The 57671-nt window shown below is 56.5% G+C and carries 52 protein-coding genes and 1 tRNA gene (2 of these 53 cut by a window edge); 36 read left to right on the forward strand and 17 right to left on the reverse strand.

What is annotated here, in order from left to right:
• From MHK00_RS01445 to MHK00_RS01455, 3 genes are all read left to right on the forward strand, one after another.
• On the forward strand, positions 1-1616 hold the 3' portion of the coding sequence (locus MHK00_RS01445; RefSeq protein WP_250410136.1) for an AMP-dependent synthetase/ligase. Its footprint begins 217 nt before the window's first position; 1616 of the gene's 1833 nt are visible here — the last part of the coding sequence; the start codon falls outside the window, past its left edge; its stop codon occupies positions 1614-1616.
• A gap of 252 nt (positions 1617-1868) precedes the next feature.
• On the forward strand, positions 1869-2549 hold the full coding sequence (locus MHK00_RS01450; RefSeq protein ID WP_005326429.1) for a hypothetical protein: 681 nt from the start codon (positions 1869-1871) through the stop codon (positions 2547-2549).
• Positions 2550-2893: 344 nt separating this feature from the next.
• Positions 2894-4702, forward strand: coding sequence for a hypothetical protein (locus tag MHK00_RS01455; RefSeq protein WP_250410137.1), 1809 nt, complete (start codon positions 2894-2896; stop codon positions 4700-4702).
• A 222-nt stretch (positions 4703-4924) separates the two neighbouring features.
• On the opposite strand, the gene MHK00_RS01460 is transcribed toward MHK00_RS01455, so the two are convergent.
• From MHK00_RS01460 to MHK00_RS01470, 3 genes are all read right to left on the reverse strand, one after another.
• Positions 4925-5797: a hypothetical protein gene (locus MHK00_RS01460; protein WP_250410138.1), complete on the reverse strand. Its 873-nt coding sequence runs from the start codon at positions 5795-5797 to the stop codon at positions 4925-4927.
• Positions 5798-6025: 228 nt separating this feature from the next.
• On the reverse strand, positions 6026-7084 hold the full coding sequence (locus MHK00_RS01465; protein ID WP_005324190.1) for a CNNM domain-containing protein: 1059 nt from the start codon (positions 7082-7084) through the stop codon (positions 6026-6028).
• Positions 7084-8478 (reverse strand): hemolysin family protein, encoded by a 1395-nt coding sequence (locus MHK00_RS01470; RefSeq protein ID WP_250410139.1) that lies wholly within the window; start codon positions 8476-8478, stop codon positions 7084-7086. Before MHK00_RS01470 ends, MHK00_RS01465 begins: the two co-directional genes overlap by 1 nt.
• A gap of 147 nt (positions 8479-8625) precedes the next feature.
• Here MHK00_RS01470 and hemW point away from each other — a divergent pair, with 147 nt between their 5' ends.
• From hemW to MHK00_RS01515, 9 genes are all read left to right on the forward strand, one after another.
• Positions 8626-9765: a radical SAM family heme chaperone HemW gene (gene hemW / locus MHK00_RS01475; RefSeq protein WP_250409389.1), complete on the forward strand. Its 1140-nt coding sequence runs from the start codon at positions 8626-8628 to the stop codon at positions 9763-9765.
• Between the two features lie 109 nt (positions 9766-9874).
• Positions 9875-11047: an ATP-binding protein gene (locus MHK00_RS01480; protein ID WP_005324196.1), complete on the forward strand. Its 1173-nt coding sequence runs from the start codon at positions 9875-9877 to the stop codon at positions 11045-11047.
• A 10-nt stretch (positions 11048-11057) separates the two neighbouring features.
• A complete protein-coding gene (hrcA, locus tag MHK00_RS01485; RefSeq protein ID WP_250410140.1) occupies positions 11058-12107 on the forward strand; it encodes a heat-inducible transcriptional repressor HrcA in 1050 nt (349 codons plus the stop codon).
• 69 nt (positions 12108-12176) lie between these two features.
• On the forward strand, positions 12177-13328 hold the full coding sequence (dnaJ, locus tag MHK00_RS01490) for a molecular chaperone DnaJ (RefSeq protein ID WP_023021000.1): 1152 nt from the start codon (positions 12177-12179) through the stop codon (positions 13326-13328).
• The gene (locus tag MHK00_RS01495) at positions 13328-14086 is read left to right on the forward strand and encodes a 16S rRNA (uracil(1498)-N(3))-methyltransferase (protein ID WP_250410141.1); all 759 of its coding nucleotides are present in this window, start codon (positions 13328-13330) and stop codon (positions 14084-14086) included. The genes dnaJ and MHK00_RS01495 overlap by 1 nt, the downstream gene beginning before the upstream one ends.
• A 23-nt stretch (positions 14087-14109) precedes the next feature.
• Positions 14110-15090, forward strand: a complete 981-nt coding sequence (locus MHK00_RS01500; protein ID WP_005326444.1) for a PhoH family protein — start codon at positions 14110-14112, stop codon at positions 15088-15090.
• Positions 15087-15704 (forward strand): rRNA maturation RNase YbeY, encoded by a 618-nt coding sequence (gene ybeY, locus MHK00_RS01505; protein ID WP_005326445.1) that lies wholly within the window; start codon positions 15087-15089, stop codon positions 15702-15704. Before MHK00_RS01500 ends, ybeY begins: the two co-directional genes overlap by 4 nt.
• 52 nt (positions 15705-15756) lie before the next feature.
• Positions 15757-16605 (forward strand): pyridoxal kinase PdxY, encoded by an 849-nt coding sequence (gene pdxY, locus MHK00_RS01510; RefSeq protein ID WP_005326446.1) that lies wholly within the window; start codon positions 15757-15759, stop codon positions 16603-16605.
• Between the two features lie 371 nt (positions 16606-16976).
• Positions 16977-17993, forward strand: a complete 1017-nt coding sequence (locus MHK00_RS01515; RefSeq protein WP_005326447.1) for a formamidase — start codon at positions 16977-16979, stop codon at positions 17991-17993.
• Positions 17994-18075: 82 nt separating this feature from the next.
• Here the strand turns inward: MHK00_RS01515 and MHK00_RS01520 are convergent, their stop codons facing one another.
• Entirely contained in the window at positions 18076-18651 is a 576-nt protein-coding gene (locus MHK00_RS01520) for a hypothetical protein (RefSeq protein ID WP_023021002.1), read from the reverse strand.
• Positions 18652-18791: 140 nt separating this feature from the next.
• On the opposite strand from MHK00_RS01520, the gene era reads away from it, so the two are divergent.
• Genes era through MHK00_RS01535 form a run of 3 tightly spaced genes read left to right on the forward strand, consistent with a single transcriptional unit; the run spans position 18792 to position 21318 of the window.
• Positions 18792-19829, forward strand: a complete 1038-nt coding sequence (era, locus tag MHK00_RS01525) for a GTPase Era (protein ID WP_005326450.1) — start codon at positions 18792-18794, stop codon at positions 19827-19829.
• Between the two features lie 6 nt (positions 19830-19835).
• Positions 19836-20552 carry a DNA repair protein RecO gene (gene recO, locus MHK00_RS01530; protein ID WP_005326451.1) on the forward strand — a complete coding sequence of 239 codons (717 nt, stop codon included), beginning with the start codon at positions 19836-19838 and terminating at the stop codon, positions 20550-20552.
• 10 nt (positions 20553-20562) lie between these two features.
• Positions 20563-21318 carry an isoprenyl transferase gene (locus MHK00_RS01535; protein ID WP_005326452.1) on the forward strand — a complete coding sequence of 252 codons (756 nt, stop codon included), beginning with the start codon at positions 20563-20565 and terminating at the stop codon, positions 21316-21318.
• 80 nt (positions 21319-21398) lie between these two features.
• Here MHK00_RS01535 and MHK00_RS01540 read toward each other — a convergent pair whose 3' ends face one another.
• Both MHK00_RS01540 and MHK00_RS01545 read right to left on the reverse strand, forming a co-directional pair.
• Positions 21399-21818: a Fur family transcriptional regulator gene (locus tag MHK00_RS01540; protein WP_005326453.1), complete on the reverse strand. Its 420-nt coding sequence runs from the start codon at positions 21816-21818 to the stop codon at positions 21399-21401.
• A 70-nt stretch (positions 21819-21888) separates the two neighbouring features.
• The gene (locus MHK00_RS01545) at positions 21889-22179 is read right to left on the reverse strand and encodes an ArsR/SmtB family transcription factor (RefSeq protein ID WP_250410142.1); all 291 of its coding nucleotides are present in this window, start codon (positions 22177-22179) and stop codon (positions 21889-21891) included.
• 184 nt (positions 22180-22363) lie between these two features.
• On the opposite strand from MHK00_RS01545, the gene MHK00_RS01550 reads away from it, so the two are divergent.
• Genes MHK00_RS01550 through MHK00_RS01560 form a run of 3 tightly spaced genes read left to right on the forward strand, consistent with a single transcriptional unit; the run spans position 22364 to position 24695 of the window.
• A complete protein-coding gene (locus MHK00_RS01550; RefSeq protein ID WP_005326454.1) occupies positions 22364-23743 on the forward strand; it encodes a glycine--tRNA ligase in 1380 nt (459 codons plus the stop codon).
• A gap of 2 nt (positions 23744-23745) precedes the next feature.
• Positions 23746-24255 (forward strand): hypothetical protein, encoded by a 510-nt coding sequence (locus tag MHK00_RS01555; RefSeq protein WP_239278673.1) that lies wholly within the window; start codon positions 23746-23748, stop codon positions 24253-24255.
• On the forward strand, positions 24255-24695 hold the full coding sequence (locus MHK00_RS01560) for a hypothetical protein (protein ID WP_250410143.1): 441 nt from the start codon (positions 24255-24257) through the stop codon (positions 24693-24695). The genes MHK00_RS01555 and MHK00_RS01560 overlap by 1 nt, the downstream gene beginning before the upstream one ends.
• 55 nt (positions 24696-24750) lie before the next feature.
• Here the strand turns inward: MHK00_RS01560 and MHK00_RS01565 are convergent, their stop codons facing one another.
• Positions 24751-26778: a TPM domain-containing protein gene (locus MHK00_RS01565; RefSeq protein ID WP_250410144.1), complete on the reverse strand. Its 2028-nt coding sequence runs from the start codon at positions 26776-26778 to the stop codon at positions 24751-24753.
• Between the two features lie 54 nt (positions 26779-26832).
• On the opposite strand from MHK00_RS01565, the gene MHK00_RS01570 reads away from it, so the two are divergent.
• Complete coding sequence (locus MHK00_RS01570; protein WP_200435350.1) at positions 26833-27408, forward strand: YdcF family protein; 576 nt, start codon at positions 26833-26835, stop codon at positions 27406-27408.
• A 48-nt stretch (positions 27409-27456) separates the two neighbouring features.
• Entirely contained in the window at positions 27457-28749 is a 1293-nt protein-coding gene (locus tag MHK00_RS01575) for a deoxyguanosinetriphosphate triphosphohydrolase (RefSeq protein ID WP_250410145.1), read from the forward strand.
• Positions 28750-28898: 149 nt separating this feature from the next.
• Here the strand turns inward: MHK00_RS01575 and MHK00_RS01580 are convergent, their stop codons facing one another.
• Entirely contained in the window at positions 28899-29132 is a 234-nt protein-coding gene (locus tag MHK00_RS01580; RefSeq protein WP_005324236.1) for a barstar family protein, read from the reverse strand.
• Positions 29133-29134: 2 nt separating this feature from the next.
• Positions 29135-29593: a guanyl-specific ribonuclease gene (locus MHK00_RS01585; protein ID WP_250410146.1), complete on the reverse strand. Its 459-nt coding sequence runs from the start codon at positions 29591-29593 to the stop codon at positions 29135-29137.
• 211 nt (positions 29594-29804) lie between these two features.
• On the opposite strand from MHK00_RS01585, the gene dnaG reads away from it, so the two are divergent.
• Positions 29805-31727, forward strand: coding sequence for a DNA primase (gene dnaG, locus MHK00_RS01590; protein WP_250410147.1), 1923 nt, complete (start codon positions 29805-29807; stop codon positions 31725-31727).
• A 79-nt stretch (positions 31728-31806) separates the two neighbouring features.
• On the opposite strand, the gene MHK00_RS01595 is transcribed toward dnaG, so the two are convergent.
• Positions 31807-32088, reverse strand: a complete 282-nt coding sequence (locus MHK00_RS01595) for a hypothetical protein (RefSeq protein WP_005324241.1) — start codon at positions 32086-32088, stop codon at positions 31807-31809.
• A 156-nt stretch (positions 32089-32244) separates the two neighbouring features.
• On the opposite strand from MHK00_RS01595, the gene MHK00_RS01600 reads away from it, so the two are divergent.
• From MHK00_RS01600 to MHK00_RS01615, 4 genes are all read left to right on the forward strand, one after another.
• Positions 32245-32394 (forward strand): hypothetical protein, encoded by a 150-nt coding sequence (locus tag MHK00_RS01600; RefSeq protein ID WP_250410148.1) that lies wholly within the window; start codon positions 32245-32247, stop codon positions 32392-32394.
• Positions 32395-32629: 235 nt separating this feature from the next.
• A complete protein-coding gene (locus MHK00_RS01605; RefSeq protein WP_250410149.1) occupies positions 32630-33799 on the forward strand; it encodes an acid phosphatase in 1170 nt (389 codons plus the stop codon).
• 86 nt (positions 33800-33885) lie between these two features.
• Positions 33886-35067 carry a non-hydrolyzing UDP-N-acetylglucosamine 2-epimerase gene (gene wecB / locus MHK00_RS01610; RefSeq protein WP_250410150.1) on the forward strand — a complete coding sequence of 394 codons (1182 nt, stop codon included), beginning with the start codon at positions 33886-33888 and terminating at the stop codon, positions 35065-35067.
• Between the two features lie 38 nt (positions 35068-35105).
• Positions 35106-35771 carry a DUF1707 SHOCT-like domain-containing protein gene (locus MHK00_RS01615; protein ID WP_005324250.1) on the forward strand — a complete coding sequence of 222 codons (666 nt, stop codon included), beginning with the start codon at positions 35106-35108 and terminating at the stop codon, positions 35769-35771.
• A gap of 624 nt (positions 35772-36395) precedes the next feature.
• On the opposite strand, the gene MHK00_RS01620 is transcribed toward MHK00_RS01615, so the two are convergent.
• A tRNA-Asn gene (locus tag MHK00_RS01620) sits at positions 36396-36468 on the reverse strand.
• A 215-nt stretch (positions 36469-36683) separates the two neighbouring features.
• Here MHK00_RS01620 and wecC point away from each other — a divergent pair.
• The 4 genes from wecC (at position 36684) to MHK00_RS01640 (ending at position 42762) form a co-directional block, all read left to right on the forward strand.
• Positions 36684-37949 (forward strand): UDP-N-acetyl-D-mannosamine dehydrogenase, encoded by a 1266-nt coding sequence (gene wecC / locus MHK00_RS01625; RefSeq protein WP_050780324.1) that lies wholly within the window; start codon positions 36684-36686, stop codon positions 37947-37949.
• 192 nt (positions 37950-38141) lie between these two features.
• Positions 38142-39437, forward strand: a complete 1296-nt coding sequence (locus MHK00_RS01630) for a glycosyltransferase family 4 protein (protein ID WP_040425181.1) — start codon at positions 38142-38144, stop codon at positions 39435-39437.
• Between the two features lies 1 nt (position 39438).
• On the forward strand, positions 39439-40866 hold the full coding sequence (locus MHK00_RS01635) for a glycosyltransferase family 4 protein (RefSeq protein ID WP_250410151.1): 1428 nt from the start codon (positions 39439-39441) through the stop codon (positions 40864-40866).
• Positions 40867-42762 (forward strand): glycosyltransferase family protein, encoded by a 1896-nt coding sequence (locus MHK00_RS01640; protein ID WP_250410152.1) that lies wholly within the window; start codon positions 40867-40869, stop codon positions 42760-42762.
• Here MHK00_RS01640 and MHK00_RS01645 read toward each other — a convergent pair.
• Complete coding sequence (locus MHK00_RS01645; RefSeq protein WP_250410153.1) at positions 42747-43595, reverse strand: ABC transporter ATP-binding protein; 849 nt, start codon at positions 43593-43595, stop codon at positions 42747-42749. The genes MHK00_RS01640 and MHK00_RS01645 overlap by 16 nt on opposite strands.
• The gene (locus MHK00_RS01650; protein ID WP_250410154.1) at positions 43585-44532 is read right to left on the reverse strand and encodes an ABC transporter permease; all 948 of its coding nucleotides are present in this window, start codon (positions 44530-44532) and stop codon (positions 43585-43587) included. The genes MHK00_RS01645 and MHK00_RS01650 overlap by 11 nt, the downstream gene beginning before the upstream one ends.
• A gap of 123 nt (positions 44533-44655) precedes the next feature.
• Here MHK00_RS01650 and MHK00_RS01655 point away from each other — a divergent pair, with 123 nt between their 5' ends.
• Positions 44656-45432: a DUF6270 domain-containing protein gene (locus MHK00_RS01655; protein WP_250410155.1), complete on the forward strand. Its 777-nt coding sequence runs from the start codon at positions 44656-44658 to the stop codon at positions 45430-45432.
• 33 nt (positions 45433-45465) lie between these two features.
• Here the strand turns inward: MHK00_RS01655 and MHK00_RS01660 are convergent, their stop codons facing one another.
• Genes MHK00_RS01660 through MHK00_RS01670 form a run of 3 tightly spaced genes read right to left on the reverse strand, consistent with a single transcriptional unit; the run spans position 45466 to position 49693 of the window.
• Entirely contained in the window at positions 45466-46737 is a 1272-nt protein-coding gene (locus MHK00_RS01660) for a hypothetical protein (RefSeq protein ID WP_250410156.1), read from the reverse strand.
• A 36-nt stretch (positions 46738-46773) separates the two neighbouring features.
• Entirely contained in the window at positions 46774-49425 is a 2652-nt protein-coding gene (locus MHK00_RS01665) for a glycosyltransferase family 2 protein (RefSeq protein WP_250410157.1), read from the reverse strand.
• Positions 49418-49693, reverse strand: coding sequence for a hypothetical protein (locus MHK00_RS01670; RefSeq protein ID WP_005324271.1), 276 nt, complete (start codon positions 49691-49693; stop codon positions 49418-49420). Before MHK00_RS01670 ends, MHK00_RS01665 begins: the two co-directional genes overlap by 8 nt.
• A gap of 196 nt (positions 49694-49889) precedes the next feature.
• Here MHK00_RS01670 and MHK00_RS01675 point away from each other — a divergent pair, with 196 nt between their 5' ends.
• From MHK00_RS01675 to MHK00_RS01700, 6 genes are all read left to right on the forward strand, one after another.
• Complete coding sequence (locus MHK00_RS01675) at positions 49890-51077, forward strand: glycosyltransferase (protein WP_250410158.1); 1188 nt, start codon at positions 49890-49892, stop codon at positions 51075-51077.
• A gap of 155 nt (positions 51078-51232) precedes the next feature.
• The gene (locus MHK00_RS01680; RefSeq protein WP_040425185.1) at positions 51233-52174 is read left to right on the forward strand and encodes an NAD-dependent epimerase/dehydratase family protein; all 942 of its coding nucleotides are present in this window, start codon (positions 51233-51235) and stop codon (positions 52172-52174) included.
• Between the two features lie 83 nt (positions 52175-52257).
• A complete protein-coding gene (locus MHK00_RS01685; RefSeq protein WP_250410159.1) occupies positions 52258-52650 on the forward strand; it encodes a hypothetical protein in 393 nt (130 codons plus the stop codon).
• Positions 52650-54833, forward strand: a complete 2184-nt coding sequence (locus MHK00_RS01690) for a glycosyltransferase family 2 protein (protein WP_250410160.1) — start codon at positions 52650-52652, stop codon at positions 54831-54833. The genes MHK00_RS01685 and MHK00_RS01690 overlap by 1 nt, the downstream gene beginning before the upstream one ends.
• A gap of 2 nt (positions 54834-54835) precedes the next feature.
• Entirely contained in the window at positions 54836-55513 is a 678-nt protein-coding gene (locus MHK00_RS01695) for a hypothetical protein (RefSeq protein WP_250410161.1), read from the forward strand.
• Entirely contained in the window at positions 55500-56585 is a 1086-nt protein-coding gene (locus tag MHK00_RS01700) for a glycosyltransferase (protein ID WP_250410162.1), read from the forward strand. The genes MHK00_RS01695 and MHK00_RS01700 overlap by 14 nt, the downstream gene beginning before the upstream one ends.
• 118 nt (positions 56586-56703) lie before the next feature.
• On the opposite strand, the gene MHK00_RS01705 is transcribed toward MHK00_RS01700, so the two are convergent.
• Positions 56704-57671: the 3' portion of a hypothetical protein gene (locus MHK00_RS01705; protein WP_250410163.1), read on the reverse strand. 154 nt of this gene lie beyond the right edge of the window; the window shows 968 of its 1122 coding nt (coding positions 155-1122); its start codon lies beyond the right edge, outside the window; its stop codon occupies positions 56704-56706.

Here is a 57671-nt window from a genome sequence, read left to right on the forward strand (position 1 = left end):
ACCGCGTCGCTCTCATCTCTGCTACCCGCTATGAGTGGTCCCTGCTGGACTTTGCCATCTGGGCCGCCGGTGCCGCCTCCGTGCCGGTCTATCCCTCTTCTTCTGCCTCCCAGGTGCGTTGGATCATTGAGGACTCCGGTGCCGTGCTCGCCATTACCGAAACCCGCGAGCACTCCGAATTGGTAGAAAACCTGGTCTTGCAAGAAGACGGCGAGCCCAACCTCAAGGGCTCTCCCTCCCAGCTGCGCCGCGTCCTAGAAATCAACTCCTCTGCCATCGATACCTTGAAGTTCGAAGGCCGGGGCGTGGCCGCCGAGGAGGTCTACGCCCGCATCAAGGCCACCTCCACCGATGACCTGGCCTCCCTGGTCTATACCTCGGGCACCACCGGTCGCCCCAAGGGCTGCATCCTGACCCACCGCAATTGGCTGGCCCAGACCCGTGGCCTGTGCACCAACCCGATTGGCATCTTCGCCGTGCCGGGCAGCCACACCCTGACCTTCCTGCCGCTGGCCCACGTCTTTGCCCGCGCGGTATCCATTGCGGTGGCCCTGCGCGGCGCCTCCCAGAATCACTGGTCGGATTTTTCCACCATCAACATCGAATTCGCCCGCTCTCGCCCAAACGTCATCTTGGGCGTGCCGCGCGTCTTTGAAAAGGTGCGCAACTCTGCCGCCGCTAAGGCGGCCGATTCCGGTATCAAGACCCTGCTCTTTGAGCAGTCCGAGAAGGTAGCCATCGAGTACTCCAAGGCATTGGATAAGCCGGAGGGCCCGGACCGCCTGCTGAAGGCCAAGCACAAGGTCTTTGACAAGCTGGTGTACTCCACCATCCGCAATGGCGTGGGTGGCAACGTGAATTACTGCATTACCGGCGGCTCGGCCATGGGCCATGACCTGCTGCACTGGTACCGCGGTATCGGCATCCCGGTCTATGAGGGCTATGGCCTGACCGAGGTCGCCGCCGCGGCCGCAGTGGACTTTGTGGATCAGTCCATCGGCACCGTTGGACCGCCGATGGGTGGCGTGACCTTCCGCATCAACGAGGAAGGCGAAATCTGCATCAAGGGCGATATCGTCTTCCACGGTTACTGGAATAATCCGGAAGCCACGGCCGAGGCCCTCGAGGATGGCTGGTACAACACCGGCGACTTGGGTGAGATTGATGAGGACGGCAAGCTCGTTATCACCGGCCGCAAGAAGGACCTCATTGTCACGGCCGGCGGCAAGAATGTCTCGCCCGGCCCGATGGAGGATATCTTGCGCGGGCACCCGCTTATCTCCCAGGCCATGGTGGTAGGCGATGGCAAGCCCTTCGTCGGCGTGCTGCTGACCCTGGATCCGGATATTTTGAAGCGCTGGAAGCTAGACCACAACATTCCGGAGAATCGCTCCATGCGCGAGCTGGCCACCGATCCGACCCTGCGCGCGGAGCTGCAGGATGCCATCAACCAGGTTAACGCCACCGTCTCCCATGCGGAGGGCATCAAGAAGTTCTACATCCTCGAGTCTGACCTTACCGAGGAAGAAAACGAGCTGACCCCCACCATGAAGGTCAAGCGCAACGTGGTTTCGCAGCGCTACGCCGCGGCCATCGAGCACCTGTACAAGCGCTAGGCTGCGCGACGGGTACACCCGAGGGAATTCCCTCGGGTGTTTCTTTTTGCCCTGCTTGCCGACGCCCCCTTCTGCAGCTCACCCCACCATCCTCACCCCAGTGCGGGCGAACCTGCCATAAACCTGTGAATGGCTTCGGAGTGTCGCGCGCTCGCGGCGGCGGATCTCGCATAAAGTCGTGAGGCGTTACAGCAAACCTCAACCTCTACTAGAGGTTAGAAATGGGACCGTGGAAGGAGTGGCTCGAAGCCAATGCACAAAATCGCCGCCGAGCTGCGCCACCGCGAGCTTACGCAAGAGATTTACAATATCGGCGACGAAGTCGCAGAGTACCTCGAGCACCTCATTGAAGCCATCGAGGATTGGGACGAAGAGCTGTGCATGGATTGCCTAGCTGAGCTAGGCGATATCGTTGAAGACGCCCGCGTTGACTCCGGCCGTTGTGTAGGCGAGCTGATGGGCCTGCGCCAAGCCCTGGTCTCCGGCGTGCGCTCCGGCACCATTTCCGCCGCTTCTTCCGGCGTAAACGACGTGGAAGAGCCGGAACAACTGACCCCGCGCCTATTGGATGAGCGATTCCCCATCTCCAAGCCCATCGTGGTGCACGAGCTGGCCGAGTCCCTGCGCTCTCGCACCCAGACCGTGGCGGATTACCTCCGCGAGGTAGTCGAGTACGTGCTCGCGCAAACCGACGCCGTGGCCCGCAACCTCGACATGGTCTCGCTGCCGCACTTGTATAAGCGCACCGGCGAGTCCGCCCTCATTGCGGTCCAAGCGTGGAAGCACACGGTGCTGGATACCCACCCGGCCTATGTCCGCACGATGCGCGGGCATAACCCACCGCAGTTCCTAGAAGAGCGCGCCCGGGTTGCCGCGGTGGTGGAAAAAGTCCGCGCTAAGCGCGAGGCGGCCCGCCGGGCTACAACTGCATAAACCACATAGACTTCCTTGTTTCACGCAAGGGGATGTTCACGGCCACCGAGATTCCCTCTCTCGGTGGCCGTTGAAGTTTTCTGCGCTAGGGTGCCCTAATTCGGGGAAGCATTTAGGGAAATTTTAGGTTAACGGCCGTTCCATATAATTTTTGTTATTCCTGTTCAGCGGCTTGGGTGCTGTATTCAGCGGTATTGTTGATGGGTCAACCTTAAGATCTAAGTAGAAAATGCTCTCAACGCGCTGTAGGGTATTTCCCGTCCAGGCGAACGCCGTGACCTAGCATCATCCACACGCGGCGCGCGCAATCACATTCTTTAACCACATCTACAGGGAGTTAAACCATGGGCGCACGCCGAACTTCTCGCCTCATTGCCAGCGCAGTGGCCGTAGCCACCTTCTCTTCCATCACTGTTGTGCCTAACGCCGTCGCCGCCGACGACACCACCTTTGTCGAGGAAAAGACCACCGACGGTACCGTAAGCCTCAACGGCATCGAATTCGATGAGAACGGCAAGCTGCTGGAGGAAAACAACGCCGGCGATAAGGCGATGGAAGAACTCGACGCAGAAGAAGACGCCGCCGAGTCCATCACCCCGTACGCCGTAGACGGCGCGGAGGAGACCGCCGAGGCTCCGGCTTCTGAGGAGTCTGCAAAGCCAACCAGCCTCGAGGAACTCGCACAGACTGAGGCCTCCAACGGCGACGTCAACGTCAAGGTGGTCAAGGATGAGCAGAAGGACAAGCTCGTCTGCGAGGTCACTGATGCCCCTGACAAGGAAGGCAACATGCTCGACCTCAAGCTTGCGCTGGCTAAGGCCTTCTACGATGGCGGCGAAAAGATCCTCAAGACCGTCTGGGAGATCATCCCGGTTGTCGGCGACCTCGTTCCGGCTGATTTCATCGATAAGATTTCCGGTAAGACCTGGGACGGCATTGCCAAGCTGGTCAAGGAAGGCGAGAAGGACAAGACCGTGACCTGGGATCTCTCCCGCGCCCAGGGCATGGCCATCGGCCGTATCGATAACGCCGATGCCGACGTTGATATGAATAACCCGGATGGCGCTAAGAAGACCGTCTCCGGCCTGCTTAAGTTCGCCGACGGCGCCTTTGGCAAGGGCACCAAGGTTATCTTGAAGCTCTTTAATGCAGCCGTTACCATCGCCGGCCTGGTTCCAGGTGCGAGCGTCGCCGGCGACCTGAAGCTGAGCAAGGACCAGCAGAAGAGCATCGAAGACTCCCTGAATAACATCTCCACCGCAGCTTCCGATCTCGCGGCCGTCAACGCCCCAGCCGGCCAGCTGTGCTCCGATATGCTCAACGGCAAGAAGACCAAGGACCAGCCTGCCGAGGAGAGCCCTTCCGAGGAGCCTTCTTCTGAGGAGACCACTTCCGAGGCTCCGGCTTCTGAGGATGCTACCTCTGAGGAGACCACCCCGTCCGAGTCCGCAGAAGAGACCTCCGCCGAGGAGACCTCCGCTGAAGAAACGGCCACCGAAGAGCCGACCTCCGCAGAAGAAACTTCCGCTGAAGAGCCGACCTCCGCTGAAGAAACGGCCACCGAAGAGCCGACCTCCGCAGAAGAAACTTCCGCTGAAGAGCCGACCTCTGAGGAATCCACCGAACCTTCCACTACCGAAGCTGCGGTTGTTCCGGGCAAAGACGGCCAGGACGGTAAGGACGGCCAGGATGGCGTAGACGGTAAGGATGGCCAGGATGGCCGCGACGGTCGCGATGGCCGTGACGGTCGTGACGGTAAGGATGGCGAGAACGGCCGCGATGGACGCGATGGTCGCGACGGCGAAGATGGCCAAGACGGTAAGGACGGCCGCGACGGCGAAGATGGCCGAGACGGACGTGATGGCCGAGACGGTCGCGACGGCGAAGATGGCCAAGACGGTAAGGACGGCCGCGACGGCGAAGATGGCCGAGACGGACGTGATGGCCGAGACGGTCGCGACGGACGTGACGGCCGCGATGGCATCAACGGTAAGGACGGCAAGGACGCAGACATGTCTTCCGTCGCAGGGTTCTCCTTCCTGGCTGCGCTCGTAGGCGGCGGCACGGTGCTGGGCATCCTGTCCACCATTGACTACCTCTACACCCACGGCATGCTGCCGAAGAACAGCGTCCCATGGCGCATCAACCAGTAAGACCTTCCTGTTGAGGCATTAGCTGGAAGTAGTAGAGCCTCCGCGAGCATGCGCTCGCGGAGGCTTTTTCTTATTGCGGGCGAAGTCTCGGTGGGTTCTCTTGCAAGGCATTCGCCATTACCCGCCCTTCGCGCTCACCGGCGCAGCCGACTCCGCGGCGAAAGCGCCGCTGGTGAGCGCGAAGGGCGGGGTAGCGGAAGGCGGGAGGCAGGAAGCGTGGACTTAGGCAGAACGGGCGGCCTTTTGTCTGTCGGAGATGGTGGAAATGAGGTCGGTCAGGAAAAGAGTGGGGTGGTCGATGAGTTGCCGAGGGGTATAGCAGAGGACGGTGAAGCCGGCCTCGCGCAGACGTCGGTGGCGCTCACGCTGATGGGGAAGTGCCTTCGCAGGGATGATGTCGATGAGGTAGGCGCTGTTGATGCATAGGGCGGTTGTGATGCCAGGCAGCGCGGTGAACGGCGCCTCGAAGAACATGGGCCAGGGGAAATCGGCCTCAATGAGGAGGGCGCGGGCGAAAGACTCGTAAGGAGAGCGGGAAAGGGAAGAGGCGTGGTGGATTACGGCGCGGACGATGCGGCTATTGCGCACCCGGCCCATGCGGGCGAACTCTTCCTTGAGGTCTTCTCGGCTCAGGCCGGAGCGCAAAGCCGAGTCGGCGGCGATGAGGCCGTCGGTGAAGCCGTGGTAGCGGGCGACGTCGATAACCGCGCGGGCCTTGGAAACGCAGCGGGTGCCGTCCACGAGGATGGGCTCGGGAAGTAAAGCCTTGCGGTAGATGCGCTCGGGATGGCGGCGGTCCTTGTGGGGAAGCGTATTGGTGGGAAGGGCCATTTCAATCTTTTCCTCGGCCGTGGCGATGACCCACAGCCCGTGGACGCGGGCGGCGGACTTGGAGATGAGCACCGCGGTATAGGCGCTGCGGGCGGCGGCGATGGCGCACAGGCGCAGCTGGGAGGGGAAGTCGAGGCAGTGGTAGTGATCGCGCCGGACGGCGATGCGTGGTGCGAGTTTGAGGTAGGTGCCGTTTTTCAGGTCGGTCCAAAAGGTGGGGTGGTTGGTGCGGATGGAGTCGATATTGGTCAGTGGTGGTGTCATGCCTCCTAGGCAAGGACACGCCGCCGGCCGGCGCGAGGAGGTGGCGGCCGGGCCTGTGGATAACAACGACGCGGGGAAAGGCGAGTGAGCGAAGTGGCGGCTGGGAAAGTTACGGCCACAGTTATCCACAGTCGGGGGCAACATCCCTTGCGCGTGGGAGCAAAAACGACAAAGCCCGCGCCGGCCACAATGAAGCGGGCACGGGCGCGGGCGAGGTCGCGGCAGGAACTAGACGGCTGGGGGAGGGGTGACCTTATCTAGCTGCTCGGTAATCTGCGGCCATAGTTGGCCCATAATGTCGTCCCAGGTGAGGATCCACACGGCGTTGTCTTTATCAGCCTTGCCCACCATGACAAGCTGCTCGTTGCGAGCGCGCATATGGTCCAGAGTCTTTTGCACGGTGGTGGAAGAAGACACGGACAGGGCAGGGCGGGAGAACTCGAGAACCGGGGTTTCTGGTTCTGCCAGCAAGGTATCGCGCACGTGGACCACGCGGGGGACTCGGGAGTCCTTGGGGAAGACCAGCACGCGCATGATGTTCTTGCGTACGACGAGGTCTTGGAGGTCCTCCACGGTGGCGTCGGAAGGCAGGGGCACTACCTCCGAGCCGTGCTCGCGGGCCATGGCGCCCACGGTGGAGTTTTCCAACTCGATGACATCAGAAATCTGGTTGGCAGACTCATCATCCAGAGCACCGGTCTCGCGGGAGTGCTCGACCAAGGTGCGCAGAGTCTCAGCGTCGTAGCCGGCCGCACCGGCGCGGTCGACGGGTTCTTCGCCAGCCAGGGACACCATTTTGTTGGCCATGACGTTGATCCACTTCAGCAGCGGGCGGAAGATCCACACGAAGCCACGTGCGGGGACCGCGATGAACTGCAGGGCGGTCTCCGGGTGGGTAATGGCCCAAGACTTCGGCGCCATCTCACCGAGTACGAGGTGGAGGAAGGTAACGATGAAGAGGGCGAGGAGGAAGCTGACGACGTCGGCAATGCCCAGCGGCAGTCCCGCGGCTTCTAGTGGTGCCATGAGCAGGTGGTGCACCCAGGGCTTGGTTACAGCACCGAGCACAAAGGTGGCGGCGGTAATGCCCAGCTGCGCGCCGGCGAGCATGATGGTCAGCTCATTGAGCGAGCGCAGGCCGGCGCGGGCGGTGCGGGAGTTTTCCGCATCCTCTTCCAAACGGTTGCGGCGAGCGCCCATCAAGGAGAACTCGATAATCACAAAGAAGCCGGAAGCGGCGATGATAAGGAGGGTAACGAGGAGGTTAAACCACCACGATTCGGTCATTATGCATCCTCCTTCTTATCGGCATCATCGGAGTGGTCGGAGTAATCCTCCACCAACTCGATGGCGAGCACGGACGGTACGTGGCGATCCACCTCTTGCACGCGCAGGCGGAGGGAGCGGACGGGTGCTTCATCGTGGTCCACCCAGTCATCGGGCTCGGCCTCGAGCTGGATGGTGTGTTCCTCGCCTACCTCAGGCAGCGCACCGGAGTGGGCAATGACGAGGCCGGCAACAGTCTCAAAGTCGCCCTCGGGCAGGTCGTGGCCGATGGCGCGCTCAATCTCATCAATCGGCGTATCGCCGTCGACCAACCAGTGGGATTCGTCCTGCTCGGTGATTTCCTCGGTTTCTTCGATATCGTGCTCATCGGTGACATCGCCCAAGATTTCCTCGGCCAAGTCCTCCATGGTCACGATGCCCACGAAGCCGCCGTACTCATCGATCACGCACGCCATCTTCTGGTCGCTATCGCGCAGCTCTTCCACCACATCCGGCAGCGGCATCAACTCAGGGACCACGACGGCCTCTTGCATGATGCCGGTGGCCTTGGTGGCGGCGGGCAGGTCGCTTCCCAGGACGTCGATAAGATGCACCACGCCGATTGGATTGTGCTCATCGTCGATGACGGGGTAGCGCGTGTGGTCGGTAGACATCATCTCGCGGACCTCACCGAGGGTGGTGTCTGGGTCAATGACGTCCACGCGGGAGCGCGGAATCATGGCGTGCTCCACGTCGTGCTCGGGGAAGTCCAGCAGGCGGTCTAGCACCATGTAGGTATTTTCATCCAGATCGCCAGCCTCGTGGGAGGAATCCACGATGGATTCCAGGTCATCGGCGGTGGCGGAGGAGTCCACGTCTTCTACCGGTTCGATGCCAAAGACCTTAAGGATGGCATTGGAAGAGTACTCGAAGAAGTGGATGAGCCAGCCAAATAGCCGCAGGTAAAGCTGCGTGGAGGCGGCCAGCCAGCGCGCCGTCTTCATCGGTGCGGCGATGGTGTAGTTCTTGGGGAAGAGCTCTGCAAACAGCATCGTCGCAATCGTGGAAATGAAAAGTGCCGCGATGGTACCAACGGTGACTGATACCGCGGACGGAACGCCGACGCCGCCGAGCAACGTACCCAGTCCTTGGCCCACGAGCGGCTCGGCCACATAGCCGATGAGCAGGCCGGTAATCGTAATACCGAGCTGCGCGCCCGAGAGCATGAAGGAGGTCTGCTGGGTAATAGCCAGCGCGCGTTGGGCTGTCTTATCCCCCTCAGCAGCCTGGGTCCGCAGTTGCGTGCGGTCCACGGACATAAAGGAAAATTCTTGGGCCACGAAGTATGCGTTCGCGACGATGATGAGGCCAATGACTACAAAGCCGGCCAGGATCATCAAAATAGCCGATAACATGATTTACTCCCCACCGCCTAGAAGGAGGTAGGGACATCGACTCGGAGGTTCCACTGAGGGTGCCTTTCTACTTGGGAAGATGGAAACATACTACATGCTCAACCCCGCTTTCGGCCATTTTGTTCCCGGCCTATTAGGGTTTTATCCATGACTGAACCCTTCGGGCTGTATATCCACGTTCCTTTCTGTGCCACTCGTTGCGGGTATTGCGATTTCAATACCTATACCCCGGGCGAGCTTGGCAGCCCGCGTGATCTCACTGGGCCCTACCTGGATGCCTTGGACCGCGAGCTGGAGTTGGCGGCCGCGCGCGTGGGCCGCCCGGCCGAGACCGTCTTCATTGGCGGCGGCACGCCCTCGCTGCTGGGAGGGCAGGGCCTGAGCCGCATCCTGAACACCGTCCGTTCCACCTTCGGCCTAAAACCTGGGGCGGAGGTCACCACCGAATCCAACCCGGAGTCCACCTCACCGGAGTATTTTGCCCAGCTTGCCGACGCCGGCTATACCCGCATCAGCCTCGGCATGCAGTCAGCGTCCCCGGGCGTTCTCCAGGTCCTCGAGCGCGCCCATACCCCCGGCCGCGCCTTTGCCGCCGCCCGCGAGGCCCGCGCCGCCGGCTTCGAGCACGTCAACCTCGACATGATCTACGGCACGCCCACCGAAACCGATGACAATGTGCGCGAGACCTTGGACCGAGTGCTAGAAACCGGCGTAGACCACGTCAGTGCTTATTCGCTCATCGTAGAAGACGGCACCCGCATGGCGCGCAAGGTCAATAAAGGTATCCTGCCCGCCCCCGATGAGGACGTGCTGGCGCGGCGCTATGAGATGATTTCCTCCACCCTCGAAGCGGAAGGCTTCGAGTGGTACGAGGTCTCCAACTGGTCCAAGCCCGGCGGCGAGTGCGAGCACAACCGCATCTACTGGGTAGACGGCAATTGGTGGGGTGCCGGCCCAGGAGCCCACTCGCATTTGGGCAATGAGCGCTTTTTTAACGTCAAGCACCCCTCGCGTTATATCGATGCCCTCGGCCGCGACGAGCTGCCCATCAAAGAAACCGAGACGCTTACCGACGCCGACCGCCACATGGAGAAAATCATGCTCGGCCTGCGCCTGCGCGAGGGCATCCCGGAGGCCTGGCTCGATGCCCACGCCGCCCCCGCCCTCGAGCGCTTTATCGGCCGCGGCCTGCTCGAGCGCGCCGACGATCGCGTACGCATCACCAAGCCCGGCCGCCTGCTAGCCGATGGCATCATCACCGATCTCCTCGTCGCCGAAGAAACCTAATCCTCGTTCCCAGACCTTTAGACTTAGTCCAGTAGAAACCAAACCAGTTAGTTTTGACTCAGTCGATGAGAAACCTGTTATTCCGCTATTTTCTTGTTAGTCTTTTGATATGGACGATGCACTAAATCCGTATACGCCCGGTTCGGGACTTGCCCCTACAGTCCTCACCGGGCGCGACAGGGATCTACAAGCTTTTGACAACTTGATTAAGCGTGCAGAAAACAATTTGCTTGGCCGCCCGATGTTGCTCATTGGCCTTCGTGGAGTCGGCAAGACGGTCCTTTTGAACCAATTGAAATCACGGGCCGATAAGTGTGACTGGCTCACGGTAAAAGTTGAAGCTTCGCAAGGAGTGCGCGGGGCAGAGAGCGTACGGCGGGCAATTGCCAACGGGCTAGGAAAAGCTTCGCTGCGCTACCGTGCGAAGGCGTTGGTGAAAGAGAGTGCTTTGGCACTGTCTCGTGCAGTTGCCTCATTTCATCTTTCCCTGGGAGACGGAGCATTGAACCTAGGGGTGGAGGCTAAGGATTTAGCTCCTGCTACCGGAAACCTCGAGCTCGACCTACAGGACGTAACCTCTGCTGTGGCTGAAACGCTGGTAAAGGACGGCAAGGCCCTCGCATTCTTCATCGATGAAATGCAAGATCTTGATGAGGAAATGCTGGAGGCATTAATTTCGGCACAGCATGAGGCTGGGCAAAACCGGTTACCCTTTTATATTATCGGCGCTGGTCTTCCGAGTCTGCCTGGCAAAGTTGCACGGTCCCGCTCCTATGCGGAGCGAATGTTCGAGGTACACACCATTGACCGCCTTGGCTTGCATTCGGCGCGCAAAGCTCTATCTGCACCCGCTGAGCGCCAAGACGTGGAATTCGAAGATGACGCTCTGGATTTTCTTGCGGAGGCAAGTGGACAGTATCCGTACTTTTTACAGGAGTTTGGATCCCAAATTTGGAAGGTAGGCGAAATCTCACCGTTTACCATTGCGGATGCAAGGCAGGCCGCTCGCTTGGGAACAAAGCAACTAGACGCAGGCTTCTTCCAAGCTCGCTGGGATCGAGCTACGCCAGCTGAAAGAGACTATCTCAGTGCCATGGCAGCCTTAGGCGATGGTTCAGCGGAAACGAAAGAAATCGGTGAACGTCTGGGGAAGGATAATAAAGCTCTTGGTCCGGTGCGGGCTAAGCTCATAAACAAAGGTCTCATTTATTCCCCTGAGCACGGTAAAGTCAGGTACACCGTCCCGAACTTTAAAGAATTTATCATTCGCCGAAGCGAATAGGAGCGCCATAGTGTCTACCTCAACCGATGCCCGCCGCAAGGAAGTCCTGCGCGCCATCGTGGCGGACTATATTGCCTCCCAGGAGCCGGTCGGCTCTAAGTCGCTGCTAGAGCGCTACCAGCTGGGAGTTTCCTCGGCCACCATCCGCAATGACATGGCCGTGCTCGAATCCCAGGGCCTTATCTCCCAGCAGCACGCCAGCTCAGGCCGCGTGCCCACCCAGCAGGGCTACCGCCACTTTGTGGACTCCCTCCACGAGGTCAAGCCGCTTTCGGCCCCGGAGCGCCGCGCGATGCTCAACTTCTTGGAAGGCGGCGTCGACCTGGAGGATGTGCTGCGCCGCTCGGTACAGCTACTGGCGCAGGTGACGAAGCAGGCGGCCGTCGTCCAGCTGCCCAATCTCAAGGTATCCCGCGTCAAGCACTGCGAGGTTGTGGCGCTCTCCCCAGTGCGCCTGCTGCTGGTGCTTATCACCGATAACGGCCGCGTGGACCAGCGCAATGTGGAGCTCGATGAAATCATCGACCAGGACCAAACCTTCCGCCTGCGCGACATCGTCAATAGCGCGCTAGTGGGCAAGACGCTTAGCGACGCCTCCGTGGAGCTCGCCCACCTTGTCGATGACGCCCCCTTGGGTATCCGCCACCACGTGCTCAAGGTGGCCACCACCCTCATCGAGACCCTAGTGGAGCAGCCCTCCGACCGGCTGATTATGGCCGGTGCTTCTAACCTGACGCGCGTGGCGCGCGAGTTTCCGGAAGGTTTGCCCAAGATTATTGAGGCATTAGAAGAGCAGGTCGTCGTCCTCAAGCTGCTTGCCCGCGTGCCCGATCTGGGCAACGTCTCCGTGGTCATCGGTGAGGAAAACGAGGAAGACCAGCTGCGCCAAGCCTCCGTCGTCGCCACGGGCTACGGCCTGGGCACGGGCGATGAGGTGGCCACACTCGGCGGCCTCGGCGTAGTGGGGCCGACCTTTATGGATTACTCGGGAACAATTTCTAAGGTCTCTGCCGTTGCACGGTATGTGAGCGAAATTTTGGCCGGCGAGCAGTGCGAGTAAACTGGCTGGCCGCGAATAATTTTTTCAAGTTAACCCCAACAAGACGAATTAGAAGGAATATCTCTTACAGTGGCTCGTGACTATTACGGCATCCTCGGTGTTGATAAAAACGCAACTGACCAGGAGATTAAAAAGGCCTACCGCAAAATGGCCCGCAAGTATCACCCGGATCTGAACCCGGATGATGACGCTGCCGCGGAAAAGTTCCGCGATGCCGCGCTGGCCCAGGAGGTCCTGCTGGATCCGCAAAAGCGCCAGATCGTGGACATGGGCGGCGACCCCATGGAGCAGGGTGGCGGCGGTGCCGGCGCCGGTGGCTTTGGCGGCTTCGGTGGCGGCGGCCTCGGCGATATCTTCGCCGAGTTCTTCGGCGGCGGTGCCGGCGGTTCCCGCGGCCCGAAGTCCCGCGTCCAGCCGGGCAACGATGCCCTGCTGCGCACCCGCATCACTTTGGAGGAGGCCTACACCGGCCTGAAGAAGAAGGTCACCGTGGATACCGCGGTGCTGTGCGATAGCTGCGGCGGCACCGGCTCCGAGTCCAAGGCCAAGCCGGTTACCTGTGATAACTGCAATGGCATGGGTGAAATCCAGGAGATGCAGCGCAGCTTCTTGGGCAACGTCATGACCACCCGCCCGTGCCCGAAGTGCCAGGGCTTCGGCGAGGTCATTACTGATCCGTGCAACCACTGCGCCGGCGATGGCCGCGTGAAGAAGCGCCGCGATCTCACCGTGAATATCCCGGCCGGCATCAATGATGGCATGCGCATTCGTATGGCCTCCCAGGGCGAGGTCGGCCACGGCGGCGGCCCAGCCGGCGACCTCTACGTTGAGGTCCACACGGAGGAGCACCCCGTCTTCCAGCGCAACGCCGATGACCTGAACCTCACCGTGCGCGTGCCGATGATTGACGCCGCCTTGGGTACCAACTTCACCATCGACCAGCTCAATGGCGAAGAGCTCACCATCGACATCGAGCCGGGCACCCAGCCGGGCGAGTCCATCAAGGTCGACGGCGCCGGCATGCCGCGCCTGCGCACCGATGGCTACGGCAACCTCTTTGCCCACGTGGACGTCGTTGTGCCGAAGGACCTGGACCGCAAGACCCGCGAGGCCCTGGAGAAGATCCGCAATTCCCGCGACGAAGGCGCGCGCGTGCGCACCACCGGCGACGGCCAAGAGGAATCCTTCTTCAGCCGCCTCCGCGATAAGTTCCGCCGCTAATGTCGCTGCCCGTCTTCATCCACCCGGATCTTTCCGCCGCGCGCACCGGCGAGGCTTTCAGCTTCTCCGGCCCGGAGGCCCGCCATGCCGTGACGGTCAAGCGCATGGGGGAGGGCGAGCGCCTCGAGCTTATCGACGGCACCGGTACCCGCCTTGCCCTCACCATCACCGCTACCTCGGGCAAGGACTCCCTGGAGGGCACGGTCGACTCCATTGACACCGCGCCCGAGCCCACCCCGCGGGTGAGCGTGGTGCAGGCTATCCCGAAGTCCGAGCGCGCCGAGCTCGCGGTGGATCTTGCCACCCAAGCCGGCGCCGATGAGATCATCGCCTGGCAGGCGGATCGCTGCGTGGCTAAATGGGACGGTAAGAAGGCGCCGAAGGCGGTGGCCAAATGGCAGGCGGCCGCCGATTCCGCGGCCAAGCAATCCCGCCGCGCCCGCATCCCGCAGGTGCGCGGCCCGCTGACCACCCCGCAGCTCGTTCAAGAGCTCACCGGTCGCCGCGACGGCGCTTCCTCCAACGCACCCACAGTGCTCGTATTGCACGAAGAGGCTACCGCCTCCATCAAAGACGTGCCGCTCACAGAGGACGTCGTCCTGCTCGTTGGCCCCGAGGGCGGCATTGGCGACGCCGAGCTCGATCGCCTCAAAGAAGCCGGCGCCACACCCATCAAGCTCGGCCCGGAAGTGCTGCGCACGGCGAGTGCGGCAATGGTGGCGCTGGCGGCAATCGGCATGCGCACCGAGCGTTGGTAGGCGGCGCTGGTAGCCTAAAGCACGTGCCTATCATCACGAAGAAATGTGAGCTAGATTCCGCCTACGTCAGCAGCGTGCTGGGTAGTGCGGACGATAACCTGCGCGTGCTCAATAACCGCCTGGATGCGGACCTTTTTGCCCGCGGCAATGTCGTTACCGTCACCGGTCCCGATTATGAGGTGGCCCGTGCCGCCAAGATCCTCGATGAGCTCGAGGCCATCGCCCGCCGCGGCCACGCCGTGTCCACCGATACGGTCAAGCACACCATGGACATGGTGGCCGTGGAGGCGCCGCAGTCGGTATCGGCGGCGCTGGCGGCGGACATCGTTAAGCGCCGCGGCAAGGCCGTCCGCCCGAAGACGGTGGGCCAGTCTGAATACGTGCAGGCCATCGACGATAATACGGTGGTCTTTGGTATCGGCCCGGCAGGTTCCGGCAAGACCTACTTGGCGGTAGCCAAGGCCGTGCAGGCGCTGCAGACCAAGCAGGTCTCGCGCATCATTCTCACTCGTCCGGCCGTGGAAGCAGGGGAGAAGCTCGGCTTTTTGCCGGGCACGCTCAATGACAAGATTGATCCGTACCTGCGCCCGCTTTATGACGCCCTGCGGGACATGCTCGACCCAGAAATGATTCCGAAGCTCATGGAGGCCGGCATCATCGAGGTCGCCCCGCTGGCCTATATGCGCGGCCGCACGTTGAACGATGCCTTTGTCATCCTTGATGAGGCCCAAAACACCACGCCGGCGCAGATGAAGATGTTCCTCACCCGTCTGGGCTTTGGTTCCAAGATTGTGGTCACCGGCGATATCTCGCAGGTAGACCTTCCACACGGCCAGGTCTCGGGCCTGCGCATCGTGCGCCGCATCCTACGCAACGTGGATGATATCCACTTCGCGGACCTGGGCTCCAAGGACGTGGTGCGCCACCAGCTGGTCGGGCGCATCGTCAATGCGTACGAGACCTTTGATAATAAGAAAGCCGCTGAATACGAGGGAATGGAATGAGTATCGAGTTTCTCAATGAATCCGGCTTCGAAGGCGTCAACGAGGAGATGCTGATTGACGTCGCCTCTTATGCCTTCGGCGCGATGGACATCAACCCCGATGCCGAGTGCACAATCACCTGCGTGGATTTGAAGACCATTGAGGATCTCCACGTGCGCTGGATGGATCTGGAAGGCCCCACCGATGTCATGAGCTTCCCCATGGATGAGCTCACCCCTGGCGCCATCGCCGGTGGCGGCCGCCCCGATGCCGCCGACCCGGGCCCGGCCATGCTGGGCGATATCGTCCTGTGCCCCGAGTTTGCCCTGCGCCAGGCGGAGGCCGCCGGCCACTCCCTAGGCCACGAGCTGGCCCTGCTTACCGTCCATGGTTGCCTGCACCTGCTGGGCTATGACCACTCCACCCCGGCCGAGGAGAAGGAAATGTTTGGCCGCCAAAACGAGCTGCTCGCGGATTGGTACGACGACGCAGCCGAGCGCGGCGTTTCCTATCAGCCCAAGCCTTCTGGCCCGAAGGCTTTTCCTGACGCTGCCGAGCGCGCCAACCTAGACAAGCAGGTTCCCGGCGGCGGAATCCCTGCGGTGGGCGAGCCACAAGATCGCCCCGAGGAATAATTTTTGTCTTTTCCTTGGTGAGCGCGCGGGCAGCGTAGCACAATGGGTAGCTATGACTATCCTTTCCATCCAGTCCCACGTCACCTACGGCCACGTTGGCAACTCCGCGGCCGTCTTTCCCCTGCAGCGCGCCGGCCATGAGGTATGGCCGGTCCACACGGTGAATTTCTCTAACCACACCGGCTACGGCGACTGGGGCGGACCGATGATTCCAGCCAGCGACGTTACCTCCATCATCGATGGCATTGAAAAGCGCGGCGCCTTCCCGCAGATCGACGCCATCCTTTCGGGCTACCAGGGCGGCGCCGACATTGCCGACGCCATCGTGGAAACCGTCCGCCGCATCAAGGCTGCCAACCCCAAAGCCCTCTACGCCTGCGACCCTGTAATGGGCAATGCCAAGTCCGGCTGCTTCGTCTCCGATGAGATCCCGCCGCTTTTGCGCGACCGCGTCGTGCCCGTCGCCGATATCATCACCCCCAACCAGTTTGAGCTGGGCTACCTCACCGATTCCGAGGTCGGCACACTTGATCAGACCCTCGCCGCAGTAAAGAAGGCGCAGGAAATCGGACCGAAGACCGTGCTGGTTACCTCCGTTAAGCGCCCTGAGACCCCTGAAGACCAGGTGGAGATGCTTGCCGTCGACGGCGACCGCGCCTTCCTCGTGTCCACGCCTCTATTGCCGTTTAAGCGCAATGGTTCCGGCGACGTCACCGCCGCCTTGTTTACCGGCCACTACACCGAGACCAGCGACGTCAAGGAGTCCCTGCGCCGCACCGCCTCCTCCGTCTATGACCTGCTGGAAAACACCTATGAGGCCGAGTCTGCCGAGCTCCGCCTCATTCAGGCGCAGGACGTCTTCGCTCACCCGCGCATGCAGTTCGACGCCGAGGAGCTTTAAACCCTGCGGGGCCCGCTCTCGCGCGTTGGGCTCCGTGAAGTTTGGCCTACTAAAGCTAGGTCCATTCTGATCGAGCTGATCTGAGGGAAAGTACCCCTCAGATCGGCCTTTTCGCCCTCAATTCGGCCCGATCACCTTGGACTTTTCTCCTCTGCTCCCTTAAGAACCCGCACCTACGCCCCCTAGGTCTATCGAGTTTCGGCCGAGCTGAGTAAACCTTCCCCTCAGTTCGGCTCTCTTATTTCATCAAAGGCGGCTCACGATGAGTCTCATATACGAGACTACTTCTCAGGGCGAATAGTGTGACGTACTACCAAAACGCCAGTAATATGGCTCCCGTCACATCATCTACTTTGCGATAGGAGTCCACCATGTCCAGCACCGGCAGCATCAGCGCATCCCCCGACGGCCTGTTGATGGCCCTCATTCAGTATCCCGTTCCGGTGGTCAATACCCCGGAAGACGTCCAGGCTAGCGTGGACGAAATCTGCCGCATGGTGGGTTCCACCAAGGCCGGTTACCCAGACCTCGACCTTATTGTTTTCCCGGAATATTCTTCCTCCGGTCTCAACACCAAGATTTGGTCCTATGATGAATTCCTCATTGGACTCGATGATCCCAAGGTAGATCAGTTCAAGCAGGCTTGTAAGGAAAATGACGTGTGGGGCGTCTTCTCCATCATGGAACCAAACCATGAGGAAGGAAAGCCGCCATTTAATACCGCCATCATCATCAACTCCGATGGTGAAATTGCGCTGCACTACCGCAAGCTCCAGCCGTGGACTCCTATCGAACCGTGGTACCCGGGCGATCTGGGCATGCCGGTTTGCGACGGCCCGAAGGGCTCCAAGCTTGCCGTGAACATTTGCCACGATGGCATGTTCCCTGAGCTTGCTCGCGAGGCTGCATACAAGGGCGCCAACGTTTATATCCGCATCTCTGGCTACTCCACACAGACCCAGGATCAGTGGATCATGACCAATAAGACGAATGCCTTCCAGAACCTGATGTACACCGCATCCGTAAACTTGGCTGGCTACGACAACACCTTCTACTACTTCGGTGAAGGTAACGTCTGCAATTACGACGGCCACATGATTTCTGAGGGCCACCGCAATCCCGGCGAGATCGTCACCGCCGAAATCTTCCCAGAGTTGGCTGACAAGGCCCGTATCAATTGGGGCCTAGAAAACAACATCTTCAACCTGGGCAACCGCGGATACGTGGGCTACCCCGGCGGCAAGACCGACAACTATCTCACCTGGGTCGAGGACTTGGCTAAGGGCAAGTATAAGCTGCCGTGGGCTGACGACGTCCGCATCAAGGATGGCTGGAAGTACTACCCGGACGGCCCGCAGCTTGGACCGCTGCCGGATGAGTTTAAGTAAGCTTCACTAATTTAGCGGCAAGCCCTGCACCCGTTTCGACGGGCGCAGGGCTTTGGCGTTGTCCAGCGTGCGGTCTTTCCCGCTAATACTCGTAGCCTTCTACCGCACCAGTATCGGCATCGGCTGGCGTATCTAACACTGCGTCGGACTCTGGCGTGTATCCAGCATCTACGTCGCCATAGTCATTCAACGAATCTGAATCTGAAGGCGGAAGGCCTCCATTGCACAGCTCGGCCCATTCTTCGGGGTACTTATATCGTCCGTCTAGACTGCCGCACACTCCTTCTGCGCGTGCAGATCGGCGATGAGCGGGAGTATCGCATAGCTCTGTGGGCCTTTGCGTGCCGTCGGAAAATGTACCGATGATGGTCAAATTTCCCGGATCGCAATACAGCAGCTCCGGCTCGGCAGCCGCGGTTTGAGGCTGGGTCTCCGGCTCAGGAGCGGCGCTTTTTGCAGGTTCTTCCGCCATGCTCTCTTCGCTGCTGATGGTAGCGGCAGAAGAGGCCGTACTTGAAGAACTGGTGGCGGATGAAGAAGAGGTAGCCGAAGAACTAGTACTCGTCTCGGCGGGTGACTCGGAATTAGGCGAGGAGCATGCGGAAAGGATGAGAGTAAGGGCAGCGCCCAAAAGTAGGGCAGGGGATTTGCGGGGCATGAGGAGCCTTTCGGAGAGTGAGCGCGGTATGCGCTGGAGAGAAGAGGTTTCTCCATAGATTAGTCCTATGCCGCTTCACCGGTGCGAATTGGCCGCGAACTAATCGGAGATCTTGACTCTGTGGGCTATTATTGCGGGTAATGAGTTCTGATTTTGATGCACAGTTTGATGCGGCATTCGAGGGTCTGCCAGAAGACCCCGATGATGCCGTGCCGGAAGGCGCCGAGAATACGGCAGTCCCGCTTGATTATTCGCAATACACCGATACCCCGGAGGGATTCCGCTCAGGCTTCGTATCCTTTGTTGGGCGTCCGAATACCGGCAAGTCCACCCTGACCAATGCCCTGGTGGGGCAGAAGATTGCGATCACCGCGGACCAGCCGGAGACCACCCGCCACACCATTCGCGGTTTGGTACACCGCGATGATGCCCAGGTCATCGTCGTGGATACGCCGGGCCTGCACCGCCCGCGGACCCTTCTGGGCGAGCGCCTCAACGAGGTAGTCAAAGACACCTATGCCGATGTGGATGTAATCGGCCTGACCATCCCGGCTGATGAAAAGATTGGCCCGGGTGACCGTTGGATCCTGGAAAACGTGCGCAGCATCGCGCCAAAGACCCCGATCATCGGTATCGTCACCAAGCTGGATAAGGCCAGCAAAGATCAGGTTGGCGCGCAGCTGCTGGCCCTGCACGAGCTGCTCTCCCAGGATGACCCGAATGCGGTAGTCATCCCGGTTTCCTCCAAGGAGGGTGTGCAACTGGATGAGCTAGTGCAGGTCATCGTGGATCACCTGCCGGAAGGCCCGAAGTTCTACCCGGATGACCACATCACCGATGAGGGCCAGGAAAAGCGCATCGAGGAACTCATTCGTGAAGCCGCCCTGTCTGGCTTGAAGGCGGAGCTGCCGCACTCGGTGGCGGTGCAGGTGGATGAGATGCTGCCGTCGCGCACCCGTGAGGGCGTGCTGGATATCCATGCCATTTTGTACCTGGAGCGCCCCGGCCAAAAGCGCATTATTGAGGGCAAGGATGGCCTGCGCTTCCGTCGCATTGTGGGCAATGCCCGCAAGGAGATCATCGAGCTGCTCGGCCACAACGTGTATCTGGATCTGCGCATCAAGGTGCTGAAGAATTGGCAGTCTGACCCGAAGTCGCTGGGTAGACTCGGGTTCTAAACCACTATGCGCGAGAACTATCGTGACCGCGCAGTGGTCATCCGCACCTACGACTTTGGTGAGGCCGATCGCGTCATCGTCCTGCTTACCCGCGATCACGGCCTCGTGCGCGCGGTGGCCAAAGGCGTGCGCCGGGCAAAATCACGCTTTGGTTCGCGCCTGCAGCTCTTCGTCAACCTTGATGTCCAGCTGTATGTGGGCAAGAATCTAGCCACCATTTCTCAGGCGGATACGGTCGACTACTTTGGCGCGCGCCTCATCGAGGACTATGAGCGCTACACGGCCGCGTGCGCGGTGCTGGAATCGGCCGAGCGCCTTGCGTTTGCCGACGCCGCCCATGACCCCTACCTCTACGAATCCGTCACCGCGACCTTGGAGCAGCTGCAAACCGCGGATCCGACCATGGCGCTGGATGCCTTCTTGCTCCAGGCGATGGCGCATGCCGGTTGGGCGCCGAGCCTCTTCAACTGCGCCCAGTGCAACCGGCCCGGCCCGCACCACGCTTTCCACCCGGCTGCCGGCGGCGCGGCGTGCCACGAATGTCGGCCGCCAGGTGCTGCGGAGGTAGACCCGGAAACCCTGCACCACCTGTGGCTTTTGGCGCATAATCACCCGACGAATCCGACGAATGCGCAGAAGCAGGAGGGGCACCGCCTAGCGCGGGCGCACCTGCAGTGGCACATGGAGCGCAATGTTTCCGCATTGCAGGTTATGGAGCAGTAGAATATAGCCCGTGATTACGCCAGACCCGAACCGCACTTTGACCCCGCCGAATATTCCGGATGAGTTCATGCCGCGCCATATTGCGCTGGTCATGGACGGCAACGGCCGCTGGGCCCAGGAGAAAGGTATGAAGCGCACCGAGGGGCATAGGCGCGGAGAAGCCGTGCTTCTTGACGTCGTCGATGCCTGCCTTGCCGCCGGCGTTCCCTACCTTTCGGCCTATGCTTTCTCCACCGAGAATTGGCGCCGCAGCCCTGAAGAGGTCCGCTTCCTCATGGGCTTTAACCGCGACGTGCTGCGCCGCCAGCGCGAGTGGCTCAATGAGCGCGGCGTGCGCGTGGTGTGGGCCGGCCGCCGCCCGCGCTTGTGGCGCTCGGTTATTAAGGAGCTCGAGGCCGCCCAGGAGCTGACCAAGGACAATACCAAGATGACCTTGGCCATGTGCGTGAACTATGGCGGTAGGGCAGAACTGGTGGATGGCTTTAGGGACATCGCCAAGCAGGTGGCCGCAGGCGAGCTCAACCCGCGCGATATCAAGGAAGAAACCATCGCGCAGCATCTTTATGACCCGAGCATGCCGGACGTGGATCTCTTCCTGCGCCCGTCCGGTGAGAAGCGCACCTCAAACTTCCTGCTCTGGCAGTCCGCCTACGCGGAGATGATTTACCAAGACAAACTCTTCCCGGACTTCACTCCGGAGGACCTCTTCGCCGCCATCGAGGAGTATGCGCGGCGCGACCGCCGCTTCGGTGGCGTGAAGAAGTAGCGCAAAAAGAAAAACCTCAGCCGCCGGAAACTGGAGGCTGAGGTGAGGGGGAGTGGCTGCGCGCGAGGGCGTGCGGCCGTTTAGGCGGAGGCGGCGCAGTCGCTGCAGATGCCAAAGACCTCGGCATCGTGGCCGGTGAGCTCGAAGCCGTACTCCTTGGCCACGGAGGTGGCCCACTTTTCAATGGGGCCGCCGTCGATTTCCTCGGTGCGGCCGCACTTGGTGCACACCAAGTGGTGGTGGTGGGCGTCGGTATCGCAATGGCGGTACAGGGTTTCGCCATTGGGCATGTGGAGGGCATCCACTGCATCGATATCGGTCAGGGACTGCAGGGTGCGGTACACGGTGGTCAGGCCCACCTTTTCCTCGCGCTCCTGGAGCTCGTGGTAGATCTCCTTGGCGGAGGCGAATTTCTCCATTTCCCGCAGTACCTCAACCACTGCGGTGCGCTGTTTGGTATTGCGCGCGCCTAGCTTGGGAATACTGTCGTGTAAAGCCATGCCCTCAATATTATCAGTGCTTTTTCAATAACTGCACAGTCAGGCGGCTTTTTATGCAGGAGGGGAGGGGCTAGGAGGCGATCTTGGCGGCGTCGGCAAGCAGGTCCAAAACCCGCGGCGCAATGAGCGAGTAGGTTACCTCGCGGCCGCTGCGCTCGGAGTCCACGATGCCTGCCTGCTTGAGCACGCGCAGGTGCTGGCTGATAAGGGGCTGGGACTTGCCGGTGGCCTTGACCAGCTCATGGACAAAGTGATCGCGCTCGGCCAAGCGGGAGATGATTGCGATGCGTAGGGGCGAATCAAGGGCAGCGATAACGCTGGCAGCCGCAGAAGTATTTGGGGCCTTGTAAGTGGTCGTCATAGGGAATGTCACCTTCAATTAAATACCTATTACCTGTCGGTTACCCTTATATTACCCGATACTTGCAATACGTTGTATTTATTTCAGATTAAATTCATGCCCCAATCCCACCGCCGGGAAGCGCTTCGGGTTAGACTGAACGAGATTGTCAAGACTGTCCCCTACCAGAGGAGTCCGAAAACTTATGGCATCCGTCATCGATACCGTTGTAAACCTGTGTAAGCGCCGCGGCTTGGTCTACCAGGCAGGTGAAATTTACGGCGGTTCCCGCTCCGCGTGGGACTACGGCCCTCTTGGTGTAGAGCTCAAGGAAAACATCAAGCGCCAGTGGTGGCGCCACATGGTGCAGTCCCGCGCAGACGTCGTGGGCGTAGATACCTCCGTCATCCAGCCGCGTCAGGTCTGGGTATCCTCCGGTCACGTCGAGGTCTTTTCTGACCCGCTGGTGGAATCCCGCCACACCGGCAAGCGCTACCGTGCCGACGACCTTATTGAGGCCTACGAGGAAAAGCACGGCCACGAGCCAGAAAACGGCCTGGCAGATATCAATGACCCAGAAACCGGCCAGCCGGGTGACTGGACCGAACCGAAGGCCTTCTCCGGTCTGCTCAAGACCTTCCTGGGCCCGGTGGACGATGAGCAAGGCCTGCACTACCTGCGTCCGGAAACCGCACAGGGCATCTTCGTTAACTTCAAGAACGTGATGACCTCCTCGCGCATGAAGCCGCCGTTTGGCATCGCGAACATCGGCAAGTCCTTCCGCAACGAGATCACCCCAGGCAACTTCATCTTCCGTACCCGCGAGTTCGAGCAGATGGAAATGGAGTTCTTCGTCAAGCCGGGCGAGGACGAAGAGTGGCACCAGTACTGGATTGATGACCGCTACAACTGGTACGTGGACCTGGGCATCAAGGAAGAAAACCTGCGCCTGTACGAGCACCCGAAGGAAAAGCTCTCCCACTACTCCAAGCGCACCGTGGACGTGGAGTACGCCTTTGGCTTCAAGGGCTCCAAGTGGGGCGAGCTGGAAGGCGTGGCCAACCGCACGGACTATGACCTGTCCGTCCACGCCAAGGGCTCGGGCGAGGACCTGTCCTACTACGACCAGGCCAATGACGAGCGCTGGATTCCGTACGTCATCGAGCCGGCCGCCGGCCTGGGCCGTTCTATGATGGCCTTCCTGGTGGATGCCTACGACGAGGAAGAGGCTCCGAACGCCAAGGGCGGCACCGATAAGCGCGTCGTCCTGCGCCTGGACCGCCGCCTGGCACCGATCAAGGTGGCCGTACTGCCGCTGTCCAAGAAGGAAGAGCTCTCTGAGCCCGCCCGTAAGCTGGCCGATAAGCTGCGCGCACACTGGAACGTGGACTTTGACGTCTCCGGCGCCATCGGCCGCCGCTACCGCCGCCAGGATGAGATCGGCACCCCGTTCTGCGTCACCTTCGACTTCGACACCCTCGAGGACGATGCCGTGACCGTGCGCGAGCGCGACACCATGGAGCAGGAGCGCGTGAAGCTCGATGACCTCGAGGCTTACCTCGCCGCTCGCCTGATTGGGTGCTAGTAATGCATTACACCAGCTGGGATCGCTCCGATCGCGCAAAGCCCGTGCTCTTGGCCGAGGAAGGCCCGGAGCAGCTGGGCGTATTTTCGGAGCATTCCGCGGAGGTGGACGGCCATTTCTGGCGCACCGAGGTCAGTGACCTTGGCGCTTCTGCCACGCTTGCCGACGGCTCCATTTACCGCCTCGCCGGCCGCCCCGGCCGCGATAAGCGCCTAGAGGCATCGCTCAACGGCCGTACCTTCACCTTCATCAACGAAAACAGCGGCGACTGGATCATCGATGACGTCGATGATGAAAAGGTAGGGCAGTTCACCGCCCGCAATTCCGGCGTGCGCAAGTCCATCCTCGAATTCGAGCACGATGCCGAGGGCCTGACCACCGCGGAAATCGCCGGTCTTAGCTGGTTTACCCGCGTCATCTTGGATGCCACCACCCAAGGCAAAGCCTGGGCCTGGATCATCACCTTGGTCCTAGCATCCATCGTCGCCCTCGTCGCACTATTCGTCCTCTAATGACTGCGCAGTGGACCTGGCGCGCGGGCGCGCTCACCAACGCCGAGGGGCACGAGCTTGCCTCCGTGCGCGACGGCGTGCTTGCCACCGCCGCCGGCGAGCGCCTCGCAGTAGAATCCTCGCTGGATTCTTCCTCTCCGCGGTTCTTCCTGCGCGCGCAGACCGCCGCGGGCGAGGATTTCTCGGTCACCCAGGCCGGGATTACCGTCACCCGCCTGCGTGCGACTTGCGCCGACCGCGAGTACCTGCTGGAGCGCCGCAATCCCTTCCGCCGCGAGCGCCGCATCGTGGCCCGCGGCACGGGCGCCGAGGTTGCCAGCACCGCGCCGGCCGGCGATGGGCTGCGCGTGAGCATGGGCGGGCTTCCTGAGCTCGACGCCATCTTCTTGAGCTACGCCTGCGCGCTTCTCGACGCCACCCCGCGCACCCTGCGCACCTAGCCCGTTACCTGCGGAGTAGGGGAGCCGGGCCGGTGGTGCGCCGATTCGGCGGGTGCTAGAAGGAACCGCCGCGGAAGCCGCCTCCACCGCCACCGCCGAAGCCGCCGCCGCCAAAGCTTCCTCCGTCGAAGCCGCCGCCTCCGAAACCGCCGCCGAAGCCGCGGCCGCCGCTGAGCATCTGGCCGATGACCACGCCGGTGACGATGTTATTGGCGGCATTGCCCATCTGTTGGCGCTGCTGGCGGCGACGGTGTTCGTCCATGTCATCCTTGGCGCGCTGCAGCGCCGCCTGAGCCGCGGCCACCGCCTCGCGGGAGGACTGCAGCGCAGCGCGGATATCGCTGCGCTCGGTGTGGAGGGCTTGGGCGTGGAGACGTTTGGCGTCGGCAAGCGCGGTGCGCGCACCCGAGCCGATGATGCGACCGCGGGAGGAAATGAGGTCTTCTGCGGCCTGGATATTGGATTCCGCCACGGAAATCTGCTGGCGGAAGAGGTCTAGCTGGCGCGCGTGCGTGGAGGTCTTCTCGCGCACGCGGTCGAGCGCCTCATCTAGCTCGGTATCGATGGAGGTCAGCGCGGTGTGCTGGCCCAACGGATCCTGTTGGCCGTGGGCCTTGGCCTCATCTACGGCGCTGCCGGCGCGGCCGAGCAGCTCTTCGAGTTTGTCCCAATCCGCGGTGGTTCCCTGGGCCTTGCCTTGGCGCTCGAGCTCGCGGGCCTCGTTGATCTCGCCCTCGACCTCGGCGATAAGCGCCTCGAGGTTGCCGCGGGCGGTGGCGATATTCTCCTCGGCGTTTTCCACGCCGGAAATGAGGCGATCCGTCATCTCGCAGGCGTGCTCGATATCGCGAATAAGTCCCACCAGCGGGCCCTGCTGGCCGGCCGGCTGGGCCTGGACCCCTCGGGCCTTGTCGAGCAGTTTCTCGGCCTCATCGAGGGACGCGGCGGCAAGCTCGGGGTTATCGGCAATGGAGGAGAGCACGTGCTCGTCATAGTTGGACTTCAGGCCGGCCAGCGTGGACTCGGCCTCTGGCAGGCGGGCGCGCAGGCCCACGGTGCGCTGGGTGAGCTCGTCCAGCTTTTCATCGGAGTGGATGAGCAAGTCGCGCATCTTGGCAAACTCCTCGGCCTGCGCGTCGAGGGCGTCATCGGCCTGGCCGCAGGAGGAGACGATTTCTACCAGCATTTGGCGGCGCTCGGCCGGGGATTCCGGCACGGCATCATCTAGGCGCTGGCGTAGGTGGAAGGCTTTTTGCAAGGTAGAAGTGGAGTGGTTCATCGCCTTGGTAAACGGGCGCACGCGCTCGGGGCCGAACTCGGAGAGCGCGATATTGAGCTCCTCCTTGCCGCGGCGGATGGACTCATCGGTAGAGACCAACTCCTCCTGGGCCAGCTGGTCCAAGGTTTCCAGAGGCAGGCGGTTTAGCTGATCGGTATCGCCCGGGGCGATCTCGCGGGCGGATTCCAGCGTCTGCGCATTATTTTTCTTGGTGTTGCGGCGCGAGTAGTACATGATTCCGCCACCGGCGGCGACGATGGCGGCCGCGCCACCGCCCAGCCACGCCAGGCCGGAGGAATCGGAGGCGGAGTTATTTGAAGCGGAGTTGCCCAGGGCGGCGTCGGCAAGCGCGACGGCCGAAGCACCGTATTCATCGCTGGCCAGCTTGTCATAAGCGGCGTCATACATCTGGTCCAGCCGGCCCTTGGGCCATGCATCGCCGGCCTGCACGCCCATCTTGCGGTCATTGATGGATAGCACATAGACCGCGGAGTTCGGCCCCTTGTCCTTGACCGCCTGGCCAGCAAAGCTCTCCGGATCCGTGCCCAGCTCATCGGTGATATAGACAAAGAGCGTCAAGTGCTCGTCCTTTTGCAGCTGGCCAATCTTCTCCCTGAGCTCGGCCTTCTCTTGGGTGCTTAATACACCCGCATCATCGGTAACCTTTTCCGTTAGGGCTGCCGTATCGGTGCCCTGCGCCACCGTGGTGGTCTCGGCGGCGAAGGCAGACCCCGCACCGAGGGAGGTGCAGCCCAAAATGAAAGCGGCAATGGCCGCGCGGCCCAAACGTGCACTCAAATTCATGCCCACCACTTTACCGGCTTAGCTTAGCCCTCCGGCAGGTAATGTAGTGGGGCAGTGAAGTACGCAATTGTTTTAGGAACCGCCCAATACGATGGCCGCCCCTCCCGCATCCTGGCCGGCCGCCTGCGCCACGCCGGTGAGCTCGCCACAGCTGAGGGACTGGAGGTTATTACCGTGGGCGGCAAGCTGCCCGGGGATAGGTTCACGGAGGCCGGCGTCGGCCGCACCTACCTGCGCGAGCACTTCCCGCACCTGACCGTGCACGCGGTGGAGGAGGGCATGGATACCCGCAGCTCCCTCAGCGCAGTCAAGGAAGCCTTCGCGCTTTCCGACGCCACCATCATCACCGATCCCCTCCACCGCCTGCGCACCGCACTCATCGCCCGCCAAGAGGGCATCACGGCCACCGTCTCCGGCACGCCGTACTACCCGGCCGCGCGCTTTTCTAAGCCCTGGTGGCGCTACCTTGCCCACGAAACGGGTGGCGTAGCCTATGCGTTGGTGGCCGGCCTTTTGCCGCCGCGCGGCGCTGCGGCGCTGCGCAATGGTTTCTACCGCGTGGAGCAAGTGCTGCGGCCCAATCAGAAGCTGCGGCATCAGACGATTCAGCAGGAAGACGACCGCGCTTAAGCCACGTTGCTCACCCAAAAGGCCTGTTCGCGGAATAAACTTGGCGCCGTGACCTATTCTTATTCCGCCGCCGACTTTGCCCGCCTGGCCGATGAAAAGCCGAAGGGCTCAGCCTTCCACCCCGTGGAGGAGCACCGCGGGCTCTTCGCCCGCGACCGAGCCCGCGTGCTGCACTCGGCCGCGCTGCGCCGGCTAGCGGATAAAACACAGGTCGTCGGCCCGCGCGACGGCGATACCCCGCGCACCCGGCTGACCCACTCGCTGGAGGTGGGCCAAATCGCGCGCAGCATCGGCTCCGGGCTCGGCCTCGATCCCGATCTCTGCGATATGGCCGGCCTGACTCATGACATCGGCCACCCGCCCTATGGCCACAATGGCGAGAATGCGCTCAATGAAGTTGCCCTTAACGGCTTCGAGGGCAACGCCCAAACCCTGCGTATCCTCACCCGCTTGGAGCCGAAGGTCATCGTGGACGATGCCCGCGGCGAACCCCAAAGCTTTGGCCTCAACCTCACCCGCGCGGCCCTCGACGGCGCCTGCAAATATCCGTGGACCAAGACCAACCCGGATGGCACCACCAACCGCAAGTACGGCGCCTATGACGAGGATGCGCACCTTTTGGACTGGCTGCGCGAGGGTCATACCGATAACCGCAAGTGCATCGAGGCCCAGGTCATGGACTGGTCCGATGACATCGCCTACTCCGTGCACGACGTGGAAGATGGCATCATCTCCCGGCGTATCTCATTGAGCGTGCTCTGGGACTTGGTGGAGCTCGCCCAACTAGCAGAAAAAGGCGCCAAGGCCTTCGGCGGCACCGCCGACGAGCTCCTGGAAGCGGCCGATAGCCTGCGCAACTTAAGCGTCATCAACGCCATCGGTGACTTTGACTATTCCTTGCGCGACTACGCCAACCTGAAAAAGATGACCTCGGAGCTCGTCGGCCGCTATGTCGGCGCGACCGTTGGCGCCACCAGCGAGGCCAATGCCGATCTCATCGCCTCCAATAGCCTTGGCCGCATGCACGGCGACCTCGTCGTTCCCAAGCAAGCCGAAGCCGAAGTCAAGCTGCTCAAAACCATCGCGGTCCTTTACGTCATGGACGAGCCCGCCCACCTCGCACGCCAAGACCGCCAGCGCGAGCGCATCTACCGCGTCTACGACTACCTCGTTGCCGGCGCCCCCGGCTCCCTCGATGCCACCTTCCGCCTGTGGTGGGAGCAGGCCGATACCGACGCAGCCCGCGACCGCGCCATCATCGACCAGATTGCCTCCATGACAGAGTCCCGGCTGGAGCGCCTGGCTCGGCGGAGTGCGGAGCTGTCTGGATTCCTCAGCTAAACCTGGCCCACCCAGCGCCGCTAGAGTTAGGTCGAAACTCATCAGGCCGATCTGAGCGCGAAAAGGCCGAATTGAGAGCTCACAACCCTCAATTCGGCCTGATGTCTATGGACCTAACGCCCCAGCCTGAGCCCCCAGGGCCCGAGTCGCTAGCGCACCAACTTCACGCCCTGATCCTCCAAAACGGTGGCAACGCCTTCCAACTCTGCGTCCGCGATTTCCATGTCGGAGGCAATGATGACGGTGGTGCGCTGCTCGCGTAGGAAGTCCGCGAGGTCATCGAGGTTGCGGGGGCCGCAGTCCTCGCAGCCGCGAGTGCGGCCTAGCGCGTTGAAGAAGTCCGCGCGGGTGCGGATGTGCTCAGTAATGAGGATGCGTTGCATGATTACTCCTCCGCGTCTGGGATAGAACAGAAGCTTTCATAGTGGTCATCGGTGTAGTACCACACGTCCGGGTCGGTCTCGCTGCCGCCGCCGGTGATGATGCGGCGGGCGCCGCGGTTCTTGCTGCCCGGGGTTTCTACCGTGTATTCGCGGTAGTAATTCTTGTCCTGCTGCGGCAGGCGTCCCTCGTAGTTGCCAAAGCGGGCGTTGTCATTATCCGGGTAGTCGTAGGGTCCACCGGCCAAGATATCGTCCGCGGTGTCCTTGGCCTCGGCAGGAAGGGAAGACATCTCACAAGTATCGGCGTCGCCAGCCTTAGCGCCTCCTGCGGACTCAGACGGCGAAGAAGAGGAATCATCATTGCCGCCGAGGTCGAAGCCGAAGTAGCCTGCAACGACGGCAAGCGCAAGGCCGCCGAGGGCTACTGGGAGCGATTTCTTAGACGCTTGGGACTTGGGCATACCTTTATTCTTGCAGGTGCGGCGGTGAATACCGAAATCGGCCAAAGCTGCCAACAAGGCCAAAAATTCCCCCGTCACGGGGGTAGGTAAAGGCAGGTGGAATACACCCCATCAGAGGGTAATTTCCGCCCAAACCGTGAACCCACAGACACCACACCATCCTGGCCCAGCCATTTGAACATTCCCGCCGCGCGCGGGGTAGTCTGTACGCATGGCAAAAGGCAGAATTCCGGACAGCGACATCCAAGCTATCCGTGAACGCGCGCCTTTAGAAGAGATCGTGGGCGAGTACGTTCAGCTCAAGCCCGCCGGACACGATTCGCTCAAGGGCCTGAGCCCCTTCAAGGATGAAAAGACCCCGTCCTTCCACGTGCGCCCGCAGCGCGGTTACTATCACTGCTTTTCCACTGGCAAAGGCGGCGATGTCTTTAGCTTCCTGATGGAAATGGAGCAGGTCTCCTTCCCAGAGGCGGTAGAAGCGGTAGCGCAGAAGATCGGCTACCACATTAACTACCAGGGCGGTTCCACAGGCGCGCGCAATGAGAAGCCAGGGACCCGCCAGCGCCTCATCGCCGCGAATAAGGCCGCGCACGAGTTCTACCGCCAGCAATTGGAGACCCCGCAGGCCGCTACCGCACGGGACTTCTTGCTGGATCGTGGCTTTTCCCGCGAGGTCATCTATGACTTTGAGTGCGGCTATGCGCCGGAGGGCTGGGATACCGCCACTAAGCACCTGCTGCGCTTGGGCTTTTCCTTTGAGGAGCTGGAGGCGGCCGGTATTTCCAAGATGGGCAAGCGCGGCCCCATTGACCGCTTCCACCGCCGCCTGCTGTGGCCCATCAAGGACCTTTCCGGCAACGTGATTGGCTTTGGTGCCCGCAAGCTTTTCGACGACGACAAGCTCGGCAAGTACATGAACACCTCCGAGACCATGCTTTATCGCAAGTCCAAGGTGCTCTTCGGCCTCGACTTGGCCAAGCGCAATATTGCCGATAACCACCAGGCAGTGGTGGTAGAGGGCTATACGGATGTCATGGCCATGTATGCCGCCGGTGTGAAGACCGCAGTGGCATCGTGTGGCACCGCCTTTGGTGGCGAGCACCTCCAGGTGCTGCGCCGACTGATGCTGGATGATTCCTACTTCAACGGCGAGCTCATCTATACCTTCGACGGCGATGAGGCAGGGCAGAAGGCCGCCATGCGCGCTTTTGATGGCGAGCAGAAATTCACCGGCCAGTCCTTCGTCTCCGTGGCGCCTGACGGCATGGACCCGTGCGATCTGCGCCTGCAGAAAGGCGATGCCGCCGTGCGCGAGCTCATCGCGGACCGCATCCCCATGTTCGAGTTCGTCATCCAATCCGTCATCGCGGAGTACCGCATCGATACTGCGGAGGGGCGTCTGCAAGCATTGCGCCGCGCGGTCCCCGTGGTAGCGCAGATCCGTGACCAGCCCCTGCAGCACGAGTATGCCCGCCGCCTTGCCGGTTGGGTGGGCTGGGCCAACCCAGAGGAGGTCCTCCAGCAGGTCCGCGCGGAGGCGCGCAAGCCCAAGAAGGCTGAAAAACCCACCATCCGCCGCTTCGACAACGCGAAGCAGCAACCGGCGCAGCAGGACGTGCCGATGATCCATCCGCCGAGCCCCAAGGAAACCCACCTGTGGCCACAGCGCGAGGCCCTCAAGCTGGCTCTGCAGATGCCGCAGGTAGCGGGCTCGTACTTCGATGGCATTACTGCCGACGCCTATACTAACGACGCCTACCGCCTCGTCCGCCAGGCAATTTCTACCGCCGGCGGCGCCGCCCAAGGCGCGTCCATGCCCGCCGTGGAATGGATTGCCGCCGTTGCCGGCGAGATGCAGGATCTCACCGGCCGCAATTTCGTCTCCGAGCTCGCCGTAGAAGCAATCTTGCCTACCGACGTCGGCCCCGAAAAATACGCCGACTCCGTCCTTTCCCGCCTGCAAGAAACCGTGGTGGGCGATCAGATCGCCCAGCTCAAAGCTCGCCTCGGCCGCATGCGCCCCTCTGATGATGAGGCCAGCTATAACTCGCTCTTCGCCGACCTCGTTGCCCTCGAGCAGGCCCGCCGCGAGCTTAATGACCGCGCCTTCCGCGGCACGCCTCCCCAAGCATAAAAATCTCCCCTCGGCACGCGACCAAATCGTCGTCGCACCGAGGGGAGGGGAGAGGCCTAAAGGCTAGCTTGCTGCCGCCCTAGTCCTCATCAGGCTCATAAATGCGGTCCGCATTATCCACCTGCGATCCGCGCAGCCGGCCCTTGCCCTTGCGCTTGGAAGACAAATCGCGAACTTCGCGCATGCGTGGTTCCGGGTCCAAGCGATTGGCCACCGCCTTGCGCGCAGAGGTGACGGCGGACTTGGTCACGGGGGAGTTGACGGCCTTCTCGTAGGCGCCCTTGATCTGGTGGTAGCGCTTGCGGCCAGCCTTAGTGCCAAAAACGTATCCTGCTGCGGCGCCGAAGACGAATTGGATCATTATCTAGCGTGTCCCCTTATTCCAGTGCGAGTAAAAGTTCCCCACCAGCCTACCGCGAAGCTTTGGCGCGCGCCGCCAACCACGAGTGAGGGGTGGCGCTAGCCCCACATTGGACTAGCGCTTTTCATGGCGCGCAATACGCGCTAGTTTAAATGTGTGGAAAATAACAAGCGTAGGGATTTGGCGGCGGCTTCAGCAGTGGCGCTGGCCGCGCTTTTTACCGCGAGCATTACTGCGGAATCTTCCGGCCACCAACCGGATACCGCCGCGGCGCACCAAGGCCCCAATTGGCATGAAGAGTGCTGAGTGGTGACCGCAAAGGTCTACCCGTCAATCCACGATTGTGCATGCGAGTTTAGTGTCGCGTTCACTTCCCCTTAACTTTAGCTAGATATTATTCGTAGGAATTTGATGCTAGTAAAAGGTTTCTACGTTGAAATATCGGAATAATTTTCGCCCCGCGGTCCGTGGGCTCGCCCTGTGTGCGGCTACTGGGCTGACTATAGCCCTCGCACCGTCGGCCACAGCCCTTCCCGTAGCCGTGCCCCAGCTCCGCGATCCTGTTACCCAGCAGACCACCGGTCCGGCCCCAGTCCAGCACCCCGGCGCCCCGGTTCCAGAGCCGTTTAGCACGGATTATATCGCGGGCTTTGAATCCGATGTTTCCTCTTATCAGTTTGGCAACTACTGGCAGGTAGTCCAGCTTTTTGATCACATCAAGGCCCAACCAGAAATCCGCCAAGAAAATATGGACAAGGCCGTGGCCATCAATAACGCCGCAGCCGGTGACTCCGCTTTGATCCGCCGCGCGCAGTCCGATGCCAAGGCCAGCTCGACGAGCGTGCTCAACGCCGTTTCTGACTCGATGGGCAAGAACCTAGGCGATGCCTTCCGCGCCGCCTTGGCCGAGCACCGCCTGCCCAAGACCGAATACCTCCTAGGAAATGGCTATGCGGCCCGCGCAGGCGGACTGGCCAATTCCACGATGTCTGAGAAGTACTACTTCAACTATCAACGCCCGTACCAGCGCGCGCCGCAGGCGATTAAGCGCTTTGACGATGGCTCCAAGGATCTTTATCCCACCTCGCCAGCTTTCCCTTCGGGCCATACCAATCAGGCAACGTGGATTACCACGCTGATGTCCTTCATGCTGCCTGAGGTAGGTCCACAGCTCATGCTGCGGGGCGCGGAGGCCGGCAACCACCGCGTGGTCCTAGGAGTGCATTACCCGCTGGATGTCATCGGCGGCCGCATGACTGGCCAAGCCGCCGCGGCTGACCGCTTGAATGACAAGCGCATGCGCCATGCTCTCTGGCAAGCCTCGATGGAAGTGCGCAAGGAAATTAAGTGGCGCACCGGCAAAACGGTAGAAGAATTGGTGGCCCAGGATAGGGCAGAGGGTACCGACTACCGCTCCACCCAGGATGTGGTCGCCGAATATTCGAAGTTCATGGACTATGACTTCGCCCCGCGTTACCGCACAGACGCCCCGATGGTCGTCCCACAGGCCGCCCCAGTGTTGCTAGCCGCATCCCATCCCGAACTCAGCTGGAACCAGCGTGCCGAGGTCCTCCGCCAGACCGCGCGCCCAGCCGGCAATCCATTGGATTGGCAGTCAGAGGGAGGCTCGTGGCAACGCCTCGACCTAGCCCGCGCCATGGCGGCCACGGTGACCATCACCCCAGACGGCGGCGTGAGTGTCAGCGGCTAACGATTCCAACAAGCCGCGTGGGGGTACAACGCTCCCGCACATGGTTCAATAAAGAAGTATCCCCATCAACCAAAAGGAAATGAGTAATGACTAAGCCCAAGGTAATGACCATCTATGGCACCCGCCCGGAGGCTATCAAGGTTGCCCCTGTGATCAAGGCGCTGGATAATGATGAGCGCTTTGAATCCATTCCGGTTTCTACCGGTCAGCACAAAGAGATGCTGGAGCAGGTCAACACCATGTTTGGCATTTCCCCGAAGCATGACCTCGGCCTTATGAAGCCGGGCCAGGGGCTCAATGAGATTGTGTCCCGCGCGATTGCGGGTCTGGATTCCATTATTGAAGAAGAACAGCCGGATGTCATTATCTCCCAAGGCGATACCTCTACCGCCATGGCCGCAGCGCTCGCGGGATTCCACCGCGGTGTAAAGATTGTCCACCTGGAAGCGGGCCTGCGCACCGGGGATATCCACTCGCCGTTCCCCGAAGAAGCTAACCGCAAGCTCATTGGCCAGGTAGCTGAGCTGCACCTGGCTCCAACGGAAGGCTCGATGGAGAACCTGCGCCGCGAGAACGTCCGTTCCAAAGACATCGTGGTCACTGGTAATACCGTCATTGACGCGCTTTTGGAAGCAGCCTCGTGGGACACGAAGTTCGCGGACCCTGCCCTGCAGGAAGCCGCAGATTCCGATAAGCGGCTTGTCGTAGTTACCACCCATCGCCGCGAGAACCTTGAGGCTATGAAGGAAATCGGTGGCGCGGTCAAGGATCTGGCAGAAGCCTATCCAGAGATCAACTTTGCCTTGCCGCTGCACCTGAATCCGAAGGTGCGCGAGGCCGTCCTGCCGGAGGTCGAGCACCTGCCGAATATCATCATCACGGATCCGCTGCCTTATGACCAGTTCACGCAGCTGCAAAACCGCGCGACCATCATTCTTACTGATTCCGGCGGAGTCCAAGAAGAGGCTCCAGCGCTGGGCAAGCCGGTTCTGGTTATGCGCCAAAACACTGAGCGCCCCGAAGCCGTTGTCGCCGGCACCGTGAAGCTGGTGGGTACCAACCGTGAGCTCATCGTGGCTGAGGCTAAGCTTTTGCTTTCCGACGACGCCGCTTTCCAAGCCATGGCCAACGCCGTTAACCCTTATGGCGATGGCAAGGGCGCGCAGCGCGCCGTCGCCGCCATCGCGGAGCTGACCGGAGTAGGCGAGCGCGTAGACGACTTCCTGCCCGAGGTTGATTCCTCCAAGGCCGCCCAGAATAAGAAATAACCTGCGCATGGGGGAGATATAGCGGATATAATAGAGGTATGAAACCGCTGGATATCCGCTGTAACCACCAAGACCGCATGAAGGCTGCCGACATCCTGGGAGATGCGCTGTCGGCCGGTCAAATCGACCTCGATGAATTTGAAAAGCGTTCGGCAGCGTCCGAGCAGGCTACAACCCGAGGCGAGCTCATTGAGCCGCTTGCTGACCTTGTGGAAGACCCAGAGGTGCTTCTTTTCGGGGAAGAACGCCAAATCGCAAAAGCATATTCGGGGCACCAAGAATCCAACGCGATTGCCAAAGTAGAACAGGCTATCCAGCAAGTGCAGCCCAACGTGGACGCTCCACGTTCCCTCGCGGTGGGTCTGTTTGGGGGTTCGACCGTTAGTGGTGGGGCAGTAGCACGTACTTTCACGGCCTTGGGCGTTTTCGGTGGCGTAGACGTCGACCTTGCAGGAGCGGCGCTGCGCAATCGCACCACTACCATTAATGCCGTGGGGCTTTTCGGAGGCACCGACGTCTACATTCCAGAAGGATTCCGTGTCCGTGTTGACGGCTTCGGCCTATTTGGCGGTCACGACCTCAAGGTTGAGCACGGCGCCATCCATCCAAATGACCTTCCGATAGACGCGCCAGAAATCGTCGTCAACTGCATCAGCCTCTTCGGCGGCGTAGACGTGCATGTGGGACGGCGCTACGGCGGTTAAGCAGGCTTAGAAGCTCGAGGAAGTCTCTAGAATTGGGGCTTGGCCTCAGACTCGCTCACAATCACTTTCAGGCCCCTTCGAGCAAGTTTTGGAGACATTCACGTCAGTCTACGGTTTACTAGGAACATTTAACGCGCTCGGGGCGCTCTACACATCTAGAAGCCGGTCTAGCGCGGTGGACAATGATACAGCCACTCGCGCTGGGGTTTAGCCGCGCAAAACCGCTGCCTCCTGCAAGGCAGCAGGGCGTACCAAGACACATTGGCTTCTGGCTTCAACTGGAAAATAGGTCTGAAGCCGAGATCTACAGGGCATTCCTTAAATCTGGTTAACAACTCATGAACTTGGCAGGGCAGTCTTGCCTGACACTATCGCGCAGACCATCAAAGTTGCCGGCCAGATGGAGACACGAAAAATCTACGACAAACCAATCCAGGATTCTCCTCAACACTGCCGTCCGATGGCTTCAAGGAGCCCCGCTTGGATCTCTTACGTGGCCGTCTACTGGCTTAATGCGCCTGTGTATAAGCAGTACTTCCACCGCACCGCTTAAAGATTGAATCCCTGAAGAAAAATAGACAAAACGCAAATAATCCCGCTTAGTGTTACTAAGCGGGAACTTTGCTCCTCCAACTGGGCTCGAACCAGTGACCCTTCGATTAACAGTCGAATGCTCTGCCAACTGAGCTATGGAGGAATAGCTGATGTACTTCGAACGTGCTGTTCTCTGTGCAACGAGAATTAACTATATAGGGAATGAACGGTTAGGTACAAATCGCCTGTAAGAAGCTAATAAACAGGCCCCTGCGAAGGCGATATGGTTCTCCTTGAAAGATTGGCAAGACTTTCCCGCTGAGCCATGTTTGAATTCCGTGTAGGGTATGGGTTTGAAAGTATTCGAGAAAGGTATTCATGCATTCTGAAAAGTCTCCTCAGACATTTGAAAAAGTTTGTGTGGTTGGATTGGGCTATATCGGATTGCCCACCGCTGCGTTCATTGCGTCCAAGGGAGTTCATGTCACCGGCGTTGATGTGAATTCTAAGTTCGTAGAGTCAATCAACAAAGGGGAAGTACCTTTCTTTGAGCCAGGGTTCGATGTTCTTCTGAAGCGAGTTGTAGATGAAGGGTACTTGGTAGCCCAGACCGAACAGGTTGAAGCGGATGCATATATCGTCTGCGTTCCTACTCCTTTCAAGGAAGACCACAAGGTTGATACCAAGTTCATCAATTCCGCGGTTGAGGCTATGGCCCCGCACCTACGTCCTGGAGCATTGGTTGTTCTGGAGTCTACTTCTCCTCCTGGAACTACCGAAGATATGGCGAATTACATCCTTGAACTTCGCCCTGACCTGTCTCTTGATGAAGACGACGAAAATGCAATTTTCGTAGCCCACTGTCCGGAGCGAGTGCTGCCAGGGCAGATTATGGAAGAGATGGAAAACAATGACCGCGTCATCGGTGGTTTGACCCCACGGGGTACACAGCTTGCTGTTGATTTGTATGGCACCTTCTGTACTGCTGAGTTGCTGCAGACCAATGCCACGACTGCTGAGATGGCCAAGCTTACCGAGAATTCCTTTAGGGACGTGAATATCGCATTCGCTAATGAGTTGTCGCTGATCAGTGACCGCTTGGGAATCGACGTGTGGGAGCTCATTGATCTGGCTAACCACCATCCACGAGTTAATATCCTGCAACCGGGACCTGGAGTTGGCGGCCACTGCATTGCAGTCGATCCTTGGTTCATTGTTTCCTCCGTTCCTGAAGAAGCGAAGATTATCAAGATGGCTCGAGACGTTAATGATGGAAAGCCAGCTTGGGTAATTGAGCAAGTTAAGGCCGCGCTTGAAGGTAAGGAGAGCTCCACAGTTGCGGCTCTTGGGATCGCCTTTAAGAACGATATCGACGATCTGCGAGAGTCCCCTTCGCTGAATATTGTGAAAACGCTTGGTGAGGAGAACCCAGATCTAGACATCCGAGTAGTCGAACCGAACGTTGCGGAATTGCCTGATTCGCTCTCCTCGGTACCTAACTTGAAAAAGCAGGAACTAGAAACTGCCGTACATGACGCAGATGTGGTTCTACTTTTGGTTAATCACAAGGAGTTCCTCCAGATGGACACTGCCTTGCTTGAAGGAAAGTCAGTTATCGACACTAAGGGTATCTGGCGCTCTTAATAGGAACGACTGGGAGGCGCCAAAATAGTTTGGTGCCTCCCAGTCTCTTTATAAAGTTGAAGCACTCCCCAAGCCACGTTCCTTTGAAACCGTGGCTTATACTGTTCTAATAGGCGCAAAATGGTCTTTGAGTAGACACTTTTGGTCAGGATATTAGTTCCCTTTTGGTCTGAGCGAAGGTGGGAGCCTTTCTTGAAAATTCTGGTGATATCGCAGTATTGGTATCCGGAAAATGGCGTACCTCAACGGCGTTGGACTTGGCTTTCAGAGCTACTTAGGGACGAATTTGCACTTGAAGTCATCGCTCCACCTCCGCACTATCGTAGGAATCTGAAGCTTCTAGCTTGGGTGAGACAGGTTGTTGGACGTGGCTGGAAAGAATTAGAGCTTGGCCCCTCAGGTGAAAGAATTCATCGAACCTTTTTCATTCCAAGTGGAAATTCATTAACGCAGAAGGCGCTGAATCAGCTTACGGTTGCCATAGGCATGATGCTAAAACTGTCCGTTTTGAGTTTTGGCCGTTCTTCTAAAAAGCCAGATGTAATCATCGGTACTGTACCTGCATTGCCTACTGCCGTAGTTACTTATTTTGCGTCGAAGGTATTGCGTACTCCGTACGTAATTGATTTGCGCGACGCCTGGCCAGATCTTCTTTCGCAATCTGACCAGTGGAATAGAAGCGTCGGTTCCCGCTCGTTTCGAGAGTTGCTCCTTTCGCATGGACCTCTACAAGGTGCTTCATGGTTGACGGACCGATCGGTTAACTGGGTTCTTGAACATTCGAGCGGAGTGATGGTGACCTCGAGCCATTTGGAGGAAAACCTAAGGAGTAGATTTTCCAATAGTGGCCGTGAAATACCCCTAGTAACTATCCGGAATGTGTTCCCCTCACGGACTGATTTTGTACACCATTATGTGAGTGAAGATGGCAAACGGGCTTTGAACGTCCTATATGCAGGGACCATCGGTAGAGCTCAAAACCTTGCCAATGCCGTTGAAGCGGCGAGTATAGCCGCTACCGCGGGCGTTGACGTTCATTTGAGATTTGTGGGGGCCGGGGCTGCGAAAGAAGCTTTGAGCGAAATGGCCGAGCGACTCAAGGTTCATGCCGAATTCTATTTTCGTCGGCCAGCTGATGCGCTCGATGAGCATTACGAATGGGCCGATACTGCGTTAGTGCATCTAACCGATTGGGAGCCTCTAGAGCGAGCCGTTCCTTCAAAAACTTATGAGTTAATGTCATCTGGCCTGCACATTTCCGGTGTAGTGGCGGGAGAAGCCGCGGAGATCATTGAAAGCTGCAATGCAGGTGAAGTTGTTTCTCCTGAGAAGCCCGAAGAGCTTGCCGCCCTATGGGTACGGTTAGCAAAAGATCCTAGTCAACTCCGTGTAGGAAGTCTCGGCAGAGAATGGGTCGAAAAAGAAAGAACTGAAATCGCTCCAGAAAAACTTCACTCATTCATCCATCAGGTTCTTGGAGATAGGTAGGATGTGGCTTCGTCCCTACTTTTCCCTTCCGTCAATCATCGTCAGCCTCTTGTGGGAAAATCCCGTCGAATTCTGCGTTAAGGTACAGCAGCGGTTTGGGATTCGTCTTTGGGGGATCTCCCGAAAAGAAACTTCTGCGCCTTCTTGGAGTACCAAGGAACCGCGTAATTATGAATTGCCGGGACAAATTCATCGAAGCATGCGGCGCTCCGAAGATGAGCGGAAGGCAGTGCTGTATTTTGCAAATAATTCGATGCCCTATACACAATCGGGTTACACCGTACGGACTCATGGGATGCTCAGGGCATATAACAAAACAAACTCAAGAAAGATAATTTGCGTTACTCGTCTTGGCTATCCTGTAGTCGTGGGCCGCATCCCAAAGTCTAGGGAAGATGTTCTCGACGGTGTTACTTATCGTCGGATCATTCCGCGGTTTTTCTTTCCGAGCAGTCAGCTTCGTGCTCGAGAAGAAATTCGAGAATTGACGAAAATTGCTGAGTCAGAGCAGGTCGGAGTCATTCATACAACTACTGATTTTAGAAATGCATACGTAGCATCTCAGGTGGCGAAGCGGCTTTCGATTCCGTGGGTTTATGAAGTGAGGGGAGAGCGGGAGAACACGTGGCTAAGCCAGTTTGAAGCTGCGGAGAGAAATGTGGCTGCTGCGTCCAGATACTATAACTATGCCCACGAAAAAGAAATGGAAGCGGCGAGGAAAGCGGGCAGTGCCATTTTTCTCAGTGAGGTGGCAAAAGAATATGCTGTTTCAAACGGAATTGACCCACGTCTGGCTTGGGTAATTCCGAATAGTCTGCCTGAAGGCGGTAAAGCCGCGGAAGGCCTTGATTCGGCCCAAAAGCTTGTTTCATCTTTGCTCGATAACAACAAGAAATATATCGGGACCGTGTCTAGTCTTGTGCATTACGAGGGCTTATCTATCGTTATACGGGCACTGCCCTACCTGCCAGTGGAAGTTAATGCTCTTTTTGTAGGTGATGGAATAGAGCGACGCCGGCTTGAAGCACTCGCCAAATCATTGGGAGTACACGACAGGGTAGTTTTCGCTGGGAAGCAACCAACTGAATCGATAGGTGAGTGGTATCGTGCGCTTGACGTTTTTGTTGTACCACGAATATCTAGCCTAGTTACTGCGAGGGTAACTCCAATCAAACCTCTAGAAGCCATGCGAGCAGGAATTCCAGTCTTGGCATCAGATCTCCCAGCACTTCATGAAGTCACTGGAGAATTTGCGGTCTATTTTGCACCCGAGCAATTGGAAGATTTTGTAAGAAAGATAAAGATGATTCTTGACGGCAACGTCGAGATAGACCAAGAACGAGTTGACCAGTGGCTGCGAACCAGAACTTGGGAATATAACGTGAAGAAACTAGAAGCGTTGTATAGCGAACTGACTGGAGGTAAGTAGATGAATTTTGAATACTATTTGACCACTGTTCGCAGTGGTCTTACAAAAGCAGTTCGAAATACAAAAGCGAACGGAATTCGTAATACTCGGCAGAAGGCATTCAGGCTGTTAAGTAATAAACTGGTTTTGAGGAATGCTCACGATCCACTACATGTAAAGCCACTTCCTCCAAGTTTTAAAAGCCGACGCTTTGGCTCTGTAAAAGTTGGAGTCATCATGGATGATTTTTCCCTCGAGGTATGGAGTGAAGAATTCCACACTATTCCCCTCGACCCAGAAAAATTTGAGTCACAACTGGCTGATGGGAACTCGCCGAAAGTTGACCTTCTTTTCGTAGAGTCTTCTTGGAACGGAAACGGTGGAAAATGGAAATATCAACTCGCAGGACAGAACGCTCCCTCTGAAAAGTTGGGAGAGCTCGTTAGAGAATGCAAACGTGTGGGGATTCCGACGGCATTCTGGAATAAGGAGGATCCGCCTCATTTCCACGATTTCTTGGCAACCGCAAAGCTTTTCGACGTAGTTTTTACCACCGCCGAAGAAAAGATTCCTGAATACATCGAAGAATTAGGGCATGACAGAATCTATTGCCTGCCATTCGCAGCCCAGCCAAAGCTGCATAATCCCATCCGGCTCAACGGCGATGAAAAGCCCGGAGATATTGCTTTTGCGGGTATGTATTTTAAGCACAAGTTCCGAGAACGCAGGGAGCAGATGGACTTACTCCTGGGCGCCGCCGCAGCTGTGGCTCCGCGGATGCAAGCAGGATTGGCTATCTATTCGCGATATTCAGGTGGTGATGAGCGCTATCAGTTCCCCGCGCCTTTTGATAAGTACGTAGTCGGCGGCCTGCCTTATAAGAAAATGGTGTCGGCATACCGCCAACACAAGGTATTCCTAAACGTTAACTCGGTTGTGGACAGCACTTCGATGTGTTCTAGGAGAGTCTTTGAAATTTTGGCTTCTGGAACTGTCGTTGTCAGTACCCCCAGCGCAGCGATACATCAATTTTTCAACAAAGAAGAGCTACCAACAGTGAGCGATGGAGTCGAGGCGCAACACCTGCTGCGGGCTCTAGTGAATTCGAAAGAACTGCGTGACCGAATAGTTCATAAAGCGCAGCGGAAAATTTGGGCTCAGCACACTTATGAAAAGCGAGCTGAGTTTGTGCTTGAAAAGACACTTGGTTTCGCTAACGAGCAGACTGAAAAGCCGCGGATTTCGGTTATAAGTTCCACTAACCGGCCCAACCAAATTCGGCATTTGCTTGAACAAGTCGGGCGACAATGTGGTGTGGAAATTGAACTGTGCTTGGCGCTTCACGGTTTTGATGAACAAGAAATCGATCTTCCTCAACTGCAAGCGCAAAGTAATGTTCGAAATCTTAAAGTGGTGGAAGTCTCCTCCGCCGAGAGCCTGGGGAATTGTTTAAATCGCCTGGTTGAGCTTTCCACTGGGGACTTCATTGCGAAAATGGATGATGATGATGAATACGGCCGGCATTATCTCCTTGACCAGTACTATTCTCTGAAATACTCTGGGGCCGATCTTGTTGGCAAGCAGGCTGTGTACGTGTCCTTAGAGGAAAGCTCAATTATTGCGCTAAAAAACTCGGTAAAGGAACATCGTTGGACTGACTTCGTCGCTGGCCCAACCTTATTTGGACCTCGTTCTACATTTGAAGCTCACCGTTTTGAAGATAGAACAAATGGCGAAGATTCTGCCTTTCTTTCCAGTCTTGTTAAGGCCGGAAAGCGCATCTATTCTGCAGATCGATTTAATTTCCTACAGGTCCGAGGAAAAACAAATCATACTTGGGGCTCTAAAGACCTAGAATTTTTAGCCAATAGCGAAGTAGTACTTTTTAATACTTTTAGAGATCATTTCGATTTCTGAGCGGAGCCCTTATTTAGGGCTTTCTCCGCTTCGTCGTCGAAGATTATCTTTGGCTCTTCGAATCTACTTCGCATCTTTTCGATGATGGCGTTTGCTTCTTCATCCTTCCCGGTCGCGGCGCGGTTGCCCCAGACTCGGTAAGATTTGGCAACTTGTTGAGCAGGCCCATCAGCAATCATTTCTCCCTCGTGAAGCCAAATTGCCCGTGAGCAATGTTCCTGAATAGTGGTAGCACCATGGGAGACCAAGAAAACGGTTCCGGCTGTGTCCAAGAAGTCGTTCATTCGCTCCTTGGCCTTTGCAGTGAATGTTGAGTCACCAGTTGATAGTGCCTCATCAATAAGGAGAATCTCCCGTTTGACTGACGTGGCAATCGCAAATTTCAAGCGAGCTGTCATACCCGATGAGTAGGTCTTTAGCGGTCTGTCAATGGCGTCTTCAAGGTCCGCCCATTCAATTACGCTAGGAATAAGCTCGTTAACTTCATCAGGTTGAAGGCCCATAGCCAGTAGACCTAGCTTCGTATTATCGCGACCCGACATTTGCCGTTGGAGAGCCGCAGACACACCCAACATAGTCGGTTTGGCGGAGACATAAACCTCTCCTCGAGAGGGAGATTCCGACCCCGCCATTAGGCGAATAAGGGTTGATTTTCCCGAGCCATTTTTTCCAAGAATGCCGATGGATTCGCCCGAATGGGCAACAAACGATGCTGACTCCAGTGCGCGAACCTCTCTCATCCGGCTTCGGAAAAGGCCTACGTTAGATCCGTTCCTAGAAACGAAATAAGACTTGCCAAGTTTTCTGGCAACAACTGTGGTCTTATTTGACACTCGCGTACCTTTCTTCAGCCTTCCAGAAGAATATAAACCCAATGATAAGCAGTCCAAAGCTCCAAGCAATCAAATGGATCCAGGAGGATAGATCAGGAAGCTTATTGTAAATAGTGACGTCCCTGCATGTTTGTAGGAAGATATAGCCTGGGTTATTCTCCATTATCTTTTGCGCCGTAGGACTGCCGCTGAATCTTTCGATGGAGAAAAATACGCCTGAGGTGAAAAACAGTGCGCGACTGAGAATGCCAACCAGCGCTTTTAGGTCCGGGATGAAGGCTGTTAACCGAGCGACAATGAAGATGACGCCCAAAATTAGTAAGTGGGCCAAAATATAAAGGGGGATAATGAAAAATATCCTCCAAGTGGGGCCTTGAGGCCACTGGAAAACGAAAGATAGGGCAATTGAAATAATTGCAGGGGGAAGGTTATCTATGAACTGCTTAGTTACTAAGGCAATAGGAAGAGCGGCTTTCGGGAAAGAAAATGAGGATATAAGGCCGTAACTGTTTTGAATGAGTTTCGTACCGCTGTTTAAGCCAGTTGTAATGAAGCCGAAGAAGATTACGCCAATCGTTAGGTATCCAAGAAAGTTATCGATTCCTCTTGAAGTCTTGAGGATGACACCGAAAATGAAAGCATAAATCATGACGTCGATAAGCGGCTGAATGATAATCCAGGCTCTACCGAGCAATAAATCGCGAGACGACTTAAAGGCTTTGCTGCGCGCGTCGAAATATATAAAGTGACGTAGCTTCCATAATTGGGAAACGTAATCTGAAAAGCGCGGGAGGGCGTTAATAGTCTCAAGGGGTTCGCGAGACACCAAGATTGCTGACTCTTTACCCTTTTCCAGTTCATTGCTCAGAACTAAGCTTTGAACATCTACTGAGCTGGAGGACTGGGCGTGTGTGCTCCTAGAACGGCGTCTAATCATGCGGTAACGAACTCCTGACCAAAACAACTTTCCTTACCATAGTACGAGTTAAGGCAAACAGTGCATAGCAAAGCCATGCGCCGTAAAGCTATAGGTCTGTGTCAGTGTTATATGCTGGACGGTATGCAAGATTCGGCAGAGGCTTTTGACCTGTCTAAAGAGGCGTGGAGAGTTTTTGTATATGGGGGCTGTGTGAGCCGCGACACCGTGGCGTTCGCCGACCCCCATGCTTATAGTCTTGCGAAATATGTTGCGAGAAACTCTTTGCTCTCTGTGGGGACAGATGCGCGCGTTAACTTACCGGAGTTATCCCTCCCTAGTGCATTTCAGAAGAAGATGGTGGACTTAGATGCATCCGGCGCGCTTCTACAAGAGCTCAGGAAAATGCGCGGTGTGGATGTGATCCTGTGGGACCTAAACATAGAGCGTTCTGGTGTCTGGCAATTTAGTGACGGGACGGTCGTTACTAACAGTGCAGAGCTTAAACGCGTCGAAGGAGTAGCGCCGGTCCTAGAAGACGCGAGATTCATTGCTTTTGGTTCAGAAGAGCATTACGCACGGTGGTGTGCAGCAGCTACGATGTTCGTCGCGATTCTGCAGGAACTGGAACTCAAGGAACGACTCTTGGTGTTAGCCCCAGAGTGGGCCGTAAGAGATACTCACGGTAAAAAGAATAAGAAGGTTGCTGGAAAATCTATTGAGTTCTACAACGATGTCTTTTCAAATTACCTGGCCCACCTTGAAACTCTTGGTATTAGGATTGTGCGCTTAGCTAATACGATCAGTGACCCAGAGCATAAATGGGGTAGCGCCCCGTTTCATTATGAAAAGGGGCTGTACCAAGAGCTCGACAAGGAAATCCGGAATTTTGCCCGAAAGAAGAACCCCTTCGACCGGTAAGTAGGCGATTTTGAAGAGCAGCCAGCGCATGTCCTAAGAGGGTGTCGTCTGAAAATTGAAACCAGCTTCTAGATCAATTTCAATTTCCTGGTCGTCCGATATATCCCACCTTGCCAAGCGTAGGCGAAAACCGGTTACCGACGGTGGAAGGCTCAAGTCTGAAACCGCGGTGGCTTGATTGGGGGCAAGGCTTTCCACGTAGTGGAAAAAGGAGCCTAAGCTCGGTGACCAACCAAGCGAAACATCATTGGGCTCGAGTTTCTCGTGAGTTGAATGGAGGTCAAAGAGAAGTACTAAGTCCTTGTGGTTCAGGGCCTTGGTCGAGCGCAGCTTCACGGTGCAGGTTTTCAGCTGGTTAGTAAAAGAAAAATTTTCATCAAAAAGAACTTCCATTTTTCTTCTTGGTAACCTAGCTCGCGCAAAGGATGGCTTCGTTCTAGAGTTGGAGAGTTCAACTTGGAGTGCGCTTCCTGAGGGGGAGTCTTGCTGGTCCGCGAAGACTAATTCTTTGACAATTCTTTCAAGTGAGCTATTGGTGAGTAGCCTGTCTGAGGGCTGAACAGCGAAGGACACATGTTTCAGATCGACGCTCAACGGGGTAGTCTCCAAAAATGGAGCCAGCATCGCCTTCTTGTACTCAAAATCACTGCGGTTTGTAAACACCCACAAGCGCTGTGAGTAGCTTTCTGGAAGTACCGCTGCGGCACAGTCTAAATCTGACTCTTTAGGGTTGAGTGAATCTACATAGTCGTCCCAGCCTTGGAGTTGGTGACGCGTAAGACTGGGCTCTATAGCTATGATGCGAGAATTGTTGAACGCTCCGTATCTTATCGCGGCGAAACCACTGGAGAGCTCTCCAAAAGTCAGGAGCTCGCTTTCTTCCTCTATACGGCTCAGAATTGAATTGATGCTTGATTCAAGGTTCGGGCAAAATTCCGTGGATTCAAACCAGGTATGGCTGAGACCGGCGTCTGCCAAAAGGGTAGGGTCCGATAAAAGCAAGACGTTGCACTTAAGCCTCGGAAAAGTGGAATCATCTTGCCAGCCAGGTAGCTTGAAATATCCGGCTGGTGCCGGCAAGAACCGAACCAGAGTCTGCGAGGAATCTCTAAAACTCCACCGCATTCGAAGTGGATTTCCATTTTCCATTTCCACTTCGATATCTCCGGTGTCTTTGGCGAAATTCCAATTAGACAAGAAGTCGGAGACGGACGAGAAGTTGTGGCTTGGCTCTGTAGAAAATGTTCGTTGAAAAGTCTGGTTCATCGAGTTGAAAGAGGAAATTAGTAAATCTGGCTGCGCCACACACAATGTACGGGTGGCGCAGCCAGATCGGTCTAGTTACTGCTTCAGCGCGCGGGCCTTATCCATGATTCGTCGGATTTCAGGGTTCGAATCCTCCGATAATCCGTAGATGCCATTAATCTCCTCGATGAGGTCAATGCATTCATCGAGGTCATCGGGATCAACGTTCTCCAGCTTCTTTACATACCAATGCTCAAGGAACTGGGTGAAGCGATCCTCCTGGTATGCACGAAGCAGACCAACCTCCTCTAACCACTTGGCTCTATCCTCTTCTAGAGGGAGGTATTTCCTGTAATACTTCGGCGAAATTGCATTAACCGTAGATGTAGAAATTTCGGCATAGTAGATATGTGCTGCACGACTGGTGATGGAAACCTTCCTTGCGTAGTACAGCATTTGTTGGAAGAAGTAAGAATCTTGCCCAACTGCGCCCACTGGCTGTTCAAGGTTGAGGGACTTCAACCAAGCAGTATCGGCTACAAGGGCCTGGATACTCATCGGCTTGAAGCCGAGCTTCTCAAGGAGATCGGCGTTATTTCCGTCTAGAGCAGCGCTCTTCGCAATTGCCTTTTTGAGTTCTTTGGAATTATTGATGCGGTTACGCTTTCCTTTAAAACGAACCATGTTTCCAATAGCAAAGTCAGCGCCGGTGTCTTTTACTCGGTCCAGCAACCTAATATAGGTGTCATTAACCTGTTCGTTGTCTGGGTCGAGATACGTCACGTAAGGAGTTTGGGTTAGCTCCAGTCCTTTGTTTCGAGGACGCGAGGCACTGCCTGAGCCTCCAGGAGGGAACTTGAATACCTCAACGTTAGGCTTCGTCTTTTCCAAAAGGCTCAAAGTAGCCTGCGTTTTGGGGTCTGTGGAGCCGTCGTCGACAATAATTACCTTCGCTAGCTTGTTAATGCTGCTTCGGAAAATGGATTGGCAACATTTATGGATTAAGTGTTTGCCATTATTGTAGGCGGGAACAATTACTGAAAGCTCGGCCTCCTGGTGAGTCTCCTTTGCTCCATTGTTGCTGGTGAAACTTGACTTGATGGTCATTGACGTTTCAACAGTGGCATCGTCCACCATTTCTCCGGCGTTGATCCAGTAAGCAGTAGCTGGTTTTGAGATGCCATTGTCGTGGGTCGTAGGCTCGTAAGCTTCGGCTTCTGAGTCGAAAGCCGTGATGTAAAGCGCGTCCGGTGCTGAGTAACGATATGCAGCTACGGCATCATTAATGATGTCAGGGCCGAAAGTCACGAGGCGATTGGCGAAGATGACTAGGTCACCGTGCTCGGAACCCTTAGTATTCGAGGCCTCGCTTGGGGGGACGTAAGTGCACTCAAAATCAGATGCTTGCGACTGTTGGAATTGCTCGAATTCGGCTTGGCTGTCTGCAACAACGAGAATCCGGTGGTCGTCCGTGGGGGTGCTGATGCCTACGGAATTTAAGATCTTGTCAACCCTGTCGAAGGCAGTGTCATGAAGGAAAACTTCACGAATTCCCTCGACCTGGCAGTACCTGAGGTAGTCATCGCTCAGGGTTTCGAGGAACTGTTGCGTGTCGAGCTCGGTATCCATTATGGCTACCGAAGGATAACGAGTATTGACGCCCGCGCTGTAGTTTGAAATCAGCAGCGTTCCCATTGCGAGAAGTTCCACGACTCGGTTCGCGAACATCGTCTGGCTACCCATAACAGAATTTAGATTGAATGCCAGAGGCAGAAGCTTCTGCAGACGGAGAAGCTGATCGTGGGGTAGCGGCCGGTGAAGATTAGCTACAAAGCGGTCGGGGAACATGTACTTTTCCAAATTCTTAAAAGACTTTGGATCAAGATCCAGGTTCCTGTCGACAACATACAAAGGAAGTCCTGCGCGAAGTGCTCCGTCAAACATCTTCTCAGTACTTGCGGCACGAGAAGGATACTTGTGGCTCATCCATGATCCGGCGAAAACCATCTCACGTCCCAAATGGCGCATGGAGCCTAGCGGGTTGTGGATTTTGTAATTGACTCCGAACCGCAATGGTTCAACAGGAATATCATCTGGAATATCTTTCCTGTACTTGGGAATAACCTCTTCGGCAGAAGTGAAAACGTGATCTGCAAGACGGGCCATGCTTACAAAGGACTCATAGTTCGGTGGGTCTTCTTTGGAATAGAAGACCACAGGTATTCCTTGATCCTTCGCGAAAGGGATGATTGTCTTTTCTAAGAGCTCTCGCTTTCCGGAGGTCCTGCGCGGTAGATTAACCCACTCTTCATTCAGTCCGCGCCAAGCAGATACGACTAAGAGGACGTCAGTCTGAGGAATGGCTTCGCGAAAGTTCTCGGGTGTGATTGGGATGAAATCAGCAGCCACTTCAAGTGACTCATAGAGAAAGCGATCGGCGATGATTCCGATCTTTACTTCTCGCTTGGTGTTCCATTTTTGTGCGGTGGCTTTTGGCAGCTCTTCTGCTTCCACAAGGAGCTTCTGCATAGCCGCAGCGTTATCTTCTTCGAATTTTGAAAATTCACGAAGGTAGTCGTTGCGCTTAATAATCGGTTTGACCAGCGGGCCTACACCCGTCAGGTAATTGCGAAACATCGGAGTTTGGCTGGACTTGCCAAAGCTCTCGGCACGGACCTGGCCGGCGTCAGCTTTTTTCTTTACCTTTCGTAGGCGCTTGTGCTCAGCTTGAATCTCTTCTTTACGCATTCTTTCCCTTCCCGAGGGGGAGTCCTTCTTTTAACTTCCAGTAGCGGCGTTGAAGCTTTAGTGCCTTTGTGCTCTCGAGCGTCTCAACGCGTTGTTTGAGGAATGAAATCTCTTTCTGCTGTTTCTCAATGGCGTCGAGAAGCTTGCCGCTGCGGTCGGCTTCCGCGGCTAAGTCTTTGTAAGTTGTCGACAGCTCAGTCGAGAGTGAATTGATGACTTCGAGAGCTCGTTTCGCGACATCGTCGTTAGTGAAAGGAGTTTGGTTCATAAACAAGTGCCTTTAGCCGTTGAAACGGTTAACCGAGGTGAAAGTTACAGATTCAACATACCAGAGTGACGGCTACGGAAGACTGAAGTAGACTAAGTCATTATTGCGGAGTCGGGCTCGTTCAGCTTTGCCCCGCCTTGCTGTCAATCAGCCATTTAGTAAATGCTCACGACCTCGTCACCTTGTGGAGGAAAGTTTGTCTGTCCAGGAAACTCCAATCGTTGCCGTAACACGGTGCGGAATCGGTGTCTTTGATAAGAAATGGTGGGCAGCTCGTCTGCAATTATTGAAAGCGATTACGGTACCAAGTTTGTCTCGCTTCAGGGGGCGGAATTTCCATTGGTACATTGTTCTAGATAGTGCAATCCCTACCCAAGTTTATGAGGAATTGCATTCTATCGTTTCCGACGGAGCTCAGGACTTTGTCCGATTTGTCTTCGTGGAAAGTAACTCTCAAACTAGAGATGCGATCATGAACGCTGCGAAAGCCTTGGTGCCGCCGTCAAAAAGGGTCGCAGTACTTCGAATTGACGATGATGACGCAATCGCTGCCGATTTCTTTGACAACGTTTTTAATGAGATTGCAAAGGAACCTGACCAGCCTGCCGTAATTTCTATGGCCAAGGGATTTGCGCTGAATGCTCCGGACCAAGAAGTAGGTAATCTGACCTATGCATCGCATCCGTGCAATACAGTCTTTTATGGGAAACTGACCGAACTTGACAAGGTCATGTTCCAGAATCATGTCAAGTGGCTCTCGGTCGCAAAGCGCCTTGGATATAGGTCAGTCGCATCTGATGTTGGAAGCCCACAGTTTCTGTACACCTACCATAAACAAGCTGACGGTTCGTATGAGAAGCGAGTAGGCGGCATTGATGCCTGGAGAAAGATTTCTGCAGCAGATGTGGAGCGATTCGGCATCGACCTCGAAGCTTTGCGAGAGTGGGTGGAACTTCAAGCTTCCATGCCCGCAACTATCGGCCTGACATGGCGCCGAGCTCAGGGTGAGCTGTGGAAGATGGAACAGCTCAAGACTTCAATGAAGCAGCTGAAGCGGGAAATCGTAAAGACTAATTCCTCCATTTTTGATCCGACTGTTCCGTTTCTTTATGTGTATCAGCCCATGCACAAAGCAAAGGTGAAGGCAGGACGCATCAGATTTACTGGCTTAACGAATAATGGAGCGGCGGTTTCTCTGCACGTCACCGGCAAGACCGGAATTTACCGTGAAATGGCTAGCGTGAAACTTGATGCTGCTTCTGGAGATTTTGCGTTAATTGGAAATTTCAACGTGGGTGAATGGAACATTCGAATCATTTCGGAATTTGAATCCGAAAAGGGTAAGCAGCGTAAACAACTTGATTACAAAATTCATGCGCGTTGATTAGTGCCGCCCAGGTACTGCAATTACCTACCAACCCACCTAATGTGGGCCCTCAACCCAACAGCAGGGGGAGGCAAAATGCTGCAAGGATACCCCGCATACTTGTATCCCTGACGCTTACCGTAAAGTAGCCTGTGAAGGAAAGGAAGTTGTTTATGAAGACCTTGGTGACCGGCGGCGCGGGCTTTATCGGCTCGCATCTCGTGGATTTGCTTGTGGAAAATGGGCATGAGGTCGTCGTGTTAGACAACTTTTCCCATGGCCGCATGGAAAACCTGGTAGACGCGCAGGCGTCGGGAAAGGTTGTAGTCGTTGAGGACGATATTCGGACGGTCGACTTTCCTGCTTTGTTCAAAGAACACAAGCCTGAAGTGATCTTTTCGCTGGCAGCACAAATTGATGTGAGGAAGTCGGTCGCAGAACCACTCACAGACGCGGATTCTAATATTTCCGCCGTAATTAGAATGGCAACGGCCGCGAAGGACTGCGGCGTGCGTCGAATTGTGCATACCTCATCGGGAGGGGCTATCTACGGTGAACCTGATTCCTTCCCCGTTTCTGAAAAGACCCCAGTAGACCCAAAGTCTCCTTATGCGGTCTCCAAAGTAGCCGGTGAACTCTATCTAAAGTCTTTTAGCTATCTCTATGGCCTTGAAACGGCATTCATAGCACCTGCAAATGTGTACGGACCAAGGCAAGATCCACATGGAGAAGCTGGAGTAGTAGCTATTTTTTCCCAAAAGCTCTTGGAAGGCGCAGAAACTTTCGCTTTTGGTAAAGGAGACAATACTAGGGATTACGTCTTTGTAAAGGACGTCGCACGGGCTTTTATCCTTGCAGCCCAACAAGGAGTTGACGGTACGCGGTACAACATTGGCACGGGTCGTGAAACGTCTGACCTAGCCTTGCATCAACTCATTGCTGCCGAAGTAGGCGTGGCGGCTGAACCAACGATGCTTCCAGCTCGCCTAGGTGACCTCCCCAGGTCATCATTAGACTCGAGCTTGGCGGGTGCGGAGTTAGGTTGGAAACCAGACTTTGAGCTTGAGCAGGGGCTGGCTGAAACCGTTTCGTATTTCCGGGCACGGCGCTGCTAGACCCACACTAGTGCCTTTCCTAGCAGCTTTCCCTCCGCTTCCTTAGTCAGCGACTTACTTTCTAAAAGGATATACTTTTCCCTATGCAAAATCGGCCAAATGTCATTTTCCCCAGTGAGTTTAAGGAGTTCTCGCTGGCTCTAGCAACACCTTTTGAGTATCAATACCGAGACTTCGTTGCTACTTTTGCTTTCTTCGATTCTGAAGGCAAGCGGTTGGAACCAGAAGAAGTCAGCGCATCTTGGTCTCCAAAGCTAGGCGGCAGTTTTCGCTACTTGAAGTCTGGCGAACCCGGTAAACAGTCGGAAGTAATAAAGCCAATCATGTTAAATGCTCCAGCACGTTCCGCAGTAGTAGAGATCTCCCCTTGGAAGAAGAAGGATAAGGAGTTGGCCCGGAGAGTTCAGGATTCGCTACTGGTAACTGTGAAAGACGATGAACTTGGTTTGACCTGGACCAAAAGGATTAAGGACTAATGAGCGTATCGGTAGTACTAAATTCTCTGCCCTCCGAAAGGAAATTGTGGCGTCCTTTCATTGAGCACTTGCGTGGGATCCCAGGAATAGCGGAATGTAAGCTTTCGCTTCCTGCAGCCGGCTCGATAGATAATGAAGAGGAATTGGATGAGCTATTCGCACTTCGGGACGAGTTTTTCACGGTTTGGCAACCAGTTGAGGAATATAACGTAGCCCAACGCCTTAACTTGATTGCCGCGGAGGCTGCAGAAGAAACACTTCTATTCTTGGAAAAGCCATTTTGGTTGAGGATACCGACTGGCGCAGAAACTACTTGGTATCAGCTTCGTAGTGAGCGAGGTATCAGACCTATTAGCCGCTATGTAGCGAATCGCAATTCCGAACAAGTTGGCCCCGAACTCGCTTCGGCTCTTCCATTTTCTAGCGAGCGACTAGGCCAGGCGTTCCTCATTCAGAGGAAGCATTTCTTGGAAATGCGTGGCTATGATGAAAATGAGCAGTTCTGTGATGCCTTGGGCTTCGATTTCTTTCTTCGCCAAAAGCGGGGTGGCTTTGACTTTGAAAAGCCGGCTCAAGACATTGCAACGATCGTGCCACGGGATGAGCTTCGAGAAGACTCAGTGTCAGAAGCACAGGCCAAAAGCATAGCGCTGGCAAACCATACTCTTTACCGGAATCTCGAAGAGTGGTCAGTGCCAAGGGAACTTAGAAAGCCACTTATTACAGTGGCTATCGCGACCAAGGACCGACAGGAGATGCTAGTAGAAAGCATCAATTCGGTTCGGTACCAGAGCTTTCAAGAATTTGAAATTGTGGTTGTCGATGATGGCTCTGAAGATCAGGACAATGTGAAGAATTTGGTAGAGGAACTGGGGGACCCTCGAATCAAGTTCGTCGCTCATGCAGGAAGCCTAGGAGTTGCCGCCGCTAGGAATACAGCGGCACAGCACTCCGACTGCTTGTTAACGGCAGTCCATGATGATGACGATCTAATGCTCCCAGATAGGTTGTTAGATGGCATCGCTCCGTTGAGCGACACGGTAGATGCCACGTATGGCAGTTGGATAAATTTTGACGACGCTACTGGTGAACTGCGTGGATTTCTTACCCGCACCGGATTTAACGAGAAGATGATTGCTTTTAATGGCGCCGGTCCGGGGCATAGCACGTGGACGGTTCCAACATGGCTGATCAAGCAATTCGGCTATGATGAGCGGCTGACCTCATCGGTAGACCATGAGCTCGCTTCTCGTTTAATGAACTCTGGCGTGCGCTGGCTTCACGTCCAGAAGTTTATGTATTTGCGTCGTGTGCACGATCTTCAAATTACCGCACAAGATACGGATAACCAGAAGGCCGGTCATACCCTTTCAAAACTGGCCAATCGGTTCCTAACCTCTCGGCGTGGATATGAACAGATGGCGGCTCTGGGTAAAGGTAATAAATATCCCTCGACCCCGGGCACGGGTAACCTGCATGCCAATTTCGGCGGTTACCTTCCTGATCACCTCGTTAAACGGGATCTTGTCTTCACCGGCAATACGGTGACTAAGTCCCGTGCCGCTGATATGCCAGACCGAGTCACTACGATTCTTACTGGACGAGATTTGCAAACCGGAAAGTCTCTTTTCGAAGAGGCAAGGCTTGAAGATGTCTCTCAGGAAGATTTGGTTCAACTGAGGGAAATAGGCGTTAAGAATTTTGTAGTTAAGCCGTCAATGGTTCCGTCTAAAGAAGATGAAGCCGAAAAGTTAATTTCCCCAGAAGATTTCGAGATCATGCAACGGGAAGTAGCGGCTCGGGTTCGCAAGGCCGTGTTGGGGCGCCTTGCCCATATGGCGGAGAAGTCCAAGCAATTGGACAATAAGTTGCACTATGTGGTCGTTTACCTCGATGAAGATGCATGGATTTCTGAGGACGAGCTGCAAGATGAAAATCAGAAGCTGCTGAGGCGGGTTATCGGCACAGGTGAATTCGGCTTTAGCACGACCATGTATTTGGTCGGTTATGGAACATCCTGTGAAGCAGTCCAAGCGCTCGGAGAATTTACGGATCGCTTTAATGAAGCGGAAATTCTTCTGCTTAATGAGGATCCAAAGGAATTCCTCCCGTCTTTCCAAGCAACACGTGAGCTGGAAGCGGTGGCTGCTTCCATTGATGATTCCGGATTGGCAGGTATGTAGCGGTGAAATTCGATTACGAGAATCAACTCAACGGCAAATTCTGCCTTCGTCAAGAAGCTGATGATGCTACAGATGTCTTGAGCTTTCCACGGGAGCTTCGTGCAGATATCACTTTGATGAACGTGCAACCGTTGAATGCATTGCTAGCAGGTAGTCTCCTTTTTGGAGCGCTCGACAATGGACATTTTATTTCGTCGCCCGAGGCTTCCCTAGAGCTAGATCGCACTTTCCGACGCCTCTTTGGCGAGTACTCTCCGCACCTCAACGTGAATCCCCTGAAGCAAGCAGAACCTGAGGATCATACACAGCTGATCCTTGCGGACTACCGTAGTGAGGCAACACCTGCTCAACCAGAAGGCAAAGGCCGAAACGTACTTATTCAAACTCGAGACAGCGCAAAATGGACTGGAAAGCTCTTTTCTCTAGATCGAGTCGAATTTGCAGTCAATCAGTCGGTGTTCGCGGACAGTCGGCACAGTAGTGAACTTAGGTTCAACGTTGCGCTGGGACTGCTACTAGCAGGCGACTGGAGGTCTTCTTCCCTTGTCGTGGAGGACAGCATAGGCGAAGGTGAACAGAGCAAGAAAGAACTAGCTGAGCTTTGCGCTGCAATCGGGATACAGCTCACTGTAGTAAGCAGCGAGATCTTGGAAGGAATGCTAAACGATGTCCAAGCGTAAGATTTTGATGCCGGTTCGAACTGTCGCCGAGTGGGGCGGCGTTCACGAGTGGACCGTTGATGCAGCCTCTGCGTTGGTGAAGCAAGGCCATGAGGTTACTTTTGTCGGCAGCGGCGTTGTGTTCAAAGAGCGCGCGGAAGCAACAGGCGCCTCATTTAAGGTTGTCAACTGGAAAAAGGGTTGGAAGACGGTCGCGCAGCAAGTAGGGGAGGAAGGAAATTTTGATCTGATTTTCTCCCACGCCCCGGCGGCACGACAATTCGGACTCGTAGCTAACGAGATTGCCCAAAAGGAGCACGTCGTCATGATTCATGGTGCCTACCATGATTTTATGTACGAGTGGTCCGACCAAGTAGATGCTTTCGTCGCGGCAAGCCCTTCTCTAGTGCATTTCGTTCAAAGATTTGGGCGCGTGGCACCGTGGAAGGTTTCAAATCTTCCCAATGCAGCTCCAGATGAAGTATTTGAATTACCTCTTCTGAGCCACGATGAAAAGCTCAAGGATGGCGTAGGCCATATCGTGACTGCTTCCCGTCTTTCTAAAGACAAGACACCGCAGATCGATTCGGTAGAGGAAGCAGTCCGTGCTCTAAGCGAGCTGTACCCGGACATTAAATGGCAGATTGATGTTTGTGGTGATGGCCCTCTTCGTGACTATTTCGATCGACGATATCGAATGCTCTCCCGCGAGCTGAAAAATGTCTCACACGTCATGCACGGTTGGGTACTTCCACAGGATGTCCCGCAGATGATGAATAAAGCATTCCTCACCGTCACTGCAGGAATGGCCGGCATGCGAGCGCTTGCCTCTGGCTCCCTTTGCCTTGGTACTGGCGCCCGTGCAACCGTGGGTATCCAGACCGGAAAGAACCTGCGAGCGGGTATTTGGAGCAATTTCGGCGACCACGGTGTCTTTAGATTTACGCCGACCTCAGTTTCGGGGGACCTTAAAGAGTTGGCCTCTTCTTCGGCCTATGACCGAGCGGTTTCCGTAGCCCGAGCTGTCATCAAACAAAGCAATAGCCAAAATATAGTAAACGGAATGATGCTATCGGCCTTGCAGTGCGAGTAAGATGCTAACTTCTTCTGGAGTAAGCTTGTTACATTTTGAATCTGTCATTTCGAGGTTGCTATGACCTGTAAACAAATATTAAGCGGTAGCAACCTCGAAAAGATAGTTTGAATTTGCTCTAACCGAGTGATTCGGGATTTTGATTCAAAACACGGGCAAGTGCAGTATCAACGCAATTCGACCCTTTACCGGTACTCAACGACTCTGCTGTGTAGGCAAAGGTTCCATTTCGCCAGTTGCGGTGTAGACCAATGAAATGACGAGCAAAAGTAGGCTCAGGCGTCTCTGGAACAGTTCCGTCAACACGATGTACTAGGAGTTGCTGAGAATCTCCTAGCTTTGAAGGAACATAGGTATATTTATTCGAGCCAGTAGAGCCCGGCTGGAAATAGTTGAAGTCGGAGAATAGTCGGACGTCCCGTACTTCGGCATTGGGGATTAACCGCGGAACTACGGAACGCATCGGATAAGCGAAAACCCCTGATTCGGTTTTTAAAGCAACTTCGCCAACTGGGGCTCCACTTTCAGTAAGTGGAAGTTCATCGACATCTGAAACGGTGACAGTTCGCGCCTTTTCTAGAAACCTACGTCGAGTCCATTCCCAAACTTGATGTTGACCGAAGTCCGAGTCCCACTTTTGGTTGGGACCTCCAGTTGGTCCGTACAAGTGGGGCCAGTCAATTAAATATGAAACGTCGAGTCCTTCAATGCCAGAAAGTGTATCAAGAAGTTCTTCCTTAGAGTATTGAGACGATTTGTTGTCCACAAAAATTACAGCGTCGATCTTATTGGCAGAAACATGAAGCTCAATCCATTTTCGGATCACTTCAAGGTCATTGTCCCGGCTTAACGTGACTAGCACGTTTTTATCCCGAAATACATCAAAATGGGAAGAACCTACCGTGCACGACAAATTGAAATGTGGGCAACGAATGGTGAAGTGCTCAGGTACGACGGGAAATGAGAGTTTAGCTAAGTCTATTTCCAATCTGCTGCAGCGGTTTTGTTCATGGAATTCTATAGCTTCCTTGGGAACCTGCGCCGAGTTAAGGAAAAAAGAAGCACTCTTCAGTGTAGGGAGCAAAT

The sequence above is a fragment of the Corynebacterium tuberculostearicum genome, assembly GCF_022347385.1.
GTDB classification, from domain to species: domain Bacteria; phylum Actinomycetota; class Actinomycetes; order Mycobacteriales; family Mycobacteriaceae; genus Corynebacterium; species Corynebacterium tuberculostearicum_M.

Bases quoted from the DNA above. Each gene is read 5' to 3' on its own strand.
- MHK00_RS01450 (WP_005326429.1), top strand. From the start codon at position 1,869: ATGCACAAAATCGCCGCCGAGCTGCGCCACCGCGAGCTTACGCAAGAG.
- MHK00_RS01455 (WP_250410137.1), top strand. From the start codon at position 2,894: ATGGGCGCACGCCGAACTTCTCGCCTCATTGCCAGCGCAGTGGCCGTA.
- MHK00_RS01460 (WP_250410138.1), bottom strand. From the start codon at position 5,797: ATGACACCACCACTGACCAATATCGACTCCATCCGCACCAACCACCCC.
- MHK00_RS01465 (WP_005324190.1), bottom strand. From the start codon at position 7,084: ATGACCGAATCGTGGTGGTTTAACCTCCTCGTTACCCTCCTTATCATC.
- MHK00_RS01470 (WP_250410139.1), bottom strand. From the start codon at position 8,478: ATGTTATCGGCTATTTTGATGATCCTGGCCGGCTTTGTAGTCATTGGC.
- hemW (WP_250409389.1), top strand. From the start codon at position 8,626: ATGACTGAACCCTTCGGGCTGTATATCCACGTTCCTTTCTGTGCCACT.
- MHK00_RS01480 (WP_005324196.1), top strand. From the start codon at position 9,875: ATGGACGATGCACTAAATCCGTATACGCCCGGTTCGGGACTTGCCCCT.
- MHK00_RS01495 (WP_250410141.1), top strand. From the start codon at position 13,328: ATGTCGCTGCCCGTCTTCATCCACCCGGATCTTTCCGCCGCGCGCACC.
- ybeY (WP_005326445.1), top strand. From the start codon at position 15,087: ATGAGTATCGAGTTTCTCAATGAATCCGGCTTCGAAGGCGTCAACGAG.
- pdxY (WP_005326446.1), top strand. From the start codon at position 15,757: ATGACTATCCTTTCCATCCAGTCCCACGTCACCTACGGCCACGTTGGC.
- MHK00_RS01515 (WP_005326447.1), top strand. From the start codon at position 16,977: ATGTCCAGCACCGGCAGCATCAGCGCATCCCCCGACGGCCTGTTGATG.
- MHK00_RS01520 (WP_023021002.1), bottom strand. From the start codon at position 18,651: ATGCCCCGCAAATCCCCTGCCCTACTTTTGGGCGCTGCCCTTACTCTC.
- era (WP_005326450.1), top strand. From the start codon at position 18,792: ATGAGTTCTGATTTTGATGCACAGTTTGATGCGGCATTCGAGGGTCTG.
- recO (WP_005326451.1), top strand. From the start codon at position 19,836: ATGCGCGAGAACTATCGTGACCGCGCAGTGGTCATCCGCACCTACGAC.
- MHK00_RS01540 (WP_005326453.1), bottom strand. From the start codon at position 21,818: ATGGCTTTACACGACAGTATTCCCAAGCTAGGCGCGCGCAATACCAAA.
- MHK00_RS01545 (WP_250410142.1), bottom strand. From the start codon at position 22,179: ATGACGACCACTTACAAGGCCCCAAATACTTCTGCGGCTGCCAGCGTT.
- MHK00_RS01550 (WP_005326454.1), top strand. From the start codon at position 22,364: ATGGCATCCGTCATCGATACCGTTGTAAACCTGTGTAAGCGCCGCGGC.
- MHK00_RS01555 (WP_239278673.1), top strand. From the start codon at position 23,746: ATGCATTACACCAGCTGGGATCGCTCCGATCGCGCAAAGCCCGTGCTC.
- MHK00_RS01560 (WP_250410143.1), top strand. From the start codon at position 24,255: ATGACTGCGCAGTGGACCTGGCGCGCGGGCGCGCTCACCAACGCCGAG.
- MHK00_RS01565 (WP_250410144.1), bottom strand. From the start codon at position 26,778: ATGAATTTGAGTGCACGTTTGGGCCGCGCGGCCATTGCCGCTTTCATT.
- MHK00_RS01580 (WP_005324236.1), bottom strand. From the start codon at position 29,132: ATGCAACGCATCCTCATTACTGAGCACATCCGCACCCGCGCGGACTTC.
- MHK00_RS01585 (WP_250410146.1), bottom strand. From the start codon at position 29,593: ATGCCCAAGTCCCAAGCGTCTAAGAAATCGCTCCCAGTAGCCCTCGGC.
- dnaG (WP_250410147.1), top strand. From the start codon at position 29,805: ATGGCAAAAGGCAGAATTCCGGACAGCGACATCCAAGCTATCCGTGAA.
- MHK00_RS01595 (WP_005324241.1), bottom strand. From the start codon at position 32,088: ATGATCCAATTCGTCTTCGGCGCCGCAGCAGGATACGTTTTTGGCACT.
- wecB (WP_250410150.1), top strand. From the start codon at position 33,886: ATGACTAAGCCCAAGGTAATGACCATCTATGGCACCCGCCCGGAGGCT.
- MHK00_RS01615 (WP_005324250.1), top strand. From the start codon at position 35,106: ATGAAACCGCTGGATATCCGCTGTAACCACCAAGACCGCATGAAGGCT.
- wecC (WP_050780324.1), top strand. From the start codon at position 36,684: ATGCATTCTGAAAAGTCTCCTCAGACATTTGAAAAAGTTTGTGTGGTT.
- MHK00_RS01635 (WP_250410151.1), top strand. From the start codon at position 39,439: ATGTGGCTTCGTCCCTACTTTTCCCTTCCGTCAATCATCGTCAGCCTC.
- MHK00_RS01640 (WP_250410152.1), top strand. From the start codon at position 40,867: ATGAATTTTGAATACTATTTGACCACTGTTCGCAGTGGTCTTACAAAA.
- MHK00_RS01650 (WP_250410154.1), bottom strand. From the start codon at position 44,532: ATGATTAGACGCCGTTCTAGGAGCACACACGCCCAGTCCTCCAGCTCA.
- MHK00_RS01655 (WP_250410155.1), top strand. From the start codon at position 44,656: ATGCAAGATTCGGCAGAGGCTTTTGACCTGTCTAAAGAGGCGTGGAGA.
- MHK00_RS01665 (WP_250410157.1), bottom strand. From the start codon at position 49,425: ATGCGTAAAGAAGAGATTCAAGCTGAGCACAAGCGCCTACGAAAGGTA.
- MHK00_RS01670 (WP_005324271.1), bottom strand. From the start codon at position 49,693: ATGAACCAAACTCCTTTCACTAACGACGATGTCGCGAAACGAGCTCTC.
- MHK00_RS01680 (WP_040425185.1), top strand. From the start codon at position 51,233: ATGAAGACCTTGGTGACCGGCGGCGCGGGCTTTATCGGCTCGCATCTC.
- MHK00_RS01685 (WP_250410159.1), top strand. From the start codon at position 52,258: ATGCAAAATCGGCCAAATGTCATTTTCCCCAGTGAGTTTAAGGAGTTC.
- MHK00_RS01690 (WP_250410160.1), top strand. From the start codon at position 52,650: ATGAGCGTATCGGTAGTACTAAATTCTCTGCCCTCCGAAAGGAAATTG.
- MHK00_RS01700 (WP_250410162.1), top strand. From the start codon at position 55,500: ATGTCCAAGCGTAAGATTTTGATGCCGGTTCGAACTGTCGCCGAGTGG.